Source organism: Nostoc sp. 106C, assembly GCF_002154725.1.
GTDB lineage: Bacteria > Cyanobacteriota > Cyanobacteriia > Cyanobacteriales > Nostocaceae > Aulosira.
Genome location: NZ_MTAW01000075.1, coordinates 57,672 through 104,145, shown reverse-complemented (window position 1 = coordinate 104,145; position 46,474 = coordinate 57,672). Strand labels below are relative to the sequence as shown.

Annotated in this window: 34 protein-coding genes (1 of these 34 running past the window's edge); 8 read left to right on the top strand and 26 right to left on the bottom strand. The window is 40.5% G+C overall.

The window, feature by feature from the left end; all coding sequences use genetic code 11:
• Positions 1-314 precede the first annotated feature (314 nt).
• The gene (locus BV375_RS07590; RefSeq protein ID WP_086758924.1) at positions 315-1,823 is read right to left on the bottom strand and encodes a TM0106 family RecB-like putative nuclease; all 1,509 of its coding nucleotides are present in this window, start codon (positions 1,821-1,823) and stop codon (positions 315-317) included.
• 148 nt (positions 1,824-1,971) lie between these two features.
• Between BV375_RS07590 and BV375_RS07585 the strand changes: the two genes are divergently transcribed.
• On the top strand, positions 1,972-3,162 hold the full coding sequence (locus tag BV375_RS07585) for an aminotransferase class V-fold PLP-dependent enzyme (protein WP_086758922.1): 1,191 nt from the start codon (positions 1,972-1,974) through the stop codon (positions 3,160-3,162).
• A gap of 95 nt (positions 3,163-3,257) precedes the next feature.
• Here BV375_RS07585 and BV375_RS07580 read toward each other — a convergent pair whose 3' ends face one another.
• A complete protein-coding gene (locus tag BV375_RS07580; RefSeq protein WP_086758920.1) occupies positions 3,258-3,617 on the bottom strand; it encodes a hypothetical protein in 360 nt (119 codons plus the stop codon).
• Positions 3,618-4,069: 452 nt separating this feature from the next.
• Here BV375_RS07580 and BV375_RS35835 point away from each other — a divergent pair, with 452 nt between their 5' ends.
• The gene (locus BV375_RS35835) at positions 4,070-4,327 is read left to right on the top strand and encodes a hypothetical protein (RefSeq protein WP_143842024.1); all 258 of its coding nucleotides are present in this window, start codon (positions 4,070-4,072) and stop codon (positions 4,325-4,327) included.
• A 20-nt stretch (positions 4,328-4,347) separates the two neighbouring features.
• On the opposite strand, the gene BV375_RS07575 is transcribed toward BV375_RS35835, so the two are convergent.
• Complete coding sequence (locus BV375_RS07575) at positions 4,348-4,596, bottom strand: tetratricopeptide repeat protein (protein WP_339376807.1); 249 nt, start codon at positions 4,594-4,596, stop codon at positions 4,348-4,350.
• 147 nt (positions 4,597-4,743) lie between these two features.
• On the opposite strand from BV375_RS07575, the gene BV375_RS07570 reads away from it, so the two are divergent.
• Positions 4,744-5,439, top strand: coding sequence for a PD-(D/E)XK nuclease family protein (locus tag BV375_RS07570; protein WP_086758916.1), 696 nt, complete (start codon positions 4,744-4,746; stop codon positions 5,437-5,439).
• 94 nt (positions 5,440-5,533) lie between these two features.
• Here BV375_RS07570 and BV375_RS07565 read toward each other — a convergent pair whose 3' ends face one another.
• Genes BV375_RS07565 through BV375_RS07550 form a run of 4 tightly spaced genes read right to left on the bottom strand, consistent with a single transcriptional unit; the run spans position 5,534 to position 9,022 of the window.
• Positions 5,534-5,923, bottom strand: a complete 390-nt coding sequence (locus tag BV375_RS07565) for a type II toxin-antitoxin system VapC family toxin (RefSeq protein WP_086758914.1) — start codon at positions 5,921-5,923, stop codon at positions 5,534-5,536.
• On the bottom strand, positions 5,910-6,146 hold the full coding sequence (locus tag BV375_RS07560; RefSeq protein ID WP_086758911.1) for a hypothetical protein: 237 nt from the start codon (positions 6,144-6,146) through the stop codon (positions 5,910-5,912). Before BV375_RS07560 ends, BV375_RS07565 begins: the two co-directional genes overlap by 14 nt.
• Positions 6,147-7,376, bottom strand: coding sequence for a DUF790 family protein (locus tag BV375_RS07555; protein WP_086758908.1), 1,230 nt, complete (start codon positions 7,374-7,376; stop codon positions 6,147-6,149). It lies immediately after the preceding gene.
• A 59-nt stretch (positions 7,377-7,435) separates the two neighbouring features.
• On the bottom strand, positions 7,436-9,022 hold the full coding sequence (locus BV375_RS07550; RefSeq protein WP_086758905.1) for a DEAD/DEAH box helicase family protein: 1,587 nt from the start codon (positions 9,020-9,022) through the stop codon (positions 7,436-7,438).
• A gap of 674 nt (positions 9,023-9,696) precedes the next feature.
• Here BV375_RS07550 and BV375_RS07545 point away from each other — a divergent pair.
• The 3 genes from BV375_RS07545 to BV375_RS07535 all read left to right on the top strand — a co-directional run bounded on the left by BV375_RS07545 (position 9,697) and on the right by BV375_RS07535 (position 16,128).
• Positions 9,697-13,098 (top strand): PAS domain S-box protein, encoded by a 3,402-nt coding sequence (locus BV375_RS07545; RefSeq protein ID WP_166507403.1) that lies wholly within the window; start codon positions 9,697-9,699, stop codon positions 13,096-13,098.
• Positions 13,099-13,225: 127 nt separating this feature from the next.
• A complete protein-coding gene (locus BV375_RS07540) occupies positions 13,226-15,070 on the top strand; it encodes a tetratricopeptide repeat protein (protein ID WP_086758899.1) in 1,845 nt (614 codons plus the stop codon).
• 107 nt (positions 15,071-15,177) lie between these two features.
• Complete coding sequence (locus BV375_RS07535) at positions 15,178-16,128, top strand: NAD-dependent epimerase/dehydratase family protein (RefSeq protein ID WP_086758896.1); 951 nt, start codon at positions 15,178-15,180, stop codon at positions 16,126-16,128.
• A gap of 117 nt (positions 16,129-16,245) precedes the next feature.
• Here the strand turns inward: BV375_RS07535 and BV375_RS07530 are convergent, their stop codons facing one another.
• From BV375_RS07530 to BV375_RS07460, 15 genes are all read right to left on the bottom strand, one after another.
• Complete coding sequence (locus BV375_RS07530; protein WP_086758893.1) at positions 16,246-18,438, bottom strand: polysaccharide biosynthesis tyrosine autokinase; 2,193 nt, start codon at positions 18,436-18,438, stop codon at positions 16,246-16,248.
• 83 nt (positions 18,439-18,521) lie between these two features.
• Positions 18,522-19,676 carry a DegT/DnrJ/EryC1/StrS family aminotransferase gene (locus BV375_RS07525; RefSeq protein WP_086758957.1) on the bottom strand — a complete coding sequence of 385 codons (1,155 nt, stop codon included), beginning with the start codon at positions 19,674-19,676 and terminating at the stop codon, positions 18,522-18,524.
• A gap of 9 nt (positions 19,677-19,685) precedes the next feature.
• Positions 19,686-21,224 (bottom strand): Rieske 2Fe-2S domain-containing protein, encoded by a 1,539-nt coding sequence (locus BV375_RS07520; RefSeq protein WP_086758890.1) that lies wholly within the window; start codon positions 21,222-21,224, stop codon positions 19,686-19,688.
• 55 nt (positions 21,225-21,279) lie between these two features.
• The gene (locus BV375_RS07515) at positions 21,280-22,293 is read right to left on the bottom strand and encodes an ATP-grasp domain-containing protein (RefSeq protein WP_166507402.1); all 1,014 of its coding nucleotides are present in this window, start codon (positions 22,291-22,293) and stop codon (positions 21,280-21,282) included.
• Positions 22,294-22,304: 11 nt separating this feature from the next.
• Positions 22,305-23,546, bottom strand: coding sequence for a hypothetical protein (locus BV375_RS07510; RefSeq protein ID WP_086758885.1), 1,242 nt, complete (start codon positions 23,544-23,546; stop codon positions 22,305-22,307).
• A 265-nt stretch (positions 23,547-23,811) separates the two neighbouring features.
• Positions 23,812-24,495 carry a sugar transferase gene (locus BV375_RS07505; RefSeq protein ID WP_086758883.1) on the bottom strand — a complete coding sequence of 228 codons (684 nt, stop codon included), beginning with the start codon at positions 24,493-24,495 and terminating at the stop codon, positions 23,812-23,814.
• 62 nt (positions 24,496-24,557) lie between these two features.
• On the bottom strand, positions 24,558-25,733 hold the full coding sequence (locus BV375_RS07500) for a glycosyltransferase (RefSeq protein ID WP_243713874.1): 1,176 nt from the start codon (positions 25,731-25,733) through the stop codon (positions 24,558-24,560).
• Positions 25,709-26,908 (bottom strand): glycosyltransferase family 4 protein, encoded by a 1,200-nt coding sequence (locus BV375_RS07495; RefSeq protein WP_086758880.1) that lies wholly within the window; start codon positions 26,906-26,908, stop codon positions 25,709-25,711. The genes BV375_RS07500 and BV375_RS07495 overlap by 25 nt, the downstream gene beginning before the upstream one ends.
• 173 nt (positions 26,909-27,081) lie before the next feature.
• Positions 27,082-28,386, bottom strand: coding sequence for a hypothetical protein (locus BV375_RS07490; protein ID WP_208099077.1), 1,305 nt, complete (start codon positions 28,384-28,386; stop codon positions 27,082-27,084).
• A 202-nt stretch (positions 28,387-28,588) separates the two neighbouring features.
• Entirely contained in the window at positions 28,589-29,887 is a 1,299-nt protein-coding gene (locus BV375_RS07485; RefSeq protein WP_086758878.1) for an O-antigen ligase family protein, read from the bottom strand.
• 25 nt (positions 29,888-29,912) lie between these two features.
• Entirely contained in the window at positions 29,913-31,085 is a 1,173-nt protein-coding gene (locus BV375_RS07480) for a glycosyltransferase family 1 protein (RefSeq protein WP_086758875.1), read from the bottom strand.
• Positions 31,072-32,355 carry an oligosaccharide flippase family protein gene (locus tag BV375_RS07475; RefSeq protein WP_086758873.1) on the bottom strand — a complete coding sequence of 428 codons (1,284 nt, stop codon included), beginning with the start codon at positions 32,353-32,355 and terminating at the stop codon, positions 31,072-31,074. Before BV375_RS07475 ends, BV375_RS07480 begins: the two co-directional genes overlap by 14 nt.
• Complete coding sequence (locus BV375_RS07470) at positions 32,342-34,330, bottom strand: nucleoside-diphosphate sugar epimerase/dehydratase (RefSeq protein ID WP_086758871.1); 1,989 nt, start codon at positions 34,328-34,330, stop codon at positions 32,342-32,344. The genes BV375_RS07475 and BV375_RS07470 overlap by 14 nt, the downstream gene beginning before the upstream one ends.
• Positions 34,331-36,206: 1,876 nt before the next feature.
• On the bottom strand, positions 36,207-37,088 hold the full coding sequence (locus BV375_RS07465; protein ID WP_086758868.1) for a CoA-binding protein: 882 nt from the start codon (positions 37,086-37,088) through the stop codon (positions 36,207-36,209).
• Positions 37,089-37,375: 287 nt separating this feature from the next.
• On the bottom strand, positions 37,376-38,602 hold the full coding sequence (locus tag BV375_RS07460; RefSeq protein WP_086758865.1) for a succinate--CoA ligase subunit beta: 1,227 nt from the start codon (positions 38,600-38,602) through the stop codon (positions 37,376-37,378).
• A gap of 708 nt (positions 38,603-39,310) precedes the next feature.
• Between BV375_RS07460 and BV375_RS07455 the strand changes: the two genes are divergently transcribed.
• Together BV375_RS07455 and BV375_RS07450 are read left to right on the top strand one after the other, a co-directional pair.
• Positions 39,311-41,389, top strand: coding sequence for a hypothetical protein (locus tag BV375_RS07455; RefSeq protein ID WP_339376806.1), 2,079 nt, complete (start codon positions 39,311-39,313; stop codon positions 41,387-41,389).
• Between the two features lie 157 nt (positions 41,390-41,546).
• Positions 41,547-41,789, top strand: a complete 243-nt coding sequence (locus BV375_RS07450) for a hypothetical protein (RefSeq protein ID WP_086758946.1) — start codon at positions 41,547-41,549, stop codon at positions 41,787-41,789.
• A gap of 69 nt (positions 41,790-41,858) precedes the next feature.
• On the opposite strand, the gene BV375_RS07445 is transcribed toward BV375_RS07450, so the two are convergent.
• The 4 genes from BV375_RS07445 to BV375_RS07430 all read right to left on the bottom strand — a co-directional run.
• Entirely contained in the window at positions 41,859-42,461 is a 603-nt protein-coding gene (locus BV375_RS07445; protein WP_086758862.1) for a hypothetical protein, read from the bottom strand.
• A 42-nt stretch (positions 42,462-42,503) separates the two neighbouring features.
• Entirely contained in the window at positions 42,504-44,849 is a 2,346-nt protein-coding gene (locus BV375_RS07440) for a WD40 repeat domain-containing protein (protein ID WP_086758859.1), read from the bottom strand.
• A 382-nt stretch (positions 44,850-45,231) separates the two neighbouring features.
• A complete protein-coding gene (locus BV375_RS07435; RefSeq protein ID WP_086758857.1) occupies positions 45,232-45,621 on the bottom strand; it encodes a hypothetical protein in 390 nt (129 codons plus the stop codon).
• Between the two features lie 318 nt (positions 45,622-45,939).
• Positions 45,940-46,474, bottom strand: the 3' end of a protein-coding gene (locus BV375_RS07430) for a HAMP domain-containing sensor histidine kinase (RefSeq protein WP_086758944.1). 887 nt of this gene lie beyond the right edge of the window; only the last 535 of its 1,422 coding nucleotides appear in the window; its start codon lies beyond the right edge, outside the window; the stop codon is at positions 45,940-45,942.

The following is a 46,474-nucleotide window of genomic DNA, read 5'->3' as shown; positions in this document are numbered from 1 at the left end:
TTGAGCTTAAGTTGACACCAATGGGCAGTGCCGTGCCCCTACAATCTGTCGCATTCTTTTTTCAAATTGGTATTACCCCACTCTAGAGGAATTTCTCTTAGGATTCCCTAAAATCTTGGCGATTTCACCATACACTCTTTCAGTTCCACAGGTCACAGACTAAAGCAAAAGTCATGGTCGTTAACATACGGGAGCAATACGATTTTGTTAGACGATCGCAAATTGACAATACTGAAATAAAAATAACTTTTAGTGCATTAATATAGTCGAATGGCCCTAAGAAATGCCATTCAACTCTTAACTCTTGACTTCTGTTAAGCAGGGCGCAAATAATACTCTTCCTGAAAAAATTGTACAAGCCAGTCTTTGACATTGCGGGTGGCGCGGCAGTCATCTTCGTTGTAGCGTTGAATTATCTCCAATAAAGTGCGATCGCCTGTTTCTAACCACAAGTCATACCAGTAAATACACTTAGCCCCACTAGCTTCTTTGTCGCGCCATTCAAATCCTAACCAACGCGCAATCGCTTTCAGGGCATAGCTTTCTATGGGTAATGCTACGCTTTGGATTAATTGTTCATACACATCGACAAATCGATTTAGTACAGGGCGTACTGATGAATAGGGAGTTTGGTACAGCTTTGCCAGACGTTTGACTGTATCAAATTCGTAGGCACAAAAATGATAAATTGGTGCTTCAGGATATTGCCACACCAAATCTAGAAATTGTCGCCAAACTAATTCTTCGTCTTCTGGTCTTTCTGCTAGCAGGGAATAAAACTGTTCTGTGTTGGTTTGCCTGTTGACTACCAAAACCCCTAATAGATAATTTAAATTCAAGTCTGGCTGGGCTTCAATATCAAAATAAATCTCAATGGGAGCCGTGAAGGTAATAGTTTCTATTGGTGGGGGATAGGGTAAGATAAACGGACGACTTTGTAGTACAGATTGAGCTTGTACTACTAATTTATGTGCTACCTCAGTGTCAAAACCAGGAAGATTTTCCAGTATCGTAGGGCTGGTACTGGCAAGAGATTCCAGCGTAGTCAGAGAGAGTGCTTGGAGTTGAGTGTAGCGAACTGGTGTGACGCCTGGTAAAAGAGAAAGGTGTTTTTCCGATTGGGCGATCGCATAACATTGACTGTACCAGTGGCAAAGATTGCATTTTTGCCGGGAAATAAATACTTCTGCCCCATCAGGTGACTCTAAAGCTTGAATCAACTCCGCCACAATCAGCTGCATCTGTGGCGTCCATTTGAGTAAATCCACTGCATAAGTAGTGTCTCTGGTACGCAATTTCAGCCAACCTGTTGGAGGCGCTGCTTCCTGCACAATTGCCAAGATTTGGGCATGATATGCAACTCCAACTTGATATTCCTGCTTAGGACGCTTCCCCATTTCCAGATTTGCCGGCACGTATATCCAATCTCCAAAACGAGATTGTCCTGGCTGCTTCACAAGTAAATCTGGACGGCTGAGCAGGGTATATTTTTGATAATGTGGGGAAGCAGAGAAATTTTCACTTTCTATGTTTGCCCAATCGTCGTAACTAACTAACAATATTCCATGACGAATGTACTCAACCCCACGCTGCATCAATTCTAAAGTTGCTGCTTGTCCCGCTTCCCAGTCTCTTCTGGGATAATCAGGCTGATGGTAAGACAAGTTAGCCAAAATACTCTTTTGATAAGCAATTTTGTCTTGTTGTAGTTTTAGCAGCAACTCATTGGGAGTATCTCGCTGGTTTTTATCACCGTGACTATCTAAAAAAGGTCGGCGCTTACAGCGTTGATATTGCAGTAATAGATCGGCATTAATTAACATTCCTTTAAGCTAGCAAGAATTAGCACTTTCTGGGAGTAAACCAAATAAATATAATGCCTTGGGGTTGGGTGCAATGATGCACAATAATTCAGAATCTTGAATTCCAAAGTATAAAGCACTATTTTTGCCAGTTTAATCCAAAATTAGTATGACCAGTCTTTCTGCCGCACAAAAGAGTTTGCATAGCCATCGAGAGCAGTTTCCAGCATTAGCGAATAAGGCATATTTTAATTATGGGGGTCAAGGACCGATGGCTCAAGGGGTAATGGATGCCATCAGTGAAACTCAAGCTCATATTCAGCAGTTAGGCCCCTTTGGTAATGAGGTTGGTCGCTGGATTGGATTAAGCGTTCAAGCGACAAAAGCAGCGATCGCATCTGAGTTGAATGTAGCACCAACTACGATTACCCTCACAGAAAATGTCACTGTTGGTTGCAATATTGCCATGTGGGGTATTGAATGGCAAGCTGGCGACCATATATTGCTTTCTGATTGCGAACATCAAGGAATCGTTGCTATTGCCCAAGAAATTGGGCGCAGATTCGGTGTGGAAGTTAGCACTTGTCCCCTGATGGATACTTTAAATGCAGGCGATCCTGTAGAAGTTATCGCTCAACATTTACGCCCTAATACCCGTCTAGTAGCTTTAAGCCACATCCTCTGGAATACGGGTCAAGTTTTACCTTTAGACAAAATCGCTGAAGTATGCCGGAATAATCAGTCCCTACTTGTTGTAGATGCTGCCCAGTCTGTTGGGGCAATGCCTTTAAATTTAACTGAATTAGGGGTAGATTTCTATGCTTTTACTGGTCACAAATGGCTATGCGGCCCGGCTGGTGTAGGTGGTTTATATGTTCGACCAGAAGCACAAGCCAGCTTGAAGCCTACATTTGTGGGTTGGCGAAGTGTTGTATTAGACAATCGCGGCAAGCCTGTAGATTGGAATAAAGACGGACAACGTTACGAAGTAGGGACATCAGATTATCCATTGTACATTGGTTTAAAAGAGGCGATCTCTCTCCATCAGCAATGGGGAACCGCAGAGGAACGCTATCAGCAAATTTGCCGCAACAGTGAATATCTCTGGCGACAGTTAGCGGCTTTACCCGATGTCAAATGTTTGCGGAGTTCTCCCCCCGAAAGCGGTTTAGTCTCGTTTCAACTGGCGAACCAACAACCCCAAACTACTTTGGAGTTAGTGCGATTCTTAGAGTCAGAAAGATTATTCATTCGGCAAATTCGCGATCCCGATTGTGTCCGCGCCTGCGTTCATTACTTTACTTTAGAATCGGAAATCGACCAATTAGTTGAGGCAGTTCAAAGATTTTGCCGATCTTAGAAACAATGGGGCTAGGAAAGGGACAAGGAGGACAAGGAGGAATAATGAATGATGTTTATGGTCATTTGATCCTTGACTCTTGACCCTTGACCTAGCTATTTACTATTACCCAAATCAAACTGTACTTGCGTTCCGTCATTCCCATTAAAAGACTGAACAGGTACAAAGAAAACAGAATTATTGGGTGCTGACAGAGATTCTTGAAGCTGCAAATCTTTTGAAATATTAGTGTTTACCTTATTTGCACTAGGAACAATTACAGGATTTTTTTGCTCAAAAAAACTGTTAAAGTCTTGCTGGGCATTTCTGTTATCAATTCCGGTTAAAGAATCACCAGTTATTAAATATTTTTCGGGATTTTGGTTTGATGCTTCTGATGACTGTGCTTGAACCGGGTTTCCTAAGCTTGCAAAAGCTGTCATAATTGCTAACAAAGCAACAATTCTAGCGTTCATAAGTTTTATCCCAATTCTTTGTGTATTATTTGTTGTTATTCACCAAGAGATTTATTTCTTGAACCTTATTTTAGCTTAGTCTTTACAATTAATTGTAATTAAAGATACTTAAGTAGTCAATAAATTCTAATTTATCTTAAAGTTAAGTTTATCTTTTAAGTAATGTTGCAAATAATCTAAAAATAAAACACTATATTGATAAATATTAATGAGATTGTCTGATAAATTTGGAAATTTTTTAATTTTGTTGTCCCTAATTTATTAACACAGCGTAGAGGAGAATTCCTCCGCCAGAAGTTGGAGAATAGGAATCTGAATTAAGAGCGATCGCATACCTTTTATAGAAGAGCTTGATATACTTTTTAACTATCAGTAGCGTCAATGCAGTCAATGCAATTCGGTAGAACAGTTTTAGGCAATGTCTAACGATAAGCTGCTTTGCATCTACGCTTGTGCGTTTAAAATCTGAAGTTGAGCGATCGCCTTCATCACACCATCATTCCACCTCAGAACTCGGAATGTCGAGCTTGGAACTCGGAACATCGAGCTTAAAACACGAAACTTCGAGTTCAGAACACGGAGTGTCAAGCTTGAAACACGGAACATCGAGCTTAAAACACGAAACTTCGAGTTTGGAACATGAAATTTCGTGTTCTGAACACGGAATGTCGAGCTTAGAACACGAAACTTGGAGATTAAAGCTTGATTGATGAGGCTGAGAACTTGAATTTTACTGTTCTGAAGTCAGGCGATGCCTACGGCGGGCTATGCCTACGCGAAGATATGCTAAATTTTCACTTACAGTAACAGTATTACGATGATTCGCTCCTAATAATCGCTCAAAAATTTCTAAAGCTTGCTGTAATAGGGGTTGGGCTTCGCTGTATCTTCCTTGGGAGTTGTAGAGTCCTGCCAGATTGTTCAGGCTATTAGCAACATCTAGATGTTCTTCACCCAGCAAGCATCGCCATAGTTCCAAAGCTTGCTGGAAGACATTGAAGATGAAGGACTTATCTTAGCAATGAAGGCAGTAGAACATGAAATACATTTGAATATTGATCAAGCATTAGCACAACTAGAATAAGAGTGATTACCCAATATTTACCCACCTTTATCAAGGATCTCAATGCCATTTGATATCCAACTGTTACCACACATTGATGCCAAATCCCTTAGAGAAAATGGCAAACAATATTATATAGATGATCAAGGAAATCGCCTTCCCAGTGTGACAACTATACTGAATTCCACCAAACCCCAAGCAGATCGCGATCGCTTACTAAACTGGAAAGCACGTGTGGGTACAGAAGAAGCAAGCCGCATTTCCACTACTGCAAGCCGTCGCGGAACGAAGACACACAAGCAAATTGAGCGCTATCTTCTTGGGGAAAATCCTGTCTGTTCAGAAGCCAGTCTTCCTTATTGGGAAAGTATCAAGCCTGTTTTACAAGAAATCAACACCATTAGACTCGTTGAAGGCTCTGTTTTTCATTATGATTTGAAGTATTCTGGCAAGGTTGATTGTATTGCTAGCTATCAAGGTATACCTTGTGTTTGTGAATGGAAAACAGCTGATAAACCTAAAGGCTCAATTGAGCGTTTATATGAATATCCTCTGCAACTTGCGGCATATATAGGTGCAGCTAATAAATATTATGAAGATTTTGGTATTGAAATAAATCATGCGCTGTTGGTTGTGGCGATTCCTGAGATGCCGGCGGAGGTTTTTTGGTTGGAACCTGATGTGATTAAATACTATTGGGAGCAGTGGGAAGCAAGAGTTGCTGAGTATTGGAGACGTAAAAAATCTTGGTATTCGTAAGGTGGGCATTGCCTACCCTACTTATGCAAAAATTTTATGTTTGTAATGGTAAAACAGTAACCAATTCAGAAAATCTAGCAAAATCACCTATGTTCTAAGTGAGTAGCTGAGGAATACCATACACTAGCATCGTAGCAACAATATTTGCATCATGAACTTGCTTACCACCAATAGGAATTGTTTCCATAAGTGTCAGCAATCTTTGCGTTACTAAAGAGTTATCTTCTGCCAAACGAAAATAGGTAGAAAAATCTCGCACATCTGCGACAACGGATGCAACAGGAATTTGTCCAGTTAAGTCACCTCGTCTTGTCATCGCTGCCAAATATTCCCTCAATGTTTGGCGACTAATCCATAGTTCAATACCTTGCTCTGCAAGTTCTTGAAGCTGTTTTGTTGCTTGTACATGGAATGGCGACAAAGCTAAATTTGCATAAACCAAAATATTCGTATCGATGAAGACAGGATGATTAATCGTCTGCATAGATGTCTTCTCGACGGAAAGTTATGTTTTCTGAAACTAAACCTACAGGATAGGCAGAAAATTTCAGCGGTAATCGCTTCTCCGTCCGCTTGATTTTCTCTGTTACAGGTGTTTCATCAATCACTATTACTACTTTATGTTCACCCTCTGGAATATCTAGCAGTAATTGCAGAGTAATTTTTCCATCTTTTGTAACTGTGGCAATTGTTTCTATACTTCTCATTTAATTTCTCCTTGATTCCTCCATCACAGCTAACACGGATTTCGGTAATAGTTTATCTTTAAACCAAATAATTCGTGCAGGAACATCATTTAATTTCACGCCAGCTTTTTCTAAATTCAGTCGTTCAGAAATTGCCAAAATTAAATCATCGCGTCCAGCACGCCGCACTTGAGAAAATTTCTTTTGTAAATATTCTGGTCGCCAATAACCAACAATTTCTAATAAGAATGTACGTCCATCGGGATGTACTAAGCGAAAATCGGGAATCATCACACTCCCAGGAATAGGAATTAAATCAACTTCCCGCTCTAATGCCCATTCAGATTTCAGCGCATCCCATTTATCAGCAAAGGATGCTTCTAGCATACTATCGTAAGGTTTACCTGGGGAGTAGTGCGAGACTAAACCACATTCGGAGTTTAGGGTAAAACGTCCAGTTCTCCAGGTATTGGTATAGGCGTCGCGGGTTTGCAAGGTAGAAGCCAAACTCCAGCGAGTCACGTGGAGTAAGGCTGGGATAAGTTTAGCGATCGCCAACCCATAACGCGTACTAGGATTAAATAAACTCGTCGGTCCATCAATGGTAATTGTAAAGCCGTGGTCGGCATCGCCTTCAATATAAGCCATCAATTGAAATAACTTCAGATAGCGAAATAACAGCTTATATTCTCCTGGAACATTGCGATGCGCATTTAACACCAATTGACTGGCTTTATAAAATACCCCCTGCACTTGCGATAAATTATATCGATGCAATAAATCTTGCGCTGTGGGTGCATCAAAAACCGTCAAAATTTTATTCTCAGCTAAATCCGCATATAGTCCATCATGAACCTGTTGTGGTAAAACTTCTCGCTCAAGTTCATGAGTTAATTCATCAGCTATTTTACTTAAAGTAAGTTGTGTTGTTTCTTTACTAGGAACAGATTTAGCAGACAGCGCAAATACCCTTTCTCTTAACATTGGTGGTTCCAGGGGACTCACCACCTCAAAGGTGCAAAAACTGCTTTTGAGAATATAAGCCAAACCTCGTTTGACGCGATAATCTGTATTGTCTCCTTCAAAATCTGTCAGTTGGCGTTCTAGCATCCCCTGAGTTTTGCCAACTGCTGCTTGAAAATAAGTAATTAACTCATTAGCTAAATTTAAATGTTTATCATCAATTTTTAATCGCTTCGGGATGATTTCTTCGCCGTTGTGGCGGTGCATTAGTAAGTCTGTAGGTAACATGGAATTTGTATCACGCAGAGGCGCAGAGGCACAGAGAGGAAATAAGTTTGAATTATTAACTATGTTAAATCTGAGGAGTCTTCATTGCGCTTGGTTGAATAATTGATCTCTAACTGTTCCGCAGCCTTGGCACTTTTTTCTTTTCCAGTTCCATACACAACTTGTAAATGTCCTTTCTTTTCCTTCTTTTCTTCGTGTCCTTTGCGCTTTGGCGGTACCCTACCCTCCGGGAACGACTTCGTCGAACGGGAAGCCGCTTGCGCGTCTACGTTACTCTTCTCCATCCCCCGACGCCGCGCCGAAGTTCTCTCCTCACTGGTATCTTCAGCCACTACTTCGTATAATATCGCCTGCTTATTGGCAATATTTCCCTTGCGCAACACCCTCCCCAAACGTTGAATATATTCTCTAGTCGAACCAGTACCAGATAAAATAATCGCAATCGAAGCCGCTGGGACATCAACCCCTTCATTCAACACATGAGAAGCAATCAAGGTATTATATTCACCCTCGCGAAATTTAGTTAATATTTCATGCCTTTCTTTCACAGGTGTTTGATGAGTAATTGCGGGAATTAATAACTCTTGGGAAATCCGGTAGACGGTAGCATTATCAGCAGTAAAAATTATGATTCTTTCAGGGAAATGTTTCGCCAATAAATTAGCTAAAATTCGCAATTTACCATCAGTACCCAAGGCAATTTCCTTGGCTTCACGATGTGCTAACATCGCTCTACGACCATTTTGCGATCGCGCACTCATTTGCACAAACATTTGCCAACCTTGAATACTTCCTAAGGAAATCCGCGATTCTCGTAAAAAATCGTTGCGGAGTTGAATTAACTCGTTGTATTTTTCCCGTTCGTGTTGGGATAATTTCACCTTAATTTGGACAATTTCATGTTCTGCTAAGGCCTTCCCAGCTAAATCTTCAGCGCGTTTGCGATATACTTCTCTACCAATGAGGATATTTAAATCAGCGTGTTTACCATCGGTACGTTCTGGGGTAGCGGAGAGTCCAAGACGATAGGGTGCGATCGCATATTCTGCAATCACGCGATTAAAATCCGTCGGTAAATGGTGGCATTCATCAAAAATCAACAACCCGTATTGATTTCCCAAGGTTTCGGCATGAATGGCTGCACTATCGTAAGTTGCAATCAGGATAGGTGTTTTATCTCTAGAACCACCCCCCAATAAACCCACCTCCGCATCAGGAAACGCCGCTACTAAATGTGCATACCACTGATGCATCAAATCCAAAGTTGGCACGACAATCAGCGTTGTGCGCGGTGTGGCTTGCATCGCCATTTGTGCCAAGTAAGTCTTTCCCGCAGCCGTTGGAAGCACCACTACCCCTTGTCTTCCCGCTAGTTTCCACGCCGCCAACGCCTCACTCTGGTGGGGATAGGGTTCCATTTCCAGAGTAGCTACTAAATCTAAAGGATAAAATTCCTTCGCCTCATCAATAAAGTTAGCCTCTTCTGCTTGCAGTGCTTCGACTAAAGAACGATATTGAATTGCCGGCATACGGAATTTCTCCACCCTATCATCCCAGATGGCATAGTCCATCCAGGCTTTACCGCGTGGCGGGGGATGCAGTATCAGTGTACCGCGATCAAAAGTTAATGTAGGGGTGCGAGCCATGTAGAGCTTTCTCCCGGCGTTTTCACATTTAATTACTAATAGCGCAAAATGTACGCATATAGTCTTTTGATTATGAATCAATAGCTGAGAAAATTTAGCCATGAGCCATAGTCAAAAATATGTTTATGACAATTTATACCTATTGATTTCCAATTACATAACCAGAGTTATTCTTAGATGATTAGTAAATTCCTTGGCGGAAGCATGGATTTTAAGAAGTGTTAATTAGTTCATATCTATAATTAGTAATTACTAAAAAATAATCGCTTAAACTTGTGTGTACTATTATTGCATCATAATAAATTAGGCTAAATTCAGTGACGGCGATCGCTATCTTATCTAAATTGTAAAAATTATTTTTTTATTGGCAAATAAAAGCAGTAAAACAGCGCTTTTGGTAGCTTTCTCCAGTCCAAGTAACTCCCTTGCTGAAAGAATTACCGCAATGTATAAAGCCAATCTAGAGAAGATAAAGGAAATTTCATAAATTCTGCGAATATACAATAATATTAATTAAAGATGGGTACTAGTTTTTACTACCTAAGATAGATTTGCCAAAACTTATTATTTACTTAGCTATTTATTCAAGGCAAAATAGGTATTAAGTAATCGCTTTGTTTAGCTAATTGTGGCAAAATTCCCTTCAGTTAGCTGCATCATCAGGAGACGCCACCTTGAAAGGAATCATCCTCCGACTTGTGCCTTATGTTGTAGCAGTATTGGCAGTTGGTACTGCATTACTACTGACAATATTGTTACAGCCACTGCTCAGTCAAACCATTTTTTTACTATTTTTTGCTGCTGTGGCGGTGAGTGCTTGGTATGGCGGTATGAAACCAGGGTTATTGGCTACTGCTTTGGCTACTATCGCTGTCACATATTTTTTTATCCCTTCTGTATCTTCGCCTTTTATTTACCCTAGAGATAGCATCTTGCGCTTATGCTTGTTTGTGCTAGTAACAACGCTCATCAGCTGGCTGAACTCGCAGTTACATAATGCCAAACATTGTCTAGAGAAAAGTATGCAGAAGCTACAAGCAAGCGAGGCCAGATTTAGACGGTTGGCCGAGTCTAACATTATTGGAGTAATTGTAGCCGACATGAATGGGGCGATTATTGAGGCTAACGATGCATTCTTAACAATGATAGGTTACACGCGGGAAGAACTTTTATCTGACCAAGTACGATGGCGCGATCTGACACCGCCAGAATATCAAGAAATTAGCGATCGCGCCATTGTAAAACTAAGAAATCAAGGTGTAAGCCAGCCTTTTGAGAAGGAATATATCCGCAAAGATGGCAGCCGGATTTCTATCCTTATAGGTTCTGCCTTATTAGCAAGCGAGATAGAAGAAGTAATCAGTTTTGTTCTTGACTTAAGCACTATCAAACAAACAGAACATGCTTTGCGTGAAAGCCAAAGTAGATTTTTTGCCTTGGCTGATGCCACTATTGAAGGTGTTGTAATTCACGACAATGGAAAAATTCTAGATGCTAATCCAGCTTTCGCCAAAATGTTTGGCTATGAAATTGATGAATTAATTGGTATATTGATCACAGATTTGTTAATACCAGAATCACAAAAACTTTTATCGGAAAATATAAATTCTTGTTATGACGAGCCTTATGAGATAACTGGATTAAAAAGAGATAAAACTGCTATAAGTTTAGAAGTATTCGGCAAAAACTCTGTTTATAAAGGTCGCAATGTCAGAATTGCTGTATGGCGTAATATTACAGAACGGAAGCAAGCAGAAGCAGCAATTAGAAAGAGTGAAAAACGATTTCGTAGGCTAGTAGAATCTAATATTTTTGGTGTTGCTTTTGCTAGTTTCGACGGTAGTATCCACTATGCCAATGAATATTTTCTAAACATGGCTGGCTACACTTTTGCAGATATAGTTGCAGGTGAGATGCGTTGGAATGTCATGACACCAACAGAATACCTATCTTTAAATGCACATGCCGCAGAAGAACTCAGAAAAAATGGTGTTGCGACTCCCTTTGAAAAAGAATACATCCGCAAAGATGGTAGTCGCGTTCCGATTTTGTTTGGTGCTGCATTATTGCAGGATTATGAAGGTGAGCCAGAAGAAATTATCGCATTTTGTTTAGACTTAACTGCACGCAAAAAAGTAGAAGCAGCACTGCACCAAAGAGAAGAGCAGTTACGCTTAATTACAAATGCTGTACCTGTATTTATTTCCTATGTGGATGCTCAACAACTTTACCGCTTTAACAATAAAAAATACGAAGAATGGTATGGGATCAAAGCCTCTGAAGTTTATGGCAAGCACATCAAAGAGATTGCCGGTGAATCAGTTTATGAAGTAGTTCGTCCTTATGTAGAACGAGTATTATCAGGAGAAACAGTAACTTATGAAAGCCAAATTTATTCTCTAGATGGCATCGCTCATGACGTTAACATCTCTTATGTTCCCCAGTTTAATCAACACAGAGAAGTAGAAGGATTTGTTGCCCTAATCAATGATATTACAGAGACTAAGCAAGCTCAAAAAGCTCTTCAACAGAGTGAGGAACGCTTTAGAAAACTTACAGAAAAAGTCCGTGTGATTCCTTGGGCGGTGGATGCTAATACAGGGAATTTTACTTATGTGGGACCGCAAACTATGGAGATTCTCGGTTATCCATCAACAGACTGGTACGCCGAAAATTTTTGGGAAGAACACATGTACCCAGAGGATCGGGAGTGGGCAGTTAAGTATTGTATAGAGTCTTCGCTGACATTAGATAATTATGAATTTGAATACAGAATGTTGACAGCAGATGGCAGAGTAGTGTGGATATATGACATTGTGAATGTTTTGCGGAGTGAGGGTAAGCCGCAGCTACTACATGGATTCATGCTTGATATTACCGAGCGCAAACTCTCAGAGCAAGAACGCGAACGACTACTAGCCGAAGCCGAAGCTGCCAACCGCATGAAAGATGAGTTTTTAGGCACCCTTTCCCACGAACTGCGTACCCCTCTCAGCGCTATACTGGGCTGGACACAGTTACTCAAAAACCGCAAGTTTGATGAAACTACCACAGCCCGTGCCTTAGAGACAATTAACCGCAATACCAAGGCTCTAGCACAACTGATTGAAGATGTCTTGGATGTCGCTCGGATTATTCAAGGCAAACTCTCCTTGAACCTCCAGCAAGTAGAACTTATACCAGTTGTAGAAGCAGCAATTGAAACTGTACATCCAGCTGCCGATGCTAAAGAAATTCACATTGAATGCAGATTTGATCCGACAGTAGGGGTGGTGGTAGGCGATGTCAATCGTTTGCAACAAATTGTTTGGAATTTACTCTCTAATGCTGTCAAGTTCACACCCAAAGGCGGCAGAGTAGATGTGCAACTAGAACGCATACATTCTCACATTCAACTTCGGGTGAGCGATACAGGGGGAGGAATTGCTGCTGACTTCTTGCCCTATGTATTTGAGCGCTTTCGTCAAGCCGACAGCTCTAGCACGCGATCGCATGGCGGATTGGGTTTAGGACTGGCGATCGTGCGTCATTTGGTAGAATTGCACGGTGGTACAGTCTCTGCTGAAAGCCCAGGAATTGGCCAAGGGGCAACCTTTATTGTGAATTTGCCGATGAGAGCTGTTTATGTAGAGAATACAACATCAGTGTTGGATGCTTCCTCCGTTGACAGCGAAATTTCCCTAAATAACCCATCACTTGATGGCGTGCGTGTGTTAGTCGTTGATGATGAGCAAGACGCTCGGCAATTAATCACTACAGTTTTGTCACAGTATGGTGCTCAAGTTATGACAGTTGCATCTGCTGCTGACGCCCTAATTGCCGTGCAGCAATTCCACCCTGATGTACTGGTAAGTGATATTGGTATGCCAGAAGCAGATGGCTACATACTCATTCGTCAACTTAGATCTCTTCCTTCAGAGCAAGGAGGAAGAATTCCCGCAGTAGCACTCACAGCTTATGCAAGAGCTGAAGACCGTACAAGATCTCTGTTAGCAGGCTTTCAACTTCATGTCTCCAAACCTGTGAATCCCGCTGAATTAGCCACAGTAGTTGCCAATCTCGCCGGACGTAATTGAATTGAGAAGTTGTCAAAAGTCAAGAGCTATTAATTAGTTATTTCCCCTTCCGCTTCCCCTCATCTTTTCACTCTTCTACCAAGACTAGAATTAGAATAAAGATGACGTACATTCACCAGTAGCTAAAGTGTCAGACTCTGTGCCATTGCGCGATCGCTACCTTGCTTTAATCGACGAAATTGTGGACACCACCCTCAAGGGCAAAATTAGCTCTGTAGAGCAGGTGTACCAAATATTACTAAAAGGGGTGAATCCCGGCACAGGAGAAGTGTTTGAGCTAGTTTTGAGCGATCGCCTTAGTGAGATCCAAAATCAAGTAGATAGTGAAAAGGATGAACTCAAGAAAGCCAAGGCTACCCGGAGTTTAAGAGCAATTAAGACAATTCAGACTCAATGGCAAAGGTGGCAAGAACACAACAAAGCTACAGAAGTGATCGTCTCTGGTGTGAAAGAAATTACCACAGCCTCAGATGATGAACGTCTGGCAACATTTCTTCGTTTTACCGATCCTAATCAAAAGTATCCGCTAAATTCGCAACAGCTACAGCAGTTAGCAAAATCTTTACAGCAATTTGCTCAGGCTGATTCTGATTTACAGCAGATATCGATAGGAATTAACCGGGGTTTGGCTTCATGGCAGCGATTGCAAGACTATTTAGTTAGCTGGATGTACGAGCAAAATCAAGCACTGGGATTTGGGGGTGTACCTGGAGAAAGTGGCCCTTGGGCAACTTGGGCAAAGCAGGTGAATAGCCAAGTACCCCAAGCATTACTGCGTACCTTGGCAATGGAGCAATCTGCAATTGAATTTGCCGCACAGCAGCGCAGTATTACCTTGAGTGATTGGGTAGAACTGACATTGATTCTGCAATATTTACAAAGGGGATTAGTCAACTGGTTTGACCAACAAACCTATAATGTGCAAGCAGGTTCAAAGTTATCTATCTCAACCTACTTAACCTTTGCAGTGCTGTGGAGTCAGTTGGCTAGTGGTTTTCAAAGCATTGCCGCAGTCTACAGTAATGGTGCTTCTCAAATCATGCTCCAGATTCTGCGTAACTTTGCCCTACGTCCATATTTTCCGCTTTATGGGGGCATTTTCGCCTCTTTTGCTGGTAACTATTTACGTGATACCTTAGATTATCTAGACGAACCGTTGCAGCGAGTCGAGGGAACTCAAGAAAAAGCAAGAATTTTGACCATTTTAGGCTATTCCCAGCGTGCTTTAGGGCAATATCAACGCTCCATCAATTTCCATCAACAAGCATTAGAGACAGCTAGGAATGCAGGCGATCGCCCTTGTGAAATTGCCAATCTTAACCACCTCAGCCGTACTTACGTCCAGGAGCAAGATTATGTCGAGGCGATTAACAATAGTCAACGAGCATTGATACTCAGCCGACAAGTAGGCGATCGCACAGGCGAAGCAAATGCGCTGATCAATTTAGGCTATAGCGAAGTGATGCACGCCCAAGAACTAGAACAATTAGAACCAGAAACTTATGAAATGGCAATTAATTATCTGCAACAAGGCTTAAAGTTATCAGAACAATTAGGCGATATTCAAAGTAAAGCTTTATGTTTTAGTAGCTTAGGAATTGCTTATTTAGTTATTGGGCAGCCGCAAGATGCAATTAAATATCTCGAAGACGGTTTTAAAATATCACAGGTTTCCGGTGATTTATATCTTCAAGGTCGCAATTTAGCTTACTTGGCTGAAGCTTATTATCATCTCCAAAATTCTGAAAAAGCAATTTACACTGGCAGCTTAGGTATGTATTTGTTGGAGCAAATTGCTTCTCGTGAATGGCGGCAACCAGCAGGGCTACTGACAATTTTACAAGGACAAATAGGAACAGAAGCTTTCCAAACTTTCTTGCAACAACATCGTTCTAAAATCATTGCAATTATTGGTGTAGATGGATATGACCACATTCCGCAGTTATTAGCAGCATACAAGGGAGAAATGTAACGTCAAGGATTCTTCAAAAGATTGAATCTAAAATATTTGCGAAGTCATAACTTTTACTGACTCTAAGTATTACCCTGTGAATATACAGATCAGCAAGAATAGGGAATATGGCTAAAATCATCGTTACAGGAGCAGCAGGATTTATTGGTTCTCATCTTGCAGAAGCATTGCTGCAACAAGGTGAAGAAGTAATTGGCATCGATGAATTTAACGATTACTATGACCCTGCATTCAAGCAAAAGAATGTTGCCAACTTACAAGTTTTTCCTAACTTTACACTAATTGAAGGAGATATTCAGTTTTTGGATTGGCAAACACTATTCGAGAATGTAGAAGTAATTTATCATCAAGCAGCGCAAGCAGGCGTAAGAGCAAGTTGGGGAAAAGGTTTCCGAGCTTACACTGAACGCAATATTAATGCAACGCAAGTTTTATTAGAAGCAGCTAAAGATGCAAAAAACCTCAAAAGGCTGGTGTTTGCCTCTACATCTAGCGTATATGGTGATGCAGAAACCTTACCCACCCACGAGGGGATTGCGCCTCGTCCTGTCTCTCCTTATGGCATCACTAAGCTAGCAGCTGAGCGTTTATGTGGGCTGTATCACAAAAACTTTGGCGTACCTTTTGTATCTCTGCGGTATTTTACAGTTTACGGGCCGAGACAACGCCCTGATATGGCATTTCATAAGTTTTTCAAAGCTGTTTTACAAGATGAAGCGATTCCCGTTTATGGGGATGGTCAACAAACGCGAGATTTTACCTTTGTGAGTGATGCTGTAGCCGCCAATTTATCTGCGGCCACTATCCCCGAAGCTATTGGGGAAATATTCAATATCGGTGGTGGTAGCAGAGTCGTTTTAGCAGAAGTTCTAGATACGATGGCAGAGATAGTTGGCAAACCAATCAAAAGAAACCACATAGAAAAAGCGATGGGAGATGCGCGTCACACCGCTGCTGATGTATCTAAGGCACGAGAAATTCTCAAATATCAGCCAGAAGTATCCCTTAGAGAAGGTTTAACCAAAGAATGGCAATGGATTAAGCCGTTGTATAGCTAATTCAAATATATAAACAGTCTACAGCCATCCAACTTGCAAATGTGCTGTAGACTGTCATCGATAATATAATTCTGAATTGCGATCGCTACTGGCTCAACGTCAATTTTCCGAATTCCTTCATTTGCGAGTTGTGGCAACAGAATATTCTTGAAAATCACTCTCTTTGGTGAAATAGTAGTAACTATGACTTTCATTTTGGGGAATAACTGCGTTAACAACTTGTCCAAGAACATTCTGACCAGATTTTTCTAAAATATCACAAGCAATAGCGGCGTGAACAGAATCAACTACCCCAGGACGAACTACAAACAAAACACCATCAGCCATTTGGCCCAATGTAGCTGCATCAGCTGCAACGTTTAATGAGGGAGCATCAATAATTACAAAATCGTAGTTGACAGCAAAACTCTGCATTAAAGAAGCCATACGTTTTGAATCAAGGAGAGATGCTGGAGAGGGAGGCACTACTCCAGCAGTCAAAACATCCAAATTATCCATACTATCCATAACTTTGTTGATAGCTGTTTTAATTTCAGCTTGTCCAACAATTACATTACTTAGACCTTGAGTATTAGTTAAATCCCAAATTTTATGCTGAACTGGACGATGTAAATCTGCATCTACGAGTAAGACTTTACGCTCCATCTGCGCCATTGCTAAAGCTAAATTAGCAGCTACTGTTGACTTACCTTCTCCTGGGACAGAACTGGTGATCACAATAACTTTTAACTCTTTATCAGCGCTCATAAACTTCAAGTTTGCTCGCAGCATCCGGTAAGCTTCACTAATTGGCGAGCGAGGGGTGTCTCTAACAATCAGTCTAGAGCTATATAATTCTAGCTCTTCATTACCACGAGTATATTTTTTGGACTTGCCAAAGGAAGGAATTACTCCTAATAAAGTTAATCCCAGTAAGTCCTTTGCCTCATCAACAGTCTTGATTGATTTATCTCTTACTTCCAAAATATACATAGTTGCCACAGCTGCTAAGATAGCCAGTAAGCCTGCACTCAGGTACGAAACCATAGGCGAAGAAATCGGTTGATCGGGAACTTGGGCTTCTGATATCAAACTAGCGTTACCTACATTCTGATTTTCTGCTATTTGGCTCTCTTGCAGTTTTTGTAGCATCAGTAAATAAGTAGATTGAGATGCTTGTACTTTGCGTTCTAGTTGGCGCTGTTGTTGCTCCAGTCTGGGCAAAGTATTAAGTCGTTGTTTGTAAGCTGCTTGTAAGTTAGACAAGGCTGCAACTTGACCAATTAAACCCAGACGGGTTGACTCTAATCTAATAAGTTCTGTGGTCAGTTGTTGTTGTAGCGCTCCAATTTGCAAATTGCCATTAACTTGTGGTTGAGTTGTGCCTACAACTTGTTTGATTCGTTGTTGTAGTATCCTTTTTAAGGAGTCTAACCTAGTTTCTAAGTTAATAATTTCAGGATGGCTATTTTGCAGAATAGTACGCCTAGCTGCAAGTTGAGACTCTACTTGTTGGATTTCTTTGAGGATATCTTGCACTCCAGAAGATTGGCTTAGAGAAGTCGTAGCTACTGCTTGTTGAGAATTCATGCGCAACTGCTTGCGGATATCTTCAGCCTGGGCATTGACATTGGCAATTTGAGATTGAGATTCACCAAGTTGCTTTTGTAAGTCTGTAATAACTTCTACCGCCTTAGTTGCTTCTTCTTGCAGGGAAACGACTCTGTTCTTGTCTTTAAACTTTGCTAGCTCAGCTTCTGCTTTTCTGACAATTAATTCAGCGTTTGGCAATTCTTTTTGCAGAAATTGGCGGGCAGCCGCTGCTTCTTTTCTTCGAGAAGATACGTTATGCTCTAAATAAGCATTCATCACAGTATTAACAACCTTTGCAGATTTTTCAGGGTACCTATCCCTGTAGGAAACTTGTAGAATATCAGTTCCCTTAATCTCTTTTACAGTAAGCTGTTCCAGGAATTCTTTAGATTTTAATACCATCCCTTTATCATTTTTCAAGACAAGTCTGGTTATAGTTTCTTGTACAAGGGGAACAGAACGTATAATTTCTGCCTCTGTGTTTAATGGATTGGTTTTTTGATCCTGTGCTACTGCTTCTAACTTACCTATCTCTGCTCCTACTCCTGTTAGAGAGGATATGGTGTTTGTTCTTTGAAAGAGTAGCTTTCCTTCTGCCTCATAAGAAGGTTTTTTTAAAGATGAAGCTAATAGAGAAAGCAGAAAAACAGGAATAAAGACTCCTAAACTTCGTATCCATCGGCGCTTCAGGATTTGCCAATACTTATCAAATGTTAAATAAGCTGTATGTGATTCCATAAATAAAATTTTTTATTTTTTTATTCTATAATAGATATATTGAATTCAATGATAGAATCCTGTTAAGGCTTAGAAGATAAAATCTAATTTGTTAGATGCATGGTTCGATTGCTATAGTGCACTGCGAATATCGCATCAATTACTCGCTTTAAATCTTCATCTGTCAGATTAGAGCCAGAGGGCAAGCAAAGACCTTGTGTAAATAATTCTTCCGCTACAGATCTGTCAATACATTCACAATTAGCAAATACAGGCTGTAGATGCAAAGGCTTCCAGACAGGACGGGCTTCAATTTGTTGTTTGGCAAGTTCTAACCGTACTTGTTCTCGATCTACACCAAAGGCTTTTGGATCAATCGTTAGACAAGTTAACCAGCGAGTAGCGCGTCCAAAATCTGCTTCTGGCATGAATTTTATTCCTGGCAGATTACCCAAAGCTTGCCGATAAATTTCAAAGTTGCGTCTTCTAGCAGCTACGCGATCACTCAAAACACACAACTGACCTCGACCAATACCAGCCAAAACGTTGCTCAAACGGTAGTTATAGCCAATTTCTGAGTGTTGGTAATGGGGAGCCGGATCGCGTGCTTGGGTTGCCAAAAACCTCGCTTTTGCTACCAGTTCTGATTCGTCGGAAACCAACATTCCACCGCCAGAAGTGGTGATGATTTTATTGCCGTTAAAAGAATAAATGCCAATGCGTCCAAAAGTTCCAGGGGAACGTCCTTTGTAGGTAGCGCCTAATGCTTCGGCTGCATCTTCAATTAAAGGAACCTCATAGCGATCGCAAGCTTCTAAAATTGGCTCGATATCTGCGCTTTGACCGTATAGATGCACCAGCACCACAGCTTTGGGTAATTTTCCAATGCGATCGCGTGCTGCTAGCGCTGCTGCTAACAAATCGGGATTCATGTTCCAAGAAGTGCGATCGCTATCAATAAATACTGGTTTTGCCCCTAAATAAGTAATTGGGTTGGCGCTAGCAGCAAAAGTTAGGGTAGAACAAAAGACCTCATCCCCATATCTAACGCCAACTAATTGCAAAGCCAAATGTAAAGCCGCTGTACCAGAACTGACAGCCGCAGCATGACTAGCCCCAGTTACTTGACAAAATTCTTGCTCGAAAGCGTCTACATGGGGACCAACAGGGGCAATCCAGTTAGTCTCAAAGGCTTCTTTAACGAATTCTAATTCGCGATCACCCATGTGAGGAGTTGAGAGGAGAATAGGTTTATTCATCTGCATGACCTAAATCGTGCGCTTGCTGTCAAGTGGCTTGCATTTTCCATTGAGACATTTTCCAGTATTTAAATCAAACTCGTAGTGATGACCTAGACAGCGGAGAACCCCTCCGGGTAACACCTCTCCTACCTCCTGCAAGTCAAAACCTGCATGGGGACAGTGGCGCTGTACTAAGTAATTATCCCCTTCGCAGTGAATTGTCATCCGCTCTTGGGAATCCATTGCGTTTTCGTAATCCTCCACAGCTTGCAAGGACTGGGGACAAGCAAATTTCAGGAGTCCTAAAAGATGGTCGTTGTAAATATCTGGATTTCGCCAAGCCTGAAATCGTAAAGACAGAAAGAAGTCTTCCCAAAGCAAGGAACCATCCAACAGCGAAGGCAGCCATCTTGACGCAAAACGGTATCCATAGCTACATTCGCCCATCTCGTCATACACTCCTTCCTTACCCGATCGAAAATCGACTGCCCATTTTCCCCCACCCGGGCCTGTGATCTCAAAGCCAATTCGCATTCCGATTTTGCTGTTGAAGTAAGGACTCATTGCTAATAAGTGCTGAAAATAGTCCCGAAATGGTAAGTAAAGAGACTCAGTAGGTTGAGGATAACGAGCTTTCAATGCCGCAATGTTCACCTTTCTACGCTCAGCATAGTCTTTTAGGTAAGAAGCACTCTCACTAAAGGAAAAATCACTCCAGATGGGATCAGTTTGTTTTTGATTGGTAGTGATATCAAAAGCATCACCTGGCAACAAACTCATGGTATTGTAAATTTTCCTCTTTCTTAGCCAATTTACTACTTGCTGTTGATCTGGAAAAATTCCCTCTTCCATCTCAGCATTTACCCAAGTCAGTTCTGGATCTAGGAAACAAGGAGGCCCTGCACAAGGAATAATATTTACTGGTTCAACAGATGCGATCACTCGTTCCAAATAGTTAAACTTAGCTAGACGCTTACGCTGAGAAAGTTCGGTTTTACGTGCTTCGGGGTAGTCATAGCATATAGGATACCAAGAAGCTCCTGCGCCTTGCAGTGCTAATACATCAATTACTCCACCCACTTTGGTACGGATGCTGCGAAGTTGAGTTACTGATAAGCGAGCATCGTTGAGATCAAGTAGTGTCTGTCCATCACCAACAACTATCACAGCCGAGTCATGGTTCATCGGTGACTCTTCTGACACAAAGAATACATTAATTCCCTCAACTACTTGTATTGGTTGCCACTGTGGCATTTCTATAATGTTCTTTAATCCAGCTGCGGCAATTTTCTGCTTCAATACCGACGAGGGATAACGAGGGATAATCGTCGGTGTCTGTGGTGGTATTTGGGCGAGGAACCAAGGGTCAACATGGTCTAAATGCTCGTGAGAAAGAGCGATCGCAGTTGCATTCAGTAATGAGGGTGTCATCAAGTGAGAGTTATCTGGATACTGGAACCATGAACCGAGAAAAGCTCCTTCTTGAGATAGCCAGGGATCGATAAGTATAGTGGCACTTTTGGTTTCTACATTTAAACCTGCATGACCGAGGGAAGTAACTTTCATAATGAAGTTTTTGGATTAAAAAATCATTTTTTACATACGAAATAGAGATGCCCTTCTAGTGGCTCATTTTGACTAGCCGATCGCATTTAGAACTTTTGATATCTTTGTCAACCTTGAGCCAACTTATATCTGGTTTCTCTCCATTAATCCAAGCTATTAAAGCTGCTGGAAGATTGGCTCCTGCTATATGGGAGAACGGATATCCGCCACCAAAGCGCGGATTCATTTCTAGTGCACAGTAACCTTTGGAGCTAACAATAACGTCGCAGTCAAGGTTACCAATATGCCCTAATTCCCGACCGATTTTCTCACCTAGCTTTTTGAATTGGTCATCTTCCACTGTAATTGCCCGATCTGTTTCTCCGGCTCTCATTCCTAGTTTACGCTTGGCAAAAGTAATGATGTAACGACCATCTAAGTCATTGATGATATCAAGACCATATTCTTGTCCGGAAAGCCGCTCCTGAATGATGATAGATTTTTCAGGCTCAGATAAACTCACATCTCCTAAGAATATCTTGGCTAGAAGTTTCTTCACAAACCGATAAGCTAACTCTAATTCTTCATCATCGTCAGGGTATTCAATCCCAATAGACGCACTTCCCCAACGAGGTTTCACGACTAAAGGAAAAGAGACATCACCGCATTTTAAAGCATGACGAGCTTCTGCCAGCGAAAGATATGTTTTTGGTGTAGAGATGCCGATTTTTTGTAAAAATTCAAAGGTCGCCCACTTGTCAAAACAAATATTGACCACTTCTGGCGAGCAAACTAAAGGAAAAGTTCCTATTTCTAGAAACCGATCGCGTTGTTTTGCTAAGTATGGCAATTCTAAATCAGTGAGCGGTATCAACAAACGAACCTGCTTTTGTTGACAAATATCAAGCAGCTTATCAAAGTAGTCATGATGATGTACAGATGGCAACAAAAAACTTTCATCTGCTTCCTGAAGTGCCGGAGCTTCTAAACTAGCATCACCAACCAATACGAGTCCACGATTTTTTAAGGCTTCTTGGAAGTATTTAATAAGGTAGTTCCGTCTTCCCGCACAAGTCAACATAATATTCATATTTTTGCCTTTCATATGACATAAGTAGAAAACACATCTTGAGATGTTTCTCTCCTTCTAATCAGATCATATTCATTCAAGATAGAATCATAGCTAATAATAGGAGGATTTGGGCGAATGAAGGGAGGTTTGAATACTACAGTATAAGCACCTATATTTTCGAAAACTACATAATCTCCAATACCTATGTTACCAGGATAATCTTTATATAAACAATCATGTTCCATACAAGTATATCCAACTATATCAACTGGACCATTTAAGTTTTTACTTTCAGAGGTTTCCTCGTTTCTATAAACTAGTAATGACAATTTTTTTTCCGTTAAAGTTGGCTTAACATTATGAATGCTACCAACAACCAGAGCCAGTTGACGTGAGCCTACTGTTTTAAGCCCAACGACTTTACTAACAAACTTTAGTACATCTGCAACAACGGCTACACCAGGCTCAATGATTAGCTCCGGACCAGAATCATCAGGAAATCTACTTCTCATTAGAGGTGCAATCGCTTCTGCATATTCACGATAGTTAGGTATATAACAATCAAATTGCTGCTTTAAAGCATAGTTCATTCTGCCGAAAAAACCACCTCCTACATCAATAAATTTTGGCTGTTTATCTTTGAAATAATAATCGCTGAATTCTATAATTTTCTGAGTGCGTAAGGTATAGGATTCTATACTTCTTGTTGATGTAGAAATGTGACAATGCAATCCCTGAACAGAACAATTATTTAATTCTCTGAATACCTTAAAAACATGATCTATTGCCCCTCCTTCCACATCAAATCCAAATCGGGAGATACGACCTACACCCACATCAAAATTACATCTCAGTCCTACTGCAATTTTCTGATTTGGCAATTTTTGGGCTAATGCCTTAACTATTTCAACTTCTTCTAAACAGTCTAAGTTAACTATAGAGCCTGCCAAGATCGCTCTTTCAATATCTTCTTTAGGTTTTAAAGGACCGTTAAAGATAATTCTCGATGGAGAAACACCAATAGCGATCGCTAAGTCATACTCCATTTGAGAAACAACTTCTGCATAGCCTCCCATAAACTTAACAATCTGACATATTTTGGGAATATAATTTGTTTTATAAGAATAGCCGAGGTTAGTACGAGGATAAATTGAACGAAATTCTTGCAGAAAGTCTTGATAGTTATTTTCAAACTTTTTGCTATCGAGGATAAAGAAAGAATCCCCATATTTTTTTTCCAAATCGAGTATTGTTTGCCAAGAAAGTTCCATTTTTAATGATTTAATTATTAACGAACTAGGTCTTTATAATCAATAGTTACTAAGTGGTGACGCCTTGAGATTGCACAATGACTCTCAAAAGTTGTCCAGAATTATTTGTAACCCTTGATCTCCCAAATAGTGAGGCCAAGTGTCAACTCATGGCGTCAGTGTGTTTGTTCACTGAAGGTACTCTACCAAGAAAGAGCAGATTCCCATTCAAACAATGTTTGTGTATTGCCTAAGATTGGGAAGTATCTCCAAAAGTGAAAATATTTCAATTGTCATAACTAAAGCTCTCTTCTAAACGCGATTGCATCTGTTTTCGACGATATTCATCAAAGTCCTCTATTTGTGTAGCTACATCAACATCACTAGCGATGAGCACTTTCCAAAAGCTTTTAAATAAGATGTATAGGTCCAAAGAGAGGGATTGATTTTCTACGTACTCAATATCTAATTGAAAACGCTCATCCCATGACAGCCTATTCCGTCCATTAATTTGAGCTAATCCAGTAAGCCCAGGAAGAATTAAATGACGTTTATGCTCACGCTCCGAATAATAAGGTAGGTATTCGATAAGTAGCGGTCGAGGACCAACAAAAGACATATCTCCTTTGAGAACACTCCATAATTGAGGTAGTTCATCTAGGCTGGTCTTCCGCAGAAACCTACCAATACCTGTAATACGTTGATTATCAGGTAGTAAATTGCCATTAGAATCGCACTCATTTGTCATCGTGCGGAATTTGTAGCATGTAAAAATATGCCCCTTTTTTCCTGGACGCTTTTGAGCAAAAACAACTGGTTTACCCATGCTAATGTAAATTGCGATCGCCACAATTATTATTACGGGAGCAACAATGAATAGGGCAATCACTGCTACAGCTTTATCTAATACAGGCTTGATGAATCTGCTATAGATTGTGAAACGAGCACCCTGAGAATCTTTAACATTCATGAATACATTCTTCCTTCTAATCAATAGGTTTTAAGCACTGTAAGACCTGCATGACGTATAAATCAACACAGCATAGACTCTGCATATAAAGCCTCATATTGTTTTAGAATGTGCGGCACTTCATAGTCAGCGATACGCTCTCGTCCCTGCTGACTCATGACTCTAGCTTCTTCGGGATGATCAAGTATCCATGCCATCGCCGATGCCAGCCCCTCTACATCTCCTACCTTGACGAGTAGACCACAGCCTTTTTCTAGTAGGTCCCTAGTTCCACGGATATCTGTGCCGATCACTGGAGTCTCCATACATAAAGACTCCATTACACAATTGGGAAGCCCCTCGAGTTCTGAAGCAAGCACTGTAGCGATCGCTGCACGTATTAAAGTTGGTATATCCCGGCGCAGTCCCAAAAAGCGAACTTGATTTTGCACCCCTAGTTCAGATGCTAAATGTTGCATCTGGTTCATTAGGTGTCCATCTCCGGCAAAAGCCAAACAGGCTTCTGGTCGAGCTAGGCGAGCAAATGCCTTTAAAATATCTTGAGGATGCTTGCGGGGAATCAACTCAGCTACTGATAGAAAAAGTGGTGTTTGCGGTAGTAAACCTATCTCTTGGCGCACCTTTATTACGTCAGCTTCGAGAACAGTATTACAATTAAAGCGATCAATATTCAGACCTGTTCCAGGTATGCGACGGACTCTTTCACTAGGAACTAGGCGATGCCGCTTTGCTGCTTCTTCATCTTCGCGATTAACCACTACCAGATAGTCAGTCCAGCGTCCAGCAATCTTTTCTAGTGTTAAGAAAGTAGCATTTCTATGTGTTGCCCCACCTTGATAAAAATACAAGCCTTGGGCAGTATAAATCATCTTCAATTTGCCCTGCTTTCGCAAATCATTCAGTGCCCAACGAGTGACAAAGGCAGCTATTGGCGTACTCACATTTACCAAATCATAGTTATTTTTTTTAAATACTGCTTGGATTTGTTGTGGAGCGACTAACAAGTTTTTGGGATCTAAGGGGTTTCGTGACAGATCTATATCCCAGACTTGATCAAATAATTCCAAGCACTCTATATCGGTAGAAATTCCAGCCGCCATACCATCCACAAGCCAGCCATTAGCTTGCAAGTGGCGTGTAATATAGGTAAAAAAGCTACTAAGTGTACTTGGGATTGTAGTCACTATTAATAGTCTGTTCATTTCCTCGGTTCCTAAAATTTCTGCTTTTTGAGCCATGATTCTGTTTGCTCTCGTATATAACGATAGAACTCAATTCGGCGCTCGCGGAGAACCTCATCCCTGTAATCTTTGGCTTTTTCCAAGTTACGGGCTGACATGCGAGTCATGCGTTCTGGATCAGTCACTATCTCACGAATCTTGTCTGCCAACGCAACCACATCACCAGGTGGCACCATTTCTTCAGGAAGTAGGAGTTCAGGTATGCCACCTACACTAGAGCCAATGCATGGCAGTCCTCGAGCCATTGCCTCAATCATTGCTCTGGGTAAGCCTTCCTGATATGAAGGTAAGATAAACAAGTCAGCTCTATCTAACTGTATGCGTACAGCATCACCAGCAGGTAACTGACCAAGAAAATTTATCCGTTCTCCTAACTCTAAATTTTCAACCAGCGTCTCCAATTCTACTCGATGCTTGCCGTCTCCTATCAGTATTAACTGAAGGTCTAAGCCTTCAGCTATACAAGCAGCAACTGCCTTGATCAGTATATCTGGGGCCTTATAGAGTTGAGCTAGTGTGCCTACAGTAACAAGAGTAAACTTTCGCATTCTCTGCTGAGGTGAACGGGCACAAGATACGAAAGCTTGATTAGACAACTCAACACTTGAATAGTGAGTCGAAAAAGCTTCCTTTGCTGGTGGATATCGATGCTGAAGGGCATATTTAGTGACATAAGCGACTGCAAAAGCCTCAGCACATTGACGCCGCAGGCTGTGGGGAAACAACCAACGAAAGAATGGGCGCAAGGGATGCCTAATGGAGCCAGGCGCGAAGATATCATAGGGATCTGCAACTACTTCTACTGCATAGGGATGATCTTGGGCACGAAGCTTAGGCAGCATACATGAGGCAATTTGAGAACTCACCCGCAAAATTACCGCATCTGTCGAACCGACGGACTGTTGGGCAACACGCTTTACCCAGAATGATCGCAGCAAATATTGCACAGGACCAATGTAGTAGGGAATGGCAGCAAAGGAAACTCCTTCGCCGTCAGCACGTTTCCAGTCTGGTGAAACAGAAGGAACTTCACGTACACGTGCCACCACGCGCACATGATCGAAAACCTCTAGATAGCGCTTCCAAAATGAATATGAGAACTGTGCTTTTGTCCATACCACTAGGTCTGGTGTGCGGTCAAAGCGATACTCAAGTGCAACAACAACATTCATCAATCAATAGTCTCCAAACTTAGTAGTTAGCCTTTCAATTTTTAGTTTGCAATAGCAGTGTTAAGTTCTACATTCCAAGTACCTTCACTGCAAAACCTTACGATTATATAGAAGGCATAATTTTGATTACTTGTTGCTTGCTTATATGGGTGACGCACTCTCATCACCCGCACTTACTCACATTTGGGATTGATGAGTCTACACTTCTTCAGCGCGTTTTCAGTATCAGGATCGATATTGAATCCTAAAATTTCTCCTTTTTGAGTCTTTGCCTTGGCACGCCGGATAGCATCCTCTGCACCTTTAGGGATACGGTTTTGCCACCAATCCATATCCTCACTGTAGATCCAGACATATTGATCTGCTGTGCGAAGTGAGTGATAAGTGTTGTGCTCTAACAACCGTAGTCGGTTATCTGGCGACAGGAAATGTGGCATTCTCATACCATACCAGCCGTCGTTAACGTTGTTAGCAGGTTTTTGAAAAAGGTTAAGTACGAGGTCTACATAGACTGCTTGACCCAGTTTCACTTGGTTATCATATTTCTTGTAGTTCGTCGACTCAACGAATGCCCGTGCATCTTTGCGGATAAAGTTGTGTATGTCTTCAAACCAAGCAGCGCGATAGAAGTAGTATGCACCTTCGTTACCATCAATCATGACAGAACCTGGCTGCGCCGCATCAAGCATCCCGTTGATGAAAGCTGGCCATAGCCCATAATCGTGGTTGACAAGTTGCAGCTGCAACTTAGATCGGTCAGTCGTCTCTACCAATAAAGACTTCATCCAACTCAATAAGCCCAGCGTTAACACTTCCTTACTAGGTTGGGTTTCTTGCAGTACTTTCATAAACTGAGCACCGCGCTTTCGCACTTGCTGTTGATACTCTTTAAATGTTTTGTTGTAGTGCTGGGGTTGTGTCTTATAGTTCCACGGACTGTTACCGTGTGTTTCGTACGTCTCTCCATACGATTCTGGATCTAAGGCAATGCCTCTAAAGCGACCAGATATGACAGTCTTGGCAAAATTGCGAATATTCTTTTCAGCGGCAGCCCAATCATTATCGTTAAAGCAGTCCCATCTATCCTCCATAGTAGACCACATCAGCACGAAGTTATTAGTGAGCTTAGATGAGGTCGTGGCGGCAAGGTCTTTTCGATCTTGTGTAAACGCTTGGTCAGGGTAGGATGTTTTCCTAAAGACTTCTTTACCTGCGTTGAGTTTGACTATCACGCCATCAAAAGGACGCTGCTCCATCTGCTTGATATGCTGCCGGAAAAAGTTTGGGTTCGGGACATCCCATCCATACTCAAGCAATTTCTTGGTGGTTGTTTGGGGTTGTGCTAAACCTGTTAATAGGTACATCATTAGTGAAATTATCAGGAGTATGCAAACTAAAATAACTGACTGTTCATTAGATTTAGAAAAGGTCATTTTATTCCTTCTTCTGACCTCTATGTTTTCGTTAGCTATCTTCATTAGCTTATACCTGTTACGAATGAGACTGTGGAAAATGCTACGTTGTTTCTTTAGTTGGTAAATAACTGTAAAAAGTCAGGCTTATAAGCCATTATGGTTGCCGCAATGTTAAGAAAGTCGTAATAATCAGCTGCTAGTGAACATTAGGTTAAATTATTGGAATTTTGATATTACTAATTACATATTTACTCATAATATTTTTTTATCTGCTATGTTTATTATTCTCTGCTTTAGCAGTACCTACATTAAAATTTAATGCTAGTGCACCAAACAGAAAAATCCACCACAGCGTGTTAACTTGAGCGCTTCTGAAGATAAAAAAATCAAAAAACATTGAAAAACCCGATGCAAAAATACCACAGTTAAAGATAGAAAATTCTGCACTCTGGAGATTACTGAGGAGGAGACGATACAAAATAGTCCATAGGCAAACAAAATAGATTAAACCAGGAATTCCTAGTTCAACAATACATAGAAGAAAGGTTGAGTGAGGGTGATACAACAGAGAACCGTAAGGATTCCACACTAAATCAAAATATTGATTTGTCTCACGAGCACCCTCAAAATCTGGAATATACCAAGGCCAATATGAACCATAACCAGAACCAAAAATATTAACTTGTTGAGTACGATGTTGAATAATTTGAAAGGATGTCAAGTATGTATCTGAACGAGTTGTGTCTTCCAAAGACTGAAGACGATCAGTCTTTGCTTTTGAAAAAAACAGTAGAATTGCTGCCATTGTAACAATTATCATTATTACCAGCGCCATTTTTGCCTGCTTATTATTCTTCATAAAAAACATTAAGAGCAGAAAGAAAATAGCGAGAAGTATAAGTCCAGTCCGCGCTCCCAAACCAATAATAGTTATCACTAGGGAAAAAACAACGCTAGCCTTAAACAAACGATGGCTGTGACTTTTAATAAATTCCTGAATAGCAAATGCTAAGGCTGGTAATAATATGAAAAAACCGGTGGTTGATACAAACAATGGTCCGCGTACCCTTTGTATACCGAACTGTTCCGCTTCGAAATCATCTGGAGTTGTCAGACCCAAGGAGAAAAAAGACTGTGCAGTGTACAACAGCCCTACTACTGACAAAAGAACTGTAAGCCTCCAAATAAATGGATGAACAGATCGGGAATCTCTTTTTGCTATTAGATAATAGCCAACTAAACATGCTGCTCCTGTCAACAGCAGTGTGTAGCGCATTGCTATGGAGTCAGTTTTGTTCATACCACTCCATTCGACGGATGCAGCAGCATATAGTAGTAGAGAAACTGTCAAAAGTGGCAAGTAGCTATGCCAATTTATATTTATATTATGTTTTGTAGCGCGACTATTTTTAACTGCTGGCAGCAAAAAGTATAAACAAGCAATTGCAATATTAATTATGTCTTTACTATTGACAGGTATAGATGCGATTTCAAACCTAGGAGTTTGAGTATCTGGTAGAAGCGCCCAACATATATACATTAACAAAAATGATAGGTCTAACATAAATTAGAACTGGCAATTGATTATTTTATAGCGTTGAAAAGTTAGACTCGTAAATATCTATGAGATTTTTGACTCCCATCTTAATATTGAAATGGCTATTTTCCACAGCAGCTAGAGCCTCGGATTGAGTAATAGCTGAACTTGAATTTCGTGCATCTACAATTGCCTTTGCCCAATTTGATGCTGATTTTGAGAGAGAAATTCGTTGTATAAGAGGCTTGACTATATCTGCTTCCTCCGGCACCACATCCGAAAGAATACAGGGTAGTCCTGCTGCTTGTGCCTCGATTAGTACTAAGCCTAGCCCCTCGTACAAGGATGGAAAGAGAAATACATCCATAGCACCCAGCATTAATCGATGTACGTCATACCGGACACCTGCAAAGATAACACGATCACTCAAGTCTAACTGTGCTACTTTCTGCTTGATATTTGGGCGCAGTTCCCCATCACCCACCAGCAACATGTGCATTTTAGGTTGCAGTTTCGCTACCTCAGCAGCGATTTCTAACATAAACAGATGGTTCTTCTGTTCAACCAATCTGCCAACATGACCAATAACAAAAGCATCAGCAGGTATGCCAAGTTCGGTACGAACCTCTGTTGGCTCAACAGGGTTTCGGAACGAATTTAGATCCAGGCCACAGTAAAGTGTTTGGTAACGAGGATTGTCTTCCCAGGCTGAACCAAACATATAAGCTGTTGCCTTACGGCTAGCTCCCAAACCAATGGTTGCATATTTAGGAATCAACGATTTTGTCCAAGCTATATACGAGCGACGAAACAATCCTTCCCTAGCGTCAGATGAGGTGGTGTCATTATGACTATGGGCAATACGCACAGGCAAACCTATCTGCTTTGCTAAGCGGAGGATATAACCATTGAAGTGAGCTGTATGGCTATGGATGATGTCATAAGGACCATACTTCTGCAAAATTCCTTTGAAGGTGCGATCATACAACCACGGTTGCCACACATATTTCTTCGGATGAGGGCACAGAATAATTCGACTACCAAGGGCACAAATTTTTTCAGCTTCTGGGCAGGCATCTAGAACGTGAACTAGAAAATCCATGCGAAAGCGATCACGGTCGATATGTTGCAAGATATCAACTAACCACTTTTGAATGCCACCACCTCCTCTTAGTACATAAAGCACATGGACGATTTGAATGGGACGCCCATTACTTGCCTTCATAGTTCTTATCCTTTTTGTTAAATGGGGGACTAATTCTTTTAAATGCATGGAGCAGCACGCATAAATTACTCCCTGCTTCCACTATTGCTGCTATGATCAGCGCGATCGCCGCCCCTCGAAGACCTTGGTTGGGAATCAACCAAAAGCAGGCTAGAGTTGAAGAACTAGTGACCAAAAAAGACAGAGGGACTTGTATAAGGAAGTATCTAGCTGCTGTTCTGCCATAGCCCAAGCAGGCAAAGGTATAATTAATTGCTGCTCCTATCATGAGCAAAGTAAAAACCTCTGTATACTGGGCATACTCAGGACGGTAAAGAAGAGTTAAGACTTCTTTGCCAGCAACTAGTGCTACAACAACACCCGCTCCTCCTATCAATGCATTAACTGCTCCTAATTTGAAGAGCAACATACGGAAAGCAGCGCTATTTTGATTTGCATAGTATTTTGCTAGTCGTGGAACAGCTGAATCTGCTAATGCGCTTACTATCATCTGTTCTGCCACCATTAGGTATGATATTGCGGCGAAAATACCCAATCTATTCTCTCCCAAATAATGTTCTATAAAGTAGCGAGGAATATTAGTGTTGAGAGAAATTAGCATCATGACTAAACCCAGAGGTAAAGCTAAAGGTACTAGCTTTGCCAGCGTTGCCAGATGCCATCGGGGTTGGACTTGTGAGACTTGGTTTAATATCAAGGCTCCGTTACGAATGTCGTATGTAAGCAGAACTATAGCCCAGGCACAGACTAACCCAACTACACCCCAGACAATATTACCCGATATGTAAACTCCTATGCCCAGCAGTAGCAGCGAGAGAGGACCTTTAATCATTAGCGACAAGGCAATCCGATCCATCCGTTCGTGCTGCTGGAGTAGTCCGTAAAACACATCGCTAATCGCTTCAAATGCTTTTGCTAAACCGACTAGCAGAATAACTACCGATGTTTCCCATTGGTATCCTGCTAATAACGTGATGGTAGCTATTATGACCAGTGCTAACCCTGATCCGATCAGCCTTAGCCCTAAATAATCGCTAAAAATGTATTGTTTTTTTGCGTCTGTTGCCTGCACAACTCGCAGTTGGAGATTTGTAAACATTATTACAGGCGCAGTAACCGCTAGCCCCAAAGTGAACTGTCCTACCATCTCGGGACTGCCTAATTTTGCCAGCAACACCAACATCCCCCACTGGCAAGCTGCATAAACAGCATTACCAATGAATGTCCAGGAGAAGTTACGACGTAGTGTTAAGGGCTTATTTACTTGCATATACCTTTAATGGCAGTTGATTTTGTAAGTATTTCGTTCTATATCCTGGTACAATCTGCTCAAGCAAAAAGATAATAGAAGTCGCATCGTTTTTATCTGCTGATTTACACAAAGCCTCTATAGCAACATTCATATTGTTAGGAATTATCCGACTAGCATTTTTCACGACTAACAATTTTTCGTGTTGGGTTGGTTCATACTCTTCTCCTTCAATAAACAACTCCTCAAATAACTTTTCGCCAGGTCGCAAACCTGTAAATTTAATCTCAATATCTTTGTTGACTTCATATCCTGAAAGACGAATGAGTTCCTTTGCTAAGTCAACAATTTTCACTGGTTCGCCCATATTCAGCATTAATACTTCACCACTACGACCAAGTACCACTGCTTGTAAAACTAGTTGTACTGCCTCCGGTATTGTCATAAAGTAACGGCAAATTTCAGGATGAGTAACAGTGACTGGACCGCCTGCTGCAATTTGTTTGGTGAAAGTAGGAACCACGCTACCTCGACTACCTAAAACATTGCCAAAACGCACAGCAACATAAGGCTTGCCAGTTTCTCTTGCAGCTTGCAAAACCAACATTTCGGCAACTCTCTTAGTGGCTCCCATGACATTAGTCGGGTTAACTGCCTTGTCTGTAGAGATCATCACGAAATGTTTAACATTGTATTTTTTCGCCATATCCAGCAAATTTTTTGTCCCTAGGACATTATTAGTTATGGCTTCTGCTGGATTTAATTCCATGAGAGGAACGTGCTTATGAGCCGCCGCATGAAAAATCACATCTGGTTGGAATCGCTCAAAGGTATGTTCTAATCGAGACCGAAAACGGATATCAGCAATCAATGCATAAATTAGCGGTATCTTTGGTTGTGCTTTGCTATCGTGTTTAAGTACCTGGGTAAGTTGTTCTAATTCCTGTTGAATATTGAAAACAGAATTTTCCCCGTGTCCTAACAGTATGATTTCCGCAGGTTGGCACTTGAAAATTTGACGGCAAAGTTCGCTACCAATTGATCCACCTGAACCTGTAATTAATACTTTCTTGCCTTGAAGAAATTGGTAAACGCTCTCAATATCCGTCTGTACAGGCTCCCTTCTTAGCAAATCCTCTATGCGTACATCACGAACGCTGTCTAACCGCACCTGACCATTAAGGATTTCATGTATTCCTGGTAAAGTGCTAGTTTGAATTCCATTTGCTTTGCAAATATCAACGATTTCCCGAATCACTCGTCCTGCAACTGTCGGCATCGCAATGATTACCTTACGGATTTGCAGATATTTCACAAATTCTGGAATATGATAGCGATCGCCTACAACAGGAATCCCACGAATGTGTACATTCAGCTTTTGTGGATCATCGTCAATGTAGGCTACAGGATAAAATCCTAATTGGGGATTTCTTTGCATTTCTTGCACGAGTGATACCCCTGCACTACCAGCGCCAACTACCAATACCCGCTCGTTTTTGTTAAACAATGCTAGTTTTTTGCTAGTTCTTTCCACACATCGAACACTGAAACGCAACCCACCAATAAAAATAAACGAAAGCAATCCATCAAGAAATGGTAGCGATTGTGGCAGTTTCTCTATAGCAAAATGGGGTATATATTTAACAACATCAAATAAAAGGCTTTGGATGACTACCGCAGCCAACACTAACATCGCTATATACGTCAGTTCCTCAATACTGGCATAGCGCCAGTAACGTCTATAAAAACCAAGACTCCAAAATAAAGTTAGTTTGACTGCTAAAAAAAGTATTGTTGCAATTATTAGCTGTGTTACATATGCGTTCAATGAAAGAACGCCATCTAAACGGAGAATCAGAGCTAATAATGGTGTAATTGCAAACAGACCAATATCACAAACTAACAGATGTCTATTTTTCAGATGCAGCAATCCGAATAGGAAAGCATTGGCAGCTTTTTGAGATACCAAGTAAAACTTAAGGAGTAGGTAGTTCATTTACGTAAAGCTATTAAACCCTGATAACATGCTTATGTTTGTTGCTAAAGCCTGATAGCTTTATTTACATAAGCAATTAAAAATTGTCATTTTATTTCCCCTAAAAAGCCTTACCAGGCAAGGCTTTTTAATTAATGTCATTGCAATTTTAGCAATGAATTATTGCTGAGATTTTGGCATTTTTTTCCCCGCCCAAGTTAATAAACATTTAGATATTAACTAAACCAAATGTATGATTATAATCATCGAAATAGATTTTGAGATGATTACTATAATTCAATAGTAGGAACTAATATTTATATTATTTGTCCTACTTACTGATGCCCTTAGGCAACAAAAAAAAGGCTATTGTCCTAAAACGACTAGCTTATGGAGATGTTAATATCTTTCGGTTCCATTACCTCTTGAAGAATACATGAATTTATCAGAGTATGGATAAGATATTGAACCTAGTTATTAGGTGTATTCTAAATTGGAAAATGTATGGCTAATCAATTTCGCTACGAAAACAAACTAACAAATCTGAGTAGTCTACATAAACTTATCTTTTGCCTGGGTTTTCAGACAATTTTTTGTGAATCTGGTTTACGTCTATAGTTTATGCAACAGTGACTTCCAGTATCGAGGCGATTTTCCAAAATGAGACATACCGTGTTTATCGCGTCATACAATTAAACTTAAGTTTCCTACACAATTATGTATGCAAGTCTTCCTCAACTTCTTGAGTTATCTCAGCGATAAACAATCAATGTCAAAATAGTTCGTTCTTATTTGATTTGTTAAAGCTTGACTTCATTTTAGGTTTTAGTTTTCATGCTACTAAATATCCTCCTGCAAGTAGATAACACTAAGAGCCAATTTGCTTCTATAAAACTATTATCACTTTATTTGGTGAATGTATATACAGTTTATAAACTGCAATATTTAGGATATTAGGTTTTTATCCGCTGTTTGTAGCACTTTTTGGTGATCTAATTTATATAGATTTTATGAACTGACCTACTTGGGATCGGCAAATATATGTAGATGTAATAAAGAAAACCATTTAGTTAAAACTATATTAAATCTATAGCTCGTATTATCAAGCATCAATTAGGTTATTTGCTGGCTAATCATGATATTTGATACTATCATTTCTTTTTTAAATACAAAATTAAGTATCTTTCTTATTATTGATATCAAACTCAGAAGAATATACCTCTATAAGGTGTTGACAATTTCAGCACTGTTGCAATTATTCAAAAATTAAACTCTGGAAGCTGGAATTGGCAAAGCTGCACACGGATGAGCTAGCTTTAAAGCATTAATATCATGCGCGTTGTCGCATATTACCACAGGCAGATCAAGAACGCGAGAAGAGTATTTTACAAAATCAATGATCCAGAAGCTGTCATAGCGAACGAAACTGAGTTTAGAGAAGTAATATCGCTTTTTTATTACTCTCGTCAGATTAAATTTAAAATCCTATTTTGACGTTAGTCCACGCAGGCGGACTTTGTTTTTGTAGCCGCGATTTCTAATCGCCTTCATTATTCTCTCTCCCGAGTCATAGAAGAGCGTTACAAACTTCTGCGATTACTACCCTACTCTTCAGGAACGCTTTCAGTGAACGGGAAGGCTTCGCCTACATTCCGCTACCTTTTGGGAAGCCCCCTTTCAGGCGTCTACGCTCTATTCGCAATGACTGACAATGGGGCATTTTGTTACTTGGAGTACTCTAACAGAAAATTTGCCAGACTTATTGAGTAGCTCAGTCTTTAACTCTAGAATTGTTAGTTACGGTATCAATATATATATGATGAGGAAAGTCCGGTTTTCGACCTTTCCCTCTTTATCTAGGTTTAGCAACAAGTTTATTAATATCTAAATTATTGAGTTAATTAATTCCCTTTCTTACCAATTCTGGAATTTGAGAAGGGCGTTCGGCTACTGGAACTTGCGCTTCTTGAAAAGCAGCTAATTTATGTTGTGCCGTACCGAAGTTAGGATCGCGTCCAATAATCGTTGCTAAAGTACCCGTTTGACGCCAATGTTTTCCTGGTGGCGCTTGCCTACCTGCAATGTAAGCAATTACTGGTTTATCAATTGCTTCAGCTATGTAGCGCGCCGCAGCTTCTTCACTACCACCACCGGGTTGACCTACTAAGACGATCGCTTGTGTAGTTTCATCCTCATCGAGAATTTGCAACCATTGCAGAAATGATGAACCAACGATCGCATCACTGCCAATACTGACACTAATCGACTGCCCTAAACCAGCTTTGGTTAATTCCCAAGCAACTTCGTAGGTGAGGGTGCTGCTGCGGCTGACAATTCCTACTGAACCTGGGGTATAAAATTCACTAGGATGAGTACCTAAGAGAATTTTGCCAGGCACAATGATTCCCGGACTGTTAGGCCCCACCACCAGGGTTTCAACGGACTCGGCTTTACGCAGTAATTGCACCATATCTAAAGGGGGTACACCAGCAGAAATGATGATGATCTGGCGGATATTAGAGGCGATCGCTTCCAATGCTGCATCTAGTACCTGGTAAGGGTTGACACAAATAATTGTCGTGTCAATTGGCCCAAATTGTCTTACTACCTCCTCCACCAGATCGAATACCGGAAGATCGTATAGTTGTTGCCCACCAAATCCAGGATTTACACCAGCAACCAAATTCGTACCATAAGCTTTCATTTGGGTAATATGAGTTGCTGAAATAAATTCACTGAACCCTTGGATTAACACTTTACTGTCTGGCGTTAAGTTCATAAAAAATTACGGTAAATTTGACATCCCAGCACCAGAAGTTACAGGGAAGAGATTGACACATAAATGGTGTGACATAATGCCATTTTGACTATAATTCACAACTATTGTCTTTAAAAACTGATTAAATCTAGCTCATCCTGAGAGGCTGTTAAATAAGTATTACATAACACATCAATTTACTGATACTATCCCGGAATTACTTAATGAATTGGGGGAAACAAATACTTTTTAAACATCCTATCTGCTGTATTCATTGCAGCTATTTTTACATACAGGGTGAACTGTTATTACCTTTTATAAGCAGTTGATTTGGCAAGACGGACTGATTCCGCCACCGCCTCATCTAAATTTTCTACTAATATTAGCGTATCGCCTTGGGTTGGAAGCGTAGCTAAATATTTTCTAGCTGCATTAAACTCAGAACCTGCAAGCCGGACAACCAAGCGGGGAAAACTACTTTCACGCCGATGTTTGCTGCCATTAGTACGTACAGCCTGTGATTTAACTTCACTTTTGTCTTGTTGCAGAAATTTGCTCAATATTTCAGCAAATTCGGCACATTCAGGAATGCTACCTAGGAGATTCACTAGTATTACTTGAATACTTTTGTCAGCCGCCAAAATTTTCAAACTCGTATCTAAGCGATCGCAGAATGTAGTCTCCGAAGTATCGCTCAAGAAAGCATGGCGCAGATTTAAGCAAACACCAGGCTTACCACCAGCATTGACTACTAAATCTAAAGTTGCCAATACCGAACCAGTACCATTACCGAGAATGCCAATTTTACCGTGCATTTCTAAGCCATCCCACTTAGACAAATGACCGTTGGTCTCAGTATGACTATGAGTCTTGACTAGTGTTGCTGCCATTTCGGCAATTTCTAGATGACGTCCAATTGCCCGTTCGTTAACCCTAACTTTACCATTGAGGGCCATCACTTGACCGACGGCATTAACTGCAAGCGGATTAATTTCTACTAAGTCTAAGTCTTTTTGGATAAATAGCTGATACATCTTCTCTATAACATTGCTAATCGATTGCATCAGCACACCCTCTAAACCCAGTTTCAAAGCCAGTCGTCGCGCATAAAATGGAGAAAATTCTTGTTCCACAACAACATACTGCATTTTTTCCCCTGCCGATTCCCAATCAATATCTGCTTCCTTGCAACCTAAGAGTACTGGTCGGCAAACAGCGGTATCTAAAACTACTGCTAAATATAATTCCTGCTTGGCATCGTATTTTGATTCTGCCAGTAAAACTTCAGGTAACTCACCCCAAATCGGCAAATTGAAGATCATTTGCGCGGCAGCGATCGCATCGATTGTTGTTTCGACAATCCTCACTCCACCAGCTTTTGCCCGTTCTGCTGCATGTACTTGAGATTTCAGTACAACTGGGTAGCGAATTTTTAACCGCTTCAAATCCGTAGGATGGTCAATTCGTTGGGAGGGCAATACAGGAATGCCTATTTCTCCAAACCATTCTTTAACTTGGTACTCCAATAAATCCATTGATCCGCACCTGGTAGCGACACTTACTTACAAAGTATTTCTTTGAATATTGTCTTTAATCTTTCACAGCATCCTAATTAAACAATTTAGCTTTAGAGACCTATCAAAATTTATTTTTCAACGATCAATTTTATCGAATTAAGTAAATTAGGTAAATTAAATGTTCCACCAACAATCGGCTGCATTGCAATAAGACGTTATTAATCTCCTCAGTAAATTTCCCAGGATGTCAGGAAAAGACCATACTCATAAAAAACCTCAGTAATGTAGATTTATTTTTCTACAATTCCTAGTGTAGAGTGTGAAACACGATAGCGTAACGCATCACTCTCAAGCATTGGTAAGTTTGTCAGGTGAGCAAGCAACTGGCAAAATTCAAATTTGAGATTTTATCTACATTCTTAACATAAATCTTATTTGGTTTATTTGCAGATAATTTTGTCACTACTGAACTGCAAATACTGAAGAGAAGGACAGTAGCACTTAGGCATTTTACAGTAGATGTAAAGCAGTGAAAATGCCTAAAAATTTTATTATTCCCATTTTTTATGTGTAATTTCTACTTTAAGCAGGATTGTCAAATATGACTTGTAGCAGTTGTCAAGTTGAGAGGCATGAATATTTTCTGCTCTCTTATTTTTGCTGAAAAGTCAGAATTTGTGTTAGAAAGTTGGTCAATCTGATTATCTGGCTTTAGTTGGTTAAACTGTGCATCTGCAAACAACAAACGAAAGTTCTACCTTTCCCACCCTCGAAGATAAGAAAAACAATATAGAAGAACAGCGGGAACGCTCTATGACAGTAGCAGTTCAGCAGGAAGACTTACAGCTGTTAACCAAAACTTTGCAGGAACTCTTCCTTGCCGAAGTTCCATCCGGCGGTGTCTTTCAAGTGAAGTGTGCCGTCAATAATGACGGACTGATGATTCTAATTCAACATCCAATAGGTTTGACAGTTGACACCCAAATAGTCTTTCAAGTAGTTGAGGACGCAATCCGGTCGGTACCAACCCAAGGAGAGCAAAATGTCCAATGCTTTGTGAGAGTATTTGGTGAAAAACGTCCTTATACTAAACGTTCCCTCTATATCAATCAGAGGGTAGAAATGGATGAAATTAATCTTTACCCTACTCTACAGGCAACTGCTTTGGAAGAGTCTACGGGTAATTCCTCTGGTAATAGATTAATTTTCCCTCCCTTCTCTGTGCCGATTTCAGACGATAGATCAATTGATGAGACAGATTCACCATTTACGCCTCCTTTCTCAACAGCTTCATTAGATGAGACAGATTCACCATTTACGCCTCCTTTCTCAGCAGCTTCATTAGATGAGACAGATTCACCATTTGCAAAGAACATCTCAGCAACTTCATTCCTAGATGAGACTGATTCATCATTTACGCGTTCTACCTCAGTAGCTTCATCCGATGAGACGGAGCACGAAGAAGCGTTTGATCCCTTTGCTGGCTCACCAGATTTATTAACTTCTAAGCGAGCAAAACCAATCAAATCAATTTTGTTAGGTGGAGCTTGTGTAGGAATTGTCGTGTTAGCTGGCGGAGCTTACTTCCTGACTAGCCCTTGCGTAATTTCCCAGTGTAAAGAAATACAAACTGCAGAACAATTAAAAACCGAATCTAGACGATTAATGCGCCATGCCAAATCGGAAAAAGAATTAGTAGCGGTGCAACAGCAACTGAAAGCATCAAGCTCAGACTTAGAAAAGATCCCCTCTTGGTCTCCCCAATACCAAAAAGCTGAGGAACTACAAGCAAGTTTATCTGGGTCGTCCGAAAAAATCGATCAGGTGGTAAAAGCTTTGCAAGCAGCATCCTTGGCGATGAGTAAAACTAAAACGCCTACCAATAGCCTAGAGGAATTACAAGCTAGACAGAAACTTTGGCGAAGGGCGATCGTACCATTAGAAGCGATCGGTTCCAATAGCGAATTGTACGATCTGGCGCAAGTGAAATTACTGAGTTATCGTGTCGGCTTGAAAACTGTTAATCAGCAATTGTTAGGAGCAGAAAAATGGTTGAAAAAACTCAACGCTGCTCAGGCTGTAGCTAATGCAGCCGCCCAGCAAGAGACAATGATTCAATCCTTGCGTGACTTACAAAAGGTGCAATCTACTTGGCAGGTGGCAGTTAATGCATTGAATATCATTCCCCGAACTAGCTCAGTATACCAACAAGCACAAACACTCTTGGGAGAATATAAACCAAAACTAGCAGCAGCACGCGATCGCGCTACTAAAGAACAACTAGCAGCCAAAACTTACCAACAGGCTATTAGCACAGCCAACCAAGCCAAAGCATATGAGCAAAAGCAACAATGGCAGCCAGCCGTACTCCAATGGGAACAGGCTTTGCAGTCTGCTAAACAAATTTCTGATGATAGCTTTCAATATCGCTTGGCTCAAACTCTGATTGAACCCTACTCTGCTGCCCTGAAACAAGCACAAGCAAAGCTAGAAATGGCTAATAGTTTGCAACAAACCCGCACTGATCTAAATAAACTTTGTACTAATGGAATGCGGATTTGTACTTTTACTATAGATAATCGCGGAATTACTGTGCAGTTAACCCGTGAATATGACCTAGCACGGCAAAGTACAAGTACTTCACCTAATGCTAATCCTCCAAAATCAAATGTAATTGCTGATGGAAATCAACACTTACAAATGTTACAGCAAGCGTTGGGAGTAATTAGCGACAATGCTCAACTGTCTTTGTCTATTTATGATTCTCAAGGCAAACCAGTATATACGCGATCGCTGGAAGGCTAAGCATAGTAAACAGTAGGGTTGGGCAATGCCCATCCTACTAAATAATTTTGATATGGATGTATGCAATTCAGTACTGAGTTTTGTTGCAAAAAAACAAAACTTCCTAAATTATGAGTATTTTAAATCCAAAAAGATATTTATTAATTTTTCATTGGTTATGGCTTCTGGAATTTATGCGATCGCTAACATTGGTCGTTTTAAAGTCTTCGTTGGCGATGTCAACAGTGTTAAACTAGTATGGCCTACAATACTGGAGATGCTCAACACTGGCAATTATCCTCACGCGGAATTGCAACGAGAGTGGCAGCAATTAGGACAGCAAAGACATTTCACATTTCACACTCAAAAAGAGATTGCAGGCAATCGGGAAATTATTGGTATTGAGCAGATGGAACGCTAGTATTAATTTGCCAAAATTTGACTATATGTAAAATGCTTATCCAATAAAAAACGGAATTTATAACTAGAATCAACCTGCTTTTACCATCCATACAAAAAAGCTGAGAATTTGCTCAATAGGAGGAAGAAAATAATCCATTAAATCAATTGTGATTATTTGTCCTTCTAATTTGAGAAACCGCCACTGTGTACCGCTACTTACTGTTCCGTAAATTGTTGTGAGAGGCTGTTCTCTGGCTTGATTAAATCGCTGTGCAGCTACCATTTCTGCAATACATTGTCCTAGCCCAGATTTAAGATCAGATTTTTTCGCTTCAACAATCACAATTGCAGGTGCTTCCACTGTTAATTGTTCCGAAGAACGACTTATGAGAAAATCGCATACCCCGTTGAGTCCGACACTGGCATCAACGTTAAATTCTTCACCTGAAAATACGCTGATTGTGGAATTTAAGATGCGTCGTACTTCTAGAAGTACAGGATTTATAATTACCTCAGAACGTGCTTTTTCTGTATCTACAGCTATAGCCCAAGGTAAATCTTCTAAAATACCTTGTAGTCTTTGACTGGGAACAATTTTTTCGATCGATTCGGGGAAAAAACGCACTCCCTCTACAATTTTTAGGTGAAAATCTTGTTTGACTTTATCGATGCTGAATTGACTGTATGGCATGATCAATAATGACAATTTTAAACAAGAATGTGACAGATGAATTTATTGTTTTATACAACTATCCACCATATATATTTTAATTGTTTGATCGGAACTACCAGCGGCAAGGAATTTACCATCTGCACTTAAAGCAATAGAATTAACTTGCCCTGAATGTCCGGTAAGTGTATGCAGCAGTTCGCCTGTAGAAATACGCCACATCTTGATGGTTGTGTCAGCACTACCACTCCAAAGTATTTCTCCATCAGGATTAACTGCGATGGATTTCACCTCATCTGAATGTCCAGCCAGGGTATCTAGCAGTTTACCTGTAATTAGATGCCAAATTTTGATGGTTGTATCAGCACTACCGCTAAAGAGAATTTTGCCATCAGGACTTATAGCTAGAGATTTGATCCCGCTACTGTGACCGATGAGTGTGCGTAATGGATCGCCAGTGCGTGGATTCCACAGCCTGATTTTACTATCAGAACTTCCACTGGCGAGGATCGTGCCATCGGGGCTGATAGCAGCAGTATCGACTGCGGATGAATGCCAAAGGGTACAAATGCGATCGCCTTTATGCAAATGCCAAATCTTAATTTTATGACTACCACTAGCAAGAAGTTGGCCATCTGGGCTGATGACTACAAAGTTAACAGGTTTTTGATGCCCCAACAGTGTATGCAGTAGTTTACCTGTTTTTAAATGCCAAACCTTGACATTACTTTTAGGATGTTGATAGCTACCGACGGCGAGATAATTACCATCAGGACTCACAGCTACAGAGGAAATTTCTCCTAAATTCTCTGTCAGTGTACGGATTAGTTTGCCTGTATGCAGATTCCATACCTTAATAGTTTTGTCTGCACACCCGCTAACTAACATTTCTCCATCTGGTGCGATCGACACAGATGATATATTGCCTAAATGGCCGGTGAGGGTATGACAGAGAGTTGCAGATTCTGGGCTAGGCTGTTGGTTGAGATTGGCGATCGCCTGTAACATACTTTCAACCTCAAGAATACTTTGGCGATCGTCAACAACTGTGAAATACTCCTTTAACTTGGTAAGATATTCCCTATCTTCTATTCTGAGCGCAGATTGCATCGCCTTTAAAGGATTATTTACCTCTTGTAGTGAAACTTGGTGCAGTTGCAACCATGTATTGATAGAATAGTCAACCTGTTCCTTTGCCCAAGAGCGATCGCTTAAATAAGATAAACTCACAGCTAATTGCAAAGCTAACTCTGGAATCCAGTAACGGCGCTCCTGTTCTAGGGCTTGGTAAACTTGTTGATAACCTGTAACTATTACTTGTACTGATTGTAAATCTAAATTATCGTCAAGCAAACTCATCAGTAACTCCGGTAATAGTGGTGGAACATCATGATGAATTAGGTGATAAATATCCGCCACCCAGCTAGTAATCAGACAGTGACAGTTGATCAAGACTTGGCAAAGTCTTTCAACATCCTGATGATTAATTTCATATTCTAGGGATAGCTTATTAATATTAATACCTTGATTTTGCCATTTTTCTGCTTTTTCTAAAATTGCTAAATTTCTCACATTATCTTTACCTATAATGTTTACTTCGTCTAAATCTTCTCCTAGTGATAACAATTCATCTCTGATTTTTCTCCATTCTAAAGCTCGATTTTTAGCAGAATTTTCTAATATGGCTTTGTAAGGTAATCTCGATATAGTTTGATAGTAATAATTTCCTTGCCCCAATCCCCAATAAGCAATGCGGAAGTTGAGATAATCTCCATCATGCTCTGATTCTAAAATTAAAATAGGCTCTGTTTTTAACATACTAAACAGAGCCTTGATACTGGATTCGCTATGAAAACGTTTGCTATCCCATGCACCTGCTAAAAATTCTGTTGGTCTGACTGAATTGTGGAGCGAGTAGTGCTTGTTAATAAACTCTCGTAACCCTTCAGATAACATTAACTCAATTTCTGGAGTTACTTGATTTTTATTAGCAAATCTCTCATATTCCAGCTGTGGAGGGGCGATAAAAATTTTTAGTGGGATACGTCCATAATTAATGTAAGACTCTAAAATTTGGGAAGGATATAATCTTAACGGCCAGTTTTCTAGAATTTTGTGAACTTCTGGTAACTTGAGTGCTGTTTCTCTCTCTTTTTGAGTTATTTCTAATAAAGTCTGATGTTGATAAACAGCTAATTGATGTTGTAGGCGTTTTTCTTGTGTCAATCCTACTTCATAGTTAAAATTTGAAGTAGCAATATTTAAAGATTGATCTGATTCGGCAATTGTCAGGGGAATTTCGTACTTAGTTGCATTTAAGCTTTCCTCCATCCGCTTTTGAATGAAAGATGCAATCACAGGTGCAAACTCTATTACTAACTGTATGAGTAATCTTATTCCTTGCTCCATAAGGAGATTCCTGTTAAATAAATCATAGTAAAGAGTAGCTCGATTCTTTCACTATTTCTGCCATTTATCAATAAAAATAAATAGCTGGCGATTTTGAATCGTCAGCTATACAAACAGGAACTACCTACCCAGGGTTTCTAAAATCTGCTTCTGAAACTCATAGTCTCAATTCAGACAATAAACTAAAATGATGATTTAGGAATCTTAGATTACTTTATCTATGCCTTAATGGTAGATAAATCATAGTCAGTATAACTGGCGATCGCCTTGAGCCTAAACTACATCGAAATTAAAGGCTACTCAATATCTATAAATACTAAATTACTAACACCTGCGAGAGGTGTTTATTTTTATTCCTCTATGTTAGTTGCTGTAGAGAAAATTAGAATCTTACTCCTAGTTGCCCATTGAAGCCACGAACAGAGTTGTAACCTGCACCTACAAAAATGTGATCTGTAGCGCCTACCTGAACACCGCCAGAAACAGCAACACCTTTATCTTCTGAATAATATCCTAGTCCTACATAAGGTGAAATTACTGGTAAGTTGATAAATTTCAAAACATCTACTCCAGTAGAACCGTCAGGGCCAGCACCTAGTTCAACACCCAAGTTTAAAGCTCTAGCTCCCACAGCATAGGTGACATCACCATCATTTCCACCCACTGACACCCAAGGTTGTGGTATTAATTGAGCAGAGGCCTGATTTGGGGTGAACAAAGTTACAAAACCTAGTGATGCAATTAGTGCTTTGGCAATTACTGCTGTTTTCACGTTATTCTCCTAAATTACTTGCCACATTTTAATTGTTTTGTCAGAGTATCACTGGTTTTACACTACTGTTAATCCAGATTTATCCTAGATGTGTAATAGAGACGGATTGGACTTTGTTTAAGTGCCCTCAAATTAACTTAGATACTTTTTTAGTTTTTACATAGGACTCTTATTTGATTTTTGCGAAGCTAGGAACACCCTCACCTCTATTCTTTCTTGTTCCCTGTTTTCTACCTCTACTTTGTAAATTCAGGATATCAAATCGGATTGCTATAGCAATGAGCTAAAATTCAACTACATCATTAACTTGTTGTACTACTACTTGGTTGTTAACGGTAAGCAAATTGTAAAAGTTGCTCCCTGACCGACTACGCTGCTAGCTGTGATGCTACCATGATGGGCTTCTACAATCCGCTTCGCCAAGGCTAACCCTAAACCGCTACCACTACCTTTGCGGGAGGGGTCTGTTGTATAAAATTGTTCAAAAATTCTTGGTAAATCAGGCTCACTGATACCCAAACCTTGATCTTGAATTTTCACAACGGCTTGTTTTCCTTCTTTGTACCCAGAAATGAATATCTGAGAATTGGGTAATGAGTGTTTGATAGCGTTATCTAACACATTCAAAAAAACTTGCAATAGTCGCTCAGGATCGCCTTGTAGCGATAAGTTAACTACATTGACTTGCACAGATACGCCAACAGTTTGCATACGAGGTTCCATTGCGCTCACAGTCCGGTTAATCAAACCGCACAATGAGAAAGTTTGCTGTTTTAATTGGGTAACTCCGGCTTCCAAACGTCCTAAATCGAGCAAATCATGAATTAGTTGAGATAAGCGTTTAATTTCATTT

What these genes read in the sequence shown, in the direction of transcription:
- BV375_RS07520 (WP_086758890.1), bottom strand. Translation starts at nt 21,224, where the DNA reads ATGAAAGTTACTTCCCTCGGTCATGCAGGTTTAAATGTAGAAACCAAA.
- BV375_RS07580 (WP_086758920.1), bottom strand. Translation starts at nt 3,617, where the DNA reads ATGAACGCTAGAATTGTTGCTTTGTTAGCAATTATGACAGCTTTTGCA.
- BV375_RS07480 (WP_086758875.1), bottom strand. Translation starts at nt 31,085, where the DNA reads ATGAAGGCAAGTAATGGGCGTCCCATTCAAATCGTCCATGTGCTTTAT.
- BV375_RS07505 (WP_086758883.1), bottom strand. Translation starts at nt 24,495, where the DNA reads ATGAATGTTAAAGATTCTCAGGGTGCTCGTTTCACAATCTATAGCAGA.
- BV375_RS07565 (WP_086758914.1), bottom strand. Translation starts at nt 5,923, where the DNA reads ATGCAGACGATTAATCATCCTGTCTTCATCGATACGAATATTTTGGTT.
- BV375_RS07465 (WP_086758868.1), bottom strand. Translation starts at nt 37,088, where the DNA reads ATGAACTTAACGCCAGACAGTAAAGTGTTAATCCAAGGGTTCAGTGAA.
- BV375_RS07510 (WP_086758885.1), bottom strand. Translation starts at nt 23,546, where the DNA reads ATGGAACTTTCTTGGCAAACAATACTCGATTTGGAAAAAAAATATGGG.
- BV375_RS07515 (WP_166507402.1), bottom strand. Translation starts at nt 22,293, where the DNA reads ATGAATATTATGTTGACTTGTGCGGGAAGACGGAACTACCTTATTAAA.
- BV375_RS07500 (WP_243713874.1), bottom strand. Translation starts at nt 25,733, where the DNA reads ATGGCTCAAAAAGCAGAAATTTTAGGAACCGAGGAAATGAACAGACTA.
- BV375_RS07475 (WP_086758873.1), bottom strand. Translation starts at nt 32,355, where the DNA reads ATGCAAGTAAATAAGCCCTTAACACTACGTCGTAACTTCTCCTGGACA.
- BV375_RS07555 (WP_086758908.1), bottom strand. Translation starts at nt 7,376, where the DNA reads ATGTTACCTACAGACTTACTAATGCACCGCCACAACGGCGAAGAAATC.
- BV375_RS07485 (WP_086758878.1), bottom strand. Translation starts at nt 29,887, where the DNA reads ATGTTAGACCTATCATTTTTGTTAATGTATATATGTTGGGCGCTTCTA.
- BV375_RS07550 (WP_086758905.1), bottom strand. Translation starts at nt 9,022, where the DNA reads ATGGCTCGCACCCCTACATTAACTTTTGATCGCGGTACACTGATACTG.
- BV375_RS07525 (WP_086758957.1), bottom strand. Translation starts at nt 19,676, where the DNA reads ATGAATAAACCTATTCTCCTCTCAACTCCTCACATGGGTGATCGCGAA.
- BV375_RS07445 (WP_086758862.1), bottom strand. Translation starts at nt 42,461, where the DNA reads ATGCCATACAGTCAATTCAGCATCGATAAAGTCAAACAAGATTTTCAC.
- BV375_RS07450 (WP_086758946.1), top strand. Translation starts at nt 41,547, where the DNA reads ATGGCTTCTGGAATTTATGCGATCGCTAACATTGGTCGTTTTAAAGTC.
- BV375_RS07570 (WP_086758916.1), top strand. Translation starts at nt 4,744, where the DNA reads ATGCCATTTGATATCCAACTGTTACCACACATTGATGCCAAATCCCTT.
- BV375_RS07530 (WP_086758893.1), bottom strand. Translation starts at nt 18,438, where the DNA reads ATGGAATCACATACAGCTTATTTAACATTTGATAAGTATTGGCAAATC.
- BV375_RS07590 (WP_086758924.1), bottom strand. Translation starts at nt 1,823, where the DNA reads ATGTTAATTAATGCCGATCTATTACTGCAATATCAACGCTGTAAGCGC.
- BV375_RS07490 (WP_208099077.1), bottom strand. Translation starts at nt 28,386, where the DNA reads ATGAAGATAGCTAACGAAAACATAGAGGTCAGAAGAAGGAATAAAATG.
- BV375_RS07470 (WP_086758871.1), bottom strand. Translation starts at nt 34,330, where the DNA reads ATGAACTACCTACTCCTTAAGTTTTACTTGGTATCTCAAAAAGCTGCC.
- BV375_RS07535 (WP_086758896.1), top strand. Translation starts at nt 15,178, where the DNA reads ATGGCTAAAATCATCGTTACAGGAGCAGCAGGATTTATTGGTTCTCAT.
- BV375_RS07460 (WP_086758865.1), bottom strand. Translation starts at nt 38,602, where the DNA reads ATGGATTTATTGGAGTACCAAGTTAAAGAATGGTTTGGAGAAATAGGC.
- BV375_RS07495 (WP_086758880.1), bottom strand. Translation starts at nt 26,908, where the DNA reads ATGAATGTTGTTGTTGCACTTGAGTATCGCTTTGACCGCACACCAGAC.
- BV375_RS07440 (WP_086758859.1), bottom strand. Translation starts at nt 44,849, where the DNA reads ATGGAGCAAGGAATAAGATTACTCATACAGTTAGTAATAGAGTTTGCA.
- BV375_RS07585 (WP_086758922.1), top strand. Translation starts at nt 1,972, where the DNA reads ATGACCAGTCTTTCTGCCGCACAAAAGAGTTTGCATAGCCATCGAGAG.
- BV375_RS07560 (WP_086758911.1), bottom strand. Translation starts at nt 6,146, where the DNA reads ATGAGAAGTATAGAAACAATTGCCACAGTTACAAAAGATGGAAAAATT.